This is a genomic window from Stutzerimonas sp. CXK-1 (assembly GCF_057738225.1).
In genome coordinates, this window is sequence record NZ_CM173217.1 from 1,724,885 (window position 1) to 1,780,334 (window position 55,450).

Annotated in this window: 53 protein-coding genes (2 of these 53 cut by a window edge); 35 read left to right on the plus strand and 18 right to left on the minus strand. The window is 64.2% G+C overall.

The features are described from left to right. Positions 1 to 181, minus strand: partial view of a 3-hydroxyacyl-[acyl-carrier-protein] dehydratase FabA gene (gene fabA / locus AC0KXH_RS08185; protein ID WP_041105354.1) — the start only. The gene continues 335 nt to the left of window position 1, outside the view; 181 of the gene's 516 nt are visible here — the first part of the coding sequence; its start codon is at positions 179 to 181; its stop codon lies beyond the left edge, outside the window. A gap of 369 nt (positions 182 to 550) precedes the next feature. On the opposite strand from fabA, the gene AC0KXH_RS08190 reads away from it, so the two are divergent. The 8 genes from AC0KXH_RS08190 (at position 551) to AC0KXH_RS08225 (ending at position 6,897) form a co-directional block, all read left to right on the plus strand. After that, positions 551 to 1,573: an NAD(P)H-dependent glycerol-3-phosphate dehydrogenase gene (locus AC0KXH_RS08190; protein ID WP_061341278.1), complete on the plus strand. Its 1,023-nt coding sequence runs from the start codon at positions 551 to 553 to the stop codon at positions 1,571 to 1,573. Positions 1,574 to 1,594: 21 nt separating this feature from the next. Beyond that, positions 1,595 to 1,936, plus strand: coding sequence for a DUF4389 domain-containing protein (locus AC0KXH_RS08195; RefSeq protein ID WP_041105356.1), 342 nt, complete (start codon positions 1,595 to 1,597; stop codon positions 1,934 to 1,936). Beyond that, positions 1,933 to 2,391, plus strand: a complete 459-nt coding sequence (sixA, locus tag AC0KXH_RS08200) for a phosphohistidine phosphatase SixA (RefSeq protein ID WP_041105358.1) — start codon at positions 1,933 to 1,935, stop codon at positions 2,389 to 2,391. Before AC0KXH_RS08195 ends, sixA begins: the two co-directional genes overlap by 4 nt. Positions 2,392 to 2,442: 51 nt before the next feature. Next, positions 2,443 to 2,883 carry a hotdog fold thioesterase gene (locus tag AC0KXH_RS08205; protein WP_061341277.1) on the plus strand — a complete coding sequence of 147 codons (441 nt, stop codon included), beginning with the start codon at positions 2,443 to 2,445 and terminating at the stop codon, positions 2,881 to 2,883. 135 nt (positions 2,884 to 3,018) lie between these two features. Continuing rightward, positions 3,019 to 3,828: an alpha/beta fold hydrolase gene (locus tag AC0KXH_RS08210; RefSeq protein ID WP_043219758.1), complete on the plus strand. Its 810-nt coding sequence runs from the start codon at positions 3,019 to 3,021 to the stop codon at positions 3,826 to 3,828. Continuing rightward, complete coding sequence (locus tag AC0KXH_RS08215) at positions 3,825 to 4,682, plus strand: alpha/beta hydrolase (protein WP_488224469.1); 858 nt, start codon at positions 3,825 to 3,827, stop codon at positions 4,680 to 4,682. Before AC0KXH_RS08210 ends, AC0KXH_RS08215 begins: the two co-directional genes overlap by 4 nt. Before the next feature lie 245 nt (positions 4,683 to 4,927). Continuing rightward, a complete protein-coding gene (locus AC0KXH_RS08220; protein WP_488224470.1) occupies positions 4,928 to 5,734 on the plus strand; it encodes a DUF4892 domain-containing protein in 807 nt (268 codons plus the stop codon). Positions 5,735 to 5,814: 80 nt separating this feature from the next. Then, positions 5,815 to 6,897, plus strand: a complete 1,083-nt coding sequence (locus AC0KXH_RS08225) for an AI-2E family transporter (RefSeq protein WP_041105365.1) — start codon at positions 5,815 to 5,817, stop codon at positions 6,895 to 6,897. Positions 6,898 to 6,910: 13 nt separating this feature from the next. Here the strand turns inward: AC0KXH_RS08225 and AC0KXH_RS08230 are convergent, their stop codons facing one another. Further along, a complete protein-coding gene (locus AC0KXH_RS08230; RefSeq protein ID WP_061339317.1) occupies positions 6,911 to 7,897 on the minus strand; it encodes a patatin-like phospholipase family protein in 987 nt (328 codons plus the stop codon). A gap of 148 nt (positions 7,898 to 8,045) precedes the next feature. On the opposite strand from AC0KXH_RS08230, the gene selD reads away from it, so the two are divergent. From selD to AC0KXH_RS08265, 7 genes are all read left to right on the plus strand, one after another. Then, positions 8,046 to 9,080, plus strand: a complete 1,035-nt coding sequence (gene selD, locus AC0KXH_RS08235; RefSeq protein ID WP_043219769.1) for a selenide, water dikinase SelD — start codon at positions 8,046 to 8,048, stop codon at positions 9,078 to 9,080. Then, on the plus strand, positions 9,080 to 10,183 hold the full coding sequence (gene mnmH, locus AC0KXH_RS08240) for a tRNA 2-selenouridine(34) synthase MnmH (RefSeq protein WP_312199965.1): 1,104 nt from the start codon (positions 9,080 to 9,082) through the stop codon (positions 10,181 to 10,183). The genes selD and mnmH overlap by 1 nt, the downstream gene beginning before the upstream one ends. Positions 10,184 to 10,212: 29 nt before the next feature. Next, positions 10,213 to 10,491, plus strand: coding sequence for a hypothetical protein (locus tag AC0KXH_RS08245; protein ID WP_041105815.1), 279 nt, complete (start codon positions 10,213 to 10,215; stop codon positions 10,489 to 10,491). Positions 10,492 to 10,641: 150 nt separating this feature from the next. After that, entirely contained in the window at positions 10,642 to 11,559 is a 918-nt protein-coding gene (locus tag AC0KXH_RS08250; RefSeq protein WP_041105372.1) for an AAA family ATPase, read from the plus strand. Positions 11,560 to 11,587: 28 nt separating this feature from the next. Beyond that, complete coding sequence (locus AC0KXH_RS08255) at positions 11,588 to 12,544, plus strand: DUF58 domain-containing protein (RefSeq protein WP_488224471.1); 957 nt, start codon at positions 11,588 to 11,590, stop codon at positions 12,542 to 12,544. Further along, the gene (locus AC0KXH_RS08260; protein ID WP_488224472.1) at positions 12,541 to 14,538 is read left to right on the plus strand and encodes a transglutaminase TgpA family protein; all 1,998 of its coding nucleotides are present in this window, start codon (positions 12,541 to 12,543) and stop codon (positions 14,536 to 14,538) included. Before AC0KXH_RS08255 ends, AC0KXH_RS08260 begins: the two co-directional genes overlap by 4 nt. 117 nt (positions 14,539 to 14,655) lie before the next feature. Continuing rightward, the gene (locus tag AC0KXH_RS08265) at positions 14,656 to 15,453 is read left to right on the plus strand and encodes an acyl-CoA thioesterase (protein WP_488224473.1); all 798 of its coding nucleotides are present in this window, start codon (positions 14,656 to 14,658) and stop codon (positions 15,451 to 15,453) included. A gap of 6 nt (positions 15,454 to 15,459) precedes the next feature. Here the strand turns inward: AC0KXH_RS08265 and AC0KXH_RS08270 are convergent, their stop codons facing one another. Next, a complete protein-coding gene (locus AC0KXH_RS08270; RefSeq protein ID WP_488224474.1) occupies positions 15,460 to 16,932 on the minus strand; it encodes a methyl-accepting chemotaxis protein in 1,473 nt (490 codons plus the stop codon). A 105-nt stretch (positions 16,933 to 17,037) separates the two neighbouring features. Next, positions 17,038 to 17,847, minus strand: a complete 810-nt coding sequence (locus AC0KXH_RS08275; RefSeq protein WP_488224475.1) for a TatD family hydrolase — start codon at positions 17,845 to 17,847, stop codon at positions 17,038 to 17,040. Positions 17,848 to 17,995: 148 nt separating this feature from the next. Here AC0KXH_RS08275 and AC0KXH_RS08280 point away from each other — a divergent pair, with 148 nt between their 5' ends. Then, positions 17,996 to 19,411 (plus strand): MltF family protein, encoded by a 1,416-nt coding sequence (locus AC0KXH_RS08280; protein ID WP_043219786.1) that lies wholly within the window; start codon positions 17,996 to 17,998, stop codon positions 19,409 to 19,411. 5 nt (positions 19,412 to 19,416) lie between these two features. On the opposite strand, the gene AC0KXH_RS08285 is transcribed toward AC0KXH_RS08280, so the two are convergent. The 5 genes from AC0KXH_RS08285 to AC0KXH_RS08305 form a co-directional block, all read right to left on the minus strand. Beyond that, on the minus strand, positions 19,417 to 20,286 hold the full coding sequence (locus tag AC0KXH_RS08285) for a lipase secretion chaperone (RefSeq protein ID WP_488224476.1): 870 nt from the start codon (positions 20,284 to 20,286) through the stop codon (positions 19,417 to 19,419). Positions 20,287 to 20,485: 199 nt separating this feature from the next. Then, on the minus strand, positions 20,486 to 21,424 hold the full coding sequence (locus AC0KXH_RS08290; RefSeq protein WP_041105386.1) for a triacylglycerol lipase: 939 nt from the start codon (positions 21,422 to 21,424) through the stop codon (positions 20,486 to 20,488). Between the two features lie 290 nt (positions 21,425 to 21,714). Continuing rightward, a complete protein-coding gene (greB, locus tag AC0KXH_RS08295) occupies positions 21,715 to 22,212 on the minus strand; it encodes a transcription elongation factor GreB (protein ID WP_200628365.1) in 498 nt (165 codons plus the stop codon). Positions 22,213 to 22,261: 49 nt separating this feature from the next. Further along, positions 22,262 to 24,763, minus strand: a complete 2,502-nt coding sequence (locus AC0KXH_RS08300) for an ABC transporter permease (protein WP_488224477.1) — start codon at positions 24,761 to 24,763, stop codon at positions 22,262 to 22,264. Then, positions 24,760 to 25,446: an ABC transporter ATP-binding protein gene (locus AC0KXH_RS08305; RefSeq protein ID WP_061341265.1), complete on the minus strand. Its 687-nt coding sequence runs from the start codon at positions 25,444 to 25,446 to the stop codon at positions 24,760 to 24,762. Before AC0KXH_RS08305 ends, AC0KXH_RS08300 begins: the two co-directional genes overlap by 4 nt. A gap of 11 nt (positions 25,447 to 25,457) precedes the next feature. Here AC0KXH_RS08305 and AC0KXH_RS08310 point away from each other — a divergent pair, with 11 nt between their 5' ends. The 3 genes from AC0KXH_RS08310 to AC0KXH_RS08320 all read left to right on the plus strand — a co-directional run bounded on the left by AC0KXH_RS08310 (position 25,458) and on the right by AC0KXH_RS08320 (position 27,455). Next, positions 25,458 to 26,063 carry an arylesterase gene (locus tag AC0KXH_RS08310; RefSeq protein WP_043219796.1) on the plus strand — a complete coding sequence of 202 codons (606 nt, stop codon included), beginning with the start codon at positions 25,458 to 25,460 and terminating at the stop codon, positions 26,061 to 26,063. A gap of 80 nt (positions 26,064 to 26,143) precedes the next feature. Next, positions 26,144 to 26,425: a hypothetical protein gene (locus AC0KXH_RS08315; RefSeq protein ID WP_041105394.1), complete on the plus strand. Its 282-nt coding sequence runs from the start codon at positions 26,144 to 26,146 to the stop codon at positions 26,423 to 26,425. A gap of 64 nt (positions 26,426 to 26,489) precedes the next feature. Then, on the plus strand, positions 26,490 to 27,455 hold the full coding sequence (locus AC0KXH_RS08320; protein ID WP_313303618.1) for a L,D-transpeptidase family protein: 966 nt from the start codon (positions 26,490 to 26,492) through the stop codon (positions 27,453 to 27,455). 91 nt (positions 27,456 to 27,546) lie between these two features. Here the strand turns inward: AC0KXH_RS08320 and AC0KXH_RS08325 are convergent, their stop codons facing one another. Beyond that, positions 27,547 to 27,801 carry an Lpp/OprI family alanine-zipper lipoprotein gene (locus AC0KXH_RS08325; protein WP_003294452.1) on the minus strand — a complete coding sequence of 85 codons (255 nt, stop codon included), beginning with the start codon at positions 27,799 to 27,801 and terminating at the stop codon, positions 27,547 to 27,549. A gap of 372 nt (positions 27,802 to 28,173) precedes the next feature. Between AC0KXH_RS08325 and AC0KXH_RS08330 the strand changes: the two genes are divergently transcribed. Continuing rightward, complete coding sequence (locus tag AC0KXH_RS08330; RefSeq protein WP_061339305.1) at positions 28,174 to 28,464, plus strand: GNAT family N-acetyltransferase; 291 nt, start codon at positions 28,174 to 28,176, stop codon at positions 28,462 to 28,464. Positions 28,465 to 28,497: 33 nt separating this feature from the next. Here the strand turns inward: AC0KXH_RS08330 and AC0KXH_RS08335 are convergent, their stop codons facing one another. Then, positions 28,498 to 29,580: a 3-deoxy-7-phosphoheptulonate synthase gene (locus tag AC0KXH_RS08335; protein ID WP_041105401.1), complete on the minus strand. Its 1,083-nt coding sequence runs from the start codon at positions 29,578 to 29,580 to the stop codon at positions 28,498 to 28,500. A 251-nt stretch (positions 29,581 to 29,831) separates the two neighbouring features. On the opposite strand from AC0KXH_RS08335, the gene AC0KXH_RS08340 reads away from it, so the two are divergent. Together AC0KXH_RS08340 and cysB are read left to right on the plus strand one after the other, a co-directional pair. Next, a complete protein-coding gene (locus tag AC0KXH_RS08340; protein WP_488224478.1) occupies positions 29,832 to 30,788 on the plus strand; it encodes a putative 2-dehydropantoate 2-reductase in 957 nt (318 codons plus the stop codon). A gap of 138 nt (positions 30,789 to 30,926) precedes the next feature. After that, positions 30,927 to 31,901, plus strand: coding sequence for an HTH-type transcriptional regulator CysB (cysB, locus tag AC0KXH_RS08345; RefSeq protein WP_165563564.1), 975 nt, complete (start codon positions 30,927 to 30,929; stop codon positions 31,899 to 31,901). A gap of 4 nt (positions 31,902 to 31,905) precedes the next feature. Here the strand turns inward: cysB and AC0KXH_RS08350 are convergent, their stop codons facing one another. Further along, positions 31,906 to 32,643: a phosphoadenylyl-sulfate reductase gene (locus AC0KXH_RS08350; protein ID WP_200628368.1), complete on the minus strand. Its 738-nt coding sequence runs from the start codon at positions 32,641 to 32,643 to the stop codon at positions 31,906 to 31,908. Positions 32,644 to 32,830: 187 nt separating this feature from the next. Here AC0KXH_RS08350 and thrH point away from each other — a divergent pair, with 187 nt between their 5' ends. Next, positions 32,831 to 33,448: a bifunctional phosphoserine phosphatase/homoserine phosphotransferase ThrH gene (thrH, locus tag AC0KXH_RS08355; protein ID WP_041105406.1), complete on the plus strand. Its 618-nt coding sequence runs from the start codon at positions 32,831 to 32,833 to the stop codon at positions 33,446 to 33,448. 51 nt (positions 33,449 to 33,499) lie between these two features. Here thrH and pabB read toward each other — a convergent pair whose 3' ends face one another. From pabB to rloA, 4 genes are read right to left on the minus strand one after another with little or no spacing between them, the layout of a single operon-like run. Further along, on the minus strand, positions 33,500 to 34,852 hold the full coding sequence (gene pabB, locus AC0KXH_RS08360; protein WP_488224479.1) for an aminodeoxychorismate synthase component I: 1,353 nt from the start codon (positions 34,850 to 34,852) through the stop codon (positions 33,500 to 33,502). Between the two features lie 43 nt (positions 34,853 to 34,895). Then, a complete protein-coding gene (locus AC0KXH_RS08365; protein ID WP_041105410.1) occupies positions 34,896 to 35,879 on the minus strand; it encodes an alpha-L-glutamate ligase-like protein in 984 nt (327 codons plus the stop codon). A 3-nt stretch (positions 35,880 to 35,882) separates the two neighbouring features. After that, positions 35,883 to 37,406 carry an osmotic stress tolerance membrane protein RloB gene (rloB, locus tag AC0KXH_RS08370; protein ID WP_041105411.1) on the minus strand — a complete coding sequence of 508 codons (1,524 nt, stop codon included), beginning with the start codon at positions 37,404 to 37,406 and terminating at the stop codon, positions 35,883 to 35,885. A 5-nt stretch (positions 37,407 to 37,411) separates the two neighbouring features. Continuing rightward, positions 37,412 to 37,948 (minus strand): retropepsin-like aspartic peptidase RloA, encoded by a 537-nt coding sequence (rloA, locus tag AC0KXH_RS08375; protein WP_488224480.1) that lies wholly within the window; start codon positions 37,946 to 37,948, stop codon positions 37,412 to 37,414. A gap of 278 nt (positions 37,949 to 38,226) precedes the next feature. On the opposite strand from rloA, the gene AC0KXH_RS08380 reads away from it, so the two are divergent. The 5 genes from AC0KXH_RS08380 to prpF all read left to right on the plus strand — a co-directional run bounded on the left by AC0KXH_RS08380 (position 38,227) and on the right by prpF (position 45,003). Next, a complete protein-coding gene (locus AC0KXH_RS08380; protein WP_043223023.1) occupies positions 38,227 to 38,952 on the plus strand; it encodes a GntR family transcriptional regulator in 726 nt (241 codons plus the stop codon). Beyond that, complete coding sequence (prpB, locus tag AC0KXH_RS08385; RefSeq protein WP_041105413.1) at positions 38,949 to 39,836, plus strand: methylisocitrate lyase; 888 nt, start codon at positions 38,949 to 38,951, stop codon at positions 39,834 to 39,836. The genes AC0KXH_RS08380 and prpB overlap by 4 nt, the downstream gene beginning before the upstream one ends. A 65-nt stretch (positions 39,837 to 39,901) precedes the next feature. Further along, on the plus strand, positions 39,902 to 41,029 hold the full coding sequence (gene prpC, locus AC0KXH_RS08390; RefSeq protein WP_043219818.1) for a bifunctional 2-methylcitrate synthase/citrate synthase: 1,128 nt from the start codon (positions 39,902 to 39,904) through the stop codon (positions 41,027 to 41,029). 78 nt (positions 41,030 to 41,107) lie between these two features. After that, entirely contained in the window at positions 41,108 to 43,714 is a 2,607-nt protein-coding gene (acnD, locus tag AC0KXH_RS08395; protein ID WP_488224481.1) for a Fe/S-dependent 2-methylisocitrate dehydratase AcnD, read from the plus strand. A 101-nt stretch (positions 43,715 to 43,815) separates the two neighbouring features. Continuing rightward, entirely contained in the window at positions 43,816 to 45,003 is a 1,188-nt protein-coding gene (gene prpF / locus AC0KXH_RS08400; RefSeq protein ID WP_061341259.1) for a 2-methylaconitate cis-trans isomerase PrpF, read from the plus strand. Positions 45,004 to 45,073: 70 nt separating this feature from the next. Here the strand turns inward: prpF and ppsR are convergent, their stop codons facing one another. Further along, positions 45,074 to 45,892 (minus strand): posphoenolpyruvate synthetase regulatory kinase/phosphorylase PpsR, encoded by an 819-nt coding sequence (gene ppsR / locus AC0KXH_RS08405; RefSeq protein ID WP_041105419.1) that lies wholly within the window; start codon positions 45,890 to 45,892, stop codon positions 45,074 to 45,076. A gap of 156 nt (positions 45,893 to 46,048) precedes the next feature. Between ppsR and ppsA the strand changes: the two genes are divergently transcribed. The 7 genes from ppsA to AC0KXH_RS08440 all read left to right on the plus strand — a co-directional run bounded on the left by ppsA (position 46,049) and on the right by AC0KXH_RS08440 (position 52,963). Continuing rightward, positions 46,049 to 48,418 (plus strand): phosphoenolpyruvate synthase, encoded by a 2,370-nt coding sequence (ppsA, locus tag AC0KXH_RS08410; RefSeq protein WP_041105420.1) that lies wholly within the window; start codon positions 46,049 to 46,051, stop codon positions 48,416 to 48,418. 122 nt (positions 48,419 to 48,540) lie between these two features. Then, complete coding sequence (rraA, locus tag AC0KXH_RS08415) at positions 48,541 to 49,029, plus strand: ribonuclease E activity regulator RraA (protein WP_041105421.1); 489 nt, start codon at positions 48,541 to 48,543, stop codon at positions 49,027 to 49,029. Positions 49,030 to 49,121: 92 nt separating this feature from the next. After that, a complete protein-coding gene (locus AC0KXH_RS08420; protein WP_488224482.1) occupies positions 49,122 to 50,081 on the plus strand; it encodes a zinc transporter ZntB in 960 nt (319 codons plus the stop codon). Between the two features lie 54 nt (positions 50,082 to 50,135). Continuing rightward, positions 50,136 to 50,378, plus strand: coding sequence for a hypothetical protein (locus AC0KXH_RS08425; RefSeq protein ID WP_041105423.1), 243 nt, complete (start codon positions 50,136 to 50,138; stop codon positions 50,376 to 50,378). Positions 50,379 to 50,380: 2 nt separating this feature from the next. Next, positions 50,381 to 51,205, plus strand: a complete 825-nt coding sequence (locus tag AC0KXH_RS08430; RefSeq protein ID WP_041105424.1) for a mechanosensitive ion channel family protein — start codon at positions 50,381 to 50,383, stop codon at positions 51,203 to 51,205. Positions 51,206 to 51,283: 78 nt separating this feature from the next. Beyond that, the gene (gene sigX / locus AC0KXH_RS08435) at positions 51,284 to 51,874 is read left to right on the plus strand and encodes an RNA polymerase sigma factor SigX (RefSeq protein ID WP_041105425.1); all 591 of its coding nucleotides are present in this window, start codon (positions 51,284 to 51,286) and stop codon (positions 51,872 to 51,874) included. Positions 51,875 to 51,973: 99 nt separating this feature from the next. Further along, positions 51,974 to 52,963 (plus strand): OmpA family protein, encoded by a 990-nt coding sequence (locus tag AC0KXH_RS08440; protein WP_043219830.1) that lies wholly within the window; start codon positions 51,974 to 51,976, stop codon positions 52,961 to 52,963. A 223-nt stretch (positions 52,964 to 53,186) separates the two neighbouring features. Here the strand turns inward: AC0KXH_RS08440 and acnB are convergent, their stop codons facing one another. Beyond that, positions 53,187 to 55,450: the 3' portion of a bifunctional aconitate hydratase 2/2-methylisocitrate dehydratase gene (acnB, locus tag AC0KXH_RS08445; RefSeq protein WP_061339298.1), read on the minus strand. The gene runs 346 nt beyond the window's last position; 2,264 of the gene's 2,610 nt are visible here — the last part of the coding sequence; its start codon lies beyond the right edge, outside the window; its stop codon occupies positions 53,187 to 53,189.

Below are 55,450 nucleotides of genomic sequence, written 5' to 3' on the forward strand. Positions count from 1 at the left end.
TGATATCCAGCTCGGCGACCAGCTCGCCCTTGCCGTACTTGCCACCCACTTCGCTGATGTGCGTGATGCGATCGACCATCAGCATGTTCGGGGCGGGCAGTTGCGCGTTACCGGGGCCGAACAGTTCGCCGCGGCTGCAACGAAGCAGATCTTCCCGGGTAAAGGCGTGTTGTTTGGTCATGCGTTTTCCTCAATGGGCCCCTCATCGAAGGGGCTTGCTGCATTCACCGGGCCTGGCAATGGAGGCCTGATCATAAACACTAAGCACATAGACTGCCGCGCTGTGCTGAAAGTCACAGCGCGGCAATACGTGCCTGCGCGGGCGCCCGCGGGCGCAGCGACAAAATTGGTCGGCTACTTTAACACCACTGGCCTGGCTGCGAAGAACTACTAGCCGGCTTGTTGACCTAGACCAACGTTGCACGGCCGGCCCCAGGGGCCGTCAGTTTGTCGCAGGGGGAGTGCTTTGCCACCGCAGTACAGCGCTGGCCGCCCCTGCTTCGCGACGTATAATGCCGGCACTGCCGAAAAGGCTAAATTCGGAAGATTCATGACAACGAAGCAACCCATTGCCGTGCTCGGTGGCGGCAGTTTTGGTACCGCGATCGCCAACCTGCTGGCTGAGAACGGGCACGACGTCCTGCTCTGGATGCGTGACGAGCAGCAGGCCGAGAGCATCCGTACGCTGCGCCAGAATCCGCGCTACCTGAAGGGTATCGACCTGCTGCCGGCGGTGCAGGCAACCACCGATCTGAACGCCACGCTCGCGGCCTGCGAGCTAGTGTTCGTCGCGTTGCCCTCATCGGCGCTGCGCCAGGTGCTGCAGCCTTGCGCAGCTCAACTGGCCGGCAAGATGCTCGTCAGCACCACCAAGGGCATCGAGGCGCAGGGCTTCATGCTGATGAGCCAGATTCTCGAGCAGGTCGCTCCAGACGCCCGGATCGGTGTGCTGTCCGGACCCAATCTGGCACGCGAAGTCGCCGAGCATGCGCTGACCGCGACCGTTGTCGCCAGCGATGACGAAGCGCTGTGCCGGGCCGTGCAGGCGGTGCTGCATGGCCGTACGTTCCGGGTCTACGCGAGTGCCGACCGTTTTGGCGTGGAACTCGGCGGCGCCCTGAAGAATGTCTATGCGATCATGGCCGGCATGGCGGCGGCGCTCGGCATGGGCGAAAACACCCGCAGCATGCTCATAACCCGTGCGCTGGCAGAAATGACACGCTTCGCCGTGCGCCTGGGCGCCAATCCGATGACCTTTCTCGGGCTGGCCGGGGTAGGCGATCTGATCGTCACCTGCACCTCGTCGAAGAGCCGCAATTTTCAGGTCGGCTACGCACTGGGGCAGGGGCTGAGCCTGGAAGAGGCCGTCTCGCGCCTGGGCGAGGTGGCCGAAGGTGTCAACACGATCAAGGTGCTCAAGGCCAAGGCCGAGGAACTGCAGGTCTACATGCCGCTCGTCGCAGGCCTGCATGCGGTGCTTTTCGAGGGGCGTACGCTCGATCAGGTCATCGGCGTGCTGATGCGCGGCGAGCCCAAGACCGACGTGGATTTCATTTCCACGGACGGTTTCTGACATCACAAGCCGGAGAATGTAATGGACGCCAACCGTACCGCCGAGCGCGAGTCGCTGATCCTGCGAGCCGTGTGGATGCTGGTTTTCTTCTTTGCCTGGCAGCTGGCCGAGCTGCTGCTGCTCGCCGTGGTCCTGCTGCAGCTGGTGCTGCGTCTGATGAAAGGCCAGCCCGACGCCAGTTTGCAGGCCTTTGGCGACAGCCTCAGCCAGTACATTGCGCAGATCGGCCGTTTCGGCACCTTCAATACCGATCACAAGCCTTGGCCGTTGTCTGACTGGCCGACGGCGCGTCCGGCGGATCTGCAGGCCGCGCCGCGCTCGCCGAGCGAGCCTGAGCCGCCGCGCCAAGAGCCGGCGCCATGAGGCTGTGGCTGTTGCGTCACGGGGAGGCCGAGCCGCGGGCGCGCACCGATGCCGAGCGCAGCCTCACCCCGCACGGCCGCGATGAAGTCACGCAAAGTGCCGCGCATCTGCAGGGCCGGCCGCTGCAAGCGATCCTTGCGAGCCCCTACCTGCGTGCGCAGCAGACCGCCGAGCTGGTACGCCAGGCGCTTGGTTTTGCAGCACCGATCGAAACGGTGAACTGGCTGACCCCGGACACCGACCTGCGTGATGCCATGCTCTATCTGGACCGTCGCAGCGAACAGGAGCTGCTGCTGGTGACCCATCAGCCATTTGTCGGTGCGCTGGGCGGCTGGCTGGTTACCGGTAGCCGTGGCGACGCGCTACCCATGGGCACCGCGTCGCTTGCCGAACTCGAGGGCGAGCAGCTGGCAGCCGGGTTGATGTCGCTCGCTTCGCTGCGTCACAGTCGCTGACGCGGCGCGCAGCGCGCCCGATCCATCCAATAAGAACGACGGAGAACGCCTGTGGGCATCTGGAAGCGCGAGCCGGATCTGGCTCAACTGCATGAAAACCGCAAGAACACGATCAGCGAGCTGCTCGACATCCGTTTCGAGGCGTTCGATGACGAGTCGATCACTGCGAGTATGCCGGTCGATTCGCGGACCCATCAGCCCTTCGGCCTGTTGCACGGCGGTGCTTCCGTGGTGCTGGCCGAAACCCTTGGCTCGATGGCCAGCTATCACTGCATCGACACGTCGCGCTTCTACTGTGTCGGTCTGGAAGTCAATGCCAACCATCTACGTGGCTTGCGCAGCGGCCGGGTGACCGGCGTGTGTCGCCCTGTGCATCTGGGGCGCTCGACGCATGTCTGGGATATTCGGCTGACCGGCGGCGACGGAAAGGCCAGCTGCATTTCGCGGCTGACCGTGGCGATCGTTCCGTTGCCGACCACCGCGACGAGCTGAGCGGCGCCGTGGCCAGCGGGTCGGTGATGGCCCGCTGTTTGGCATGAATGACGCCCATTCCGCATAGCCATGGCGATTGCCGCGCTCCCTGTGGCGCCAGACAATGGGTGCTCTCTGGATCCATTCTGCAGGCTCATGTCACAGCGCATCTTTTTCGCCCACGCCAACGGCTTCCCCTGTGCCACCTACGGCAAGATGTTCGACGCGCTGGCGCCGGATTTCGAAGTCACCCATATCGGTCTGCATGGGCACGACCCGCTGTTTCCGGTCGATGACAACTGGACGAATCTGGTCGAGGAACTGGCGCAGCGGTTGTCGCGCCTGGATCAGCCGGTCTGGGGCGTCGGGCACTCGATGGGCGGCATCCTGCATTACCACACCGCATTGCGGCACCCTGAGCTGTACCGCGGCGTGGTGATGCTCGATTCGCCGGTGCCAACCTGGTTCGATCAGACAGTGATCTGGCTGGCCAAGCGGTTGGGATTCATCGACCGCCTGACACCTGCCGGCCGCACACTGGGACGTCGGGAGCGCTTCGATGACCGCCAGCAGGCCCGCGACTACTTCGCCGACAAGGCGTTGTTCCGTGATTTCGATCCCGAGTGCCTGGATGCCTATGTCGAGCATGGCCTGACCGAGGATGAGCAGGGCTTGCGCCTGCGCTTCGATCCGGAAACGGAGATTCGCATCTACCGCAGCGTTCCGCACCTCACCCCGGGCTGGCCGCCGACTCTGCAGGTGCCGGTTGCCATGGTGCGCGGCGAAAAGAGCAACGTGGTGATGCCGCATCACAGCTACCTGCTTCGGCTGATGCCGCACGGCCGCGCGCTGAGCGTGCCGGGTGGGCATATGTTTCCGTTCGAGCGGCCGCTGGAAACGGCCGGCGTGCTGCGCCAGCTGCTCGGCGAGTGGAGTGAGGCAAGCTTGCGAGGGCGCTTCGCATGAGCGTGCCGTTCGAAGAAACGCGCCTGACGCTGCCGCACACCGAAATTGCCGCGCATCTGTACGGGCCGGTCGACGGCCGGCCAGTCATCGCGCTGCATGGCTGGCTGGACAACGCGGCGAGCTTTCATCGCCTGGCACCCAGGCTCGACGGGCTGCGCATCGTCGCGCTCGACCTGCCGGGACATGGTCATTCCCAGCATCGCCCGCCCGGCGCGACTTACCAGATCTGGGATTACGCACACGATGTCCTGCAGGTCGCCGAGCAGCTGGGCTGGCAACGCTTCTCGCTGCTCGGTCACTCGATGGGGGCGATCGTGTCGGTGCTGCTGGCCGGGGCATGGCCCGAGCGCGTCGAGCGCCTCGCGTTGATCGATGCGTTCATTCCCTATACCGGCGAAGCCGAGGCCGCTCCGGTCAAGCTGGGTGAGGCTCTGAAGGCGCAACTGGCCCTGGCGCGCAAGCGCAAGCCGGTGCATGGCTCCTTCGAACAGGCGGTGGCCGCGCGCATGAAGGCAGCGGTCAAGGTCAGTCATGAGGCGGCCGAGCTGCTGGCGCAGAGGGGGCTGATGCCTGTGCCGGGCGGTTACACCTGGCGCACCGATCCGCGCCTGACGCTGCCATCGCCGATGCGGCTGACCCGAGCCCATGCGCTGGCCTTCGCCAGCGCCGTCAGCTGTCCGACCAGTCTCGTCGTGGCCGAGCGTGGCTTGATGCAGGAGGCCGGCATGCTCGAGCTGGCGCGTTCTTTCCCGTTCGAGGTGCAGCTCATGCCCGGCGGCCACCATCTGCATCTGGATGATGAGGCAGGCGCCGCCAGGGTGGCCGCGGTGCTCGGCCCCTTCCTCTCGAGCTGAAGCAGGCGTCCTGCAAGATCCGGTGGCAAACCTGGCTTGACTTGGTTCCGGCAACTGGTGAGGCTGCGCTGACGGGCAGCAAAGCGTCCACCAGGGCGATGCGGCCGACCTTTGCGCACTCTGTCAGGCCGGGGACGACCGCGGCCGGTTGCGGGTGTCGCTGGGTGGTATCGAGACCGCATGTGCCGAATGTGTTCCGCTTGCTCGAACGGTACCGAGATTTCGACTGAGGGCAAGGGAGCATTATGCGAACAGGGCTAATGGCCGCATTGGGTTTGATCTTCGGTGCCGCGGCGTCTGCCGCGGACGTTCCGGCCAGTGCCGACCTCGCGACCTTGCCACGCTACCCGCAGGCGCGAATCGTCGATTACCGACAGGAAGCTGTACCCGAGCGCATCTACCCAAGGGATTCGGTACGCCGGATCAGTGGGCGTTTGCGAATGGCGGCGCAGGTCGCCGCCTCCGGTCAGCTGACGACCATCACCTATCGATTGCCGGAAACCCATGCCGGCATCGAGGCTTTCGATCAGGCGCGTGTGAAGCTCCTGGAGGAGGGGGCCGAGCTGTTGTACTGGTGCGAGGGGCGCGATTGCGGTGCGAGCAGTCTCTGGGCCAATGCGATTTTCGGACGTTCCACGCTTTACGGGCCGGATGCCCAGCAGGCCTACCTGCTGGCGCGGCTACGCGAGCCCGCTGATCGACTGATCGCGCTATATGGCATCACCCGCGGCAACGGTCGACCCTATCTGCATGTAGAGCAGCTCGTGCCGGAGCAGCCGCTCGGCGACATCCTGCCCAATGCCGCCACCTTGCTGCGCCAGTTGCGCAGTGCTGGCGAGCTGCGTCTGGCAGGCCTGGCGGACGAGCCGGTGGCCGATTGGGGCGCGCTGCTGGCCAGCATGCTTCGGCTCGACAGCACCCTGCGGGTGACGATTGCCGGGCGCGCGGCGCCGGCCTGGCGGGACGCCCTGATTGCCGAGCGCATCAGCGCTCGCCGTCTGGAACTCGACGGCTCCGACGAGAGCGGTCTGACCATCCGGCTCTTGCGCTGATGCTGCAGGGCGGGTGCAATAGCCGCTCGCCGGCCGCTGCGTTTGCTTGAGCCGTGTTTCCTTCCTCTCGGGTGCCCTCGATGCTCAACAATGACCGCCTTCTGGCGCAGATTCTGCTCCTCGCGCTATTGGGCGCCTGCCTGTGGGTGTTGGCGCCCTTTGCCTCAACGCTGTTCTGGGCAGCGGTACTGGCCTTCGCCAGCTGGCCGTTGATGCGCTTGCTCACGCGCTGGCTGAAGGGCAATGCCAGCCTCGCGGCCGGCCTGCTGACACTCGGCTGGATGGTGCTGGTGGCCATCCCGCTGGTCTGGCTGGGCTTCAACATCGCCGACCAGATCCGCGAGGTGAACGCCTTGCTGCACAACCTGCAGGTCAGCGGCCTGCCGGCGCCGCCGGCCTGGCTCGGCGATATCCCGCTGGTCGGCGACAACCTGCTGGAGCTGTGGGCAACGGTGGACGAGCAGGGCACTGCGCTGTTCGCCCAGCTGCGGCCCTACGTTGGCCAGGTCGGCAACTGGCTGCTGGTGCGCAGCGCGCGTATCGGCGGCGGAATGCTGGAGCTGGCGCTGAGCCTGATTCTGGTCTTCTTCTTCTATCGCGACGGCCCCTATCTGGCGGCTTTCGCCGAGCGCATGCTGGCACGGCTGATCGGCGACCGCGCCGAGCATTACCTCGAACTGGTCGCCGGCACCATCCAGCGCGTGGTCAACGGGGTGATCGGCACCGCGGCGGCACAGGCGGTACTGGCCTACATCGGTTTCAGCATCGCCGGCGTGCCGGCGGCACTGGTGCTCGGGCTGCTGACCTTCGGCTTCAGTTTCGTGATGGTCCCGCCACTGGTCTGGGGGCCGGCGGTGGGCTGGCTGGTCTGGCAGGGTGATTACGGGATGGCCGTGTTTCTCGGCATCTGGGGCATGTTCGTGATCAGCGGCGTGGACAATATCCTCAAGCCCTATCTGATCAGCCGCGGCGGCAACCTACCGCTGGTCGTCGTGCTGCTCGGCGTTTTCGGCGGCATTCTGGCTTTCGGCTTCATGGGCTTGTTCCTGGGGCCGACCCTCCTGGCCGTGGCCTACAGCCTGCTCAGCGACTGGCTGGTCAAGGAAGTCCCGGAAGCGGCAAAGAAAGAGGCGATTCTCCCGCGCCCGGAGCACCACCCCTAGGGCCCCGGGGCGCTCAGGCGCCTTCCTGTTCGTAGGCGCTGAGCGCGTCGCGGGTCACGATGCGCCCGAGCTCGATCAGCTCCTGTGCCTTGTGAAACTCATAGAAGCGGCAGGCCCGCTTGGGAATGTTCACCAGCACATTGGGCGGGTAGCCGGCAATCTTGTACTGGGTCAGCGATGACTGCATGACGTCGAAGCTCTGGTTGACCAGATCCAGCAGCGAGGCCGGCCCGCTGACGTCCATTACCGTCGCGCCTTCAGCAGATTTCGGCGCGCCCTGGCCGGTTGGCGCCGCGGGCGGCTGATCGATCAGCTCCGTCTCGCGCAGGTGCGGCAGTGCGCCGGTCGCGTCTCCCGCTTCCTTGCGCCAGAACGGCAGATGGGCGCTGAGTGACGTGAACATGTTGTCGAACCGTCCGGCGCGTTCGATCTCGGGCAGGGGATACTGGCGATGGTTGTTGCCGTTGAGATTGACCGCAACGATCAGGTCGCAGTGCGCCGAGACCACCGGAACGATCGGCAGCGGATTGAGCAGGCCGCCATCGACCAGTACACGAGTGCCCTGGACCACCGGCGTGAACAGGCTGGGAATCGCCGCTGAGGCACGCATGGCAAGCTCCAGCCGGCCTTCCTGGAACCAGATTTCCTGCTGATGCGTCAGGTCGGTGGCCACTGCGGTATAGGGGATCGGCAGGTCCTCGATGTTGATCTGGCCGAGCATTTCGCGAATGCGGCCAAAGACCTTTTCACCGCGGATCGCGCCCATGCTGAAGCTCAGGTCCATCAGGCGCAGCAAGTCGAAGTAGTCCAGGCTCTCGATCCAGCTGCGGTACTCGCCCAGCTTGCCGGCAGCATAGATGCCGCCGACCACGGCGCCCATCGAGCATCCCGCGACGCAGCCGATCTCATAGCCGCGACGTTCCAGTTCATCGATCACGCCGATGTGCGCGTATCCCCTTGCGCCTCCCGAGCCCAGTACCAGGGCCACTTTCTTGCTCATGCCATCCTCCCTTGCCAGAGCACAAGCATCACGCCTGCAGGGCTTCTCGGCAAGGCCCCGGAGAGGCTCGGCCGCGATTGCCGGCCACGCGCCCGGGCGGGCGCCCTTTGCTACAATCGCCGCCCGTTTCGAGCGTCGAGAATTTCCCATGAGCGAACCGATCCGCCTTACCCAGTACAGTCATGGCGCCGGCTGCGGCTGCAAGATTTCGCCCAAGGTTCTGGACGTCATTCTTGCCGGCAGCGGTGCGCAGAACCTCGACCCGCGGCTATGGGTCGGCAATGCCTCGCGCGACGATGCAGCGGTTTATGGCATCGACGAAGAGCGCGGTGTGGTCTCCACGACCGACTTCTTCATGCCCATCGTCGACGATCCGTTCGATTTCGGCCGTATCGCCGCAACCAACGCCATCAGCGATATCTACGCCATGGGAGGCGATCCACTGATGGCCATCGCCATCCTTGGCTGGCCGGTGAACCTGCTGCCGCCCGAGGTGGCGCGCGAGGTGGTCGCCGGCGGCCGCGCGGCCTGCGACGCGGCGGGCATCCCGCTGGCCGGTGGCCATTCGATCGATGCTCCGGAACCGATCTTCGGCCTCGCGGTGACCGGCGTGGTGGACAAGCGCCACATGAAGCGCAACGACACCGCTGCGCTTGGCTGCAGGCTGTACCTGACCAAGCCGCTCGGCATCGGCATCCTCACCACCGCGGAGAAGAAGGCCAAGCTGCGCGCCGAAGACGTCGGCCTGGCGCGTGACTGGATGTGCACCCTGAATTCGGCCGGCAGCCGCTTCGCCAGGCTCGAAGGCGTGCGGGCGATGACCGACGTCACCGGCTTCGGGCTGCTTGGGCACCTCGTGGAAATGGCCGACGGCAGCGGCCTGACCGCACAGATCGAGTACGCGCGCGTTCCGCGCCTGCCGGGGGTGGAGTACTACCTCGAGCAGGGCTGCGTGCCCGGCGGCAGCCAGCGCAACTTCGATAGCTACGGCCACCGCATCGCCGAGCTGGCGTCGACGCAGCGCGACCTGTTGTGCGACCCGCAGACCAGCGGCGGCCTGCTGGTCGCCGTCGCGCCCGAAGGCGAAGCAGAGTTCCTTGCGCTGGCAGCCGAGCTCGGGCTGGACCTGGCGCCGATAGGCGAGCTGGTCGAAGCCCGCAGCCACGCGGTAGAGGTTCGTTGATGCGCCCGGACAGCAGCGATTACCGCGCGATTTTCCTTAGCGACATACCGATGATGGATGCGCGGGCTCCCGTGGAATTCGCCAAGGGCGCGTTCCCCGGGGTGGTCAACCTGCCCCTGATGAACGATGCCGAACGGCAGAAGGTGGGGACCTGCTACAAGCAGCACGGCCAGAAGGCCGCGCTGGAGCTGGGACACCGCCTGGTTTCCGGCAAGGTCAAGGACGAGCGCATGCAGGCTTGGGCCGCCTTCGCCGAACAGCACCCGAACGGCTACCTCTACTGCTTTCGTGGCGGGCTGCGCTCGCAGATCGTGCAGCAGTGGCTGCGCGAGGCCGGCATCGACTACCCCCGTGTGGTCGGCGGCTACAAGGCGATGCGGCATTTCCTGCTCGACACGCTCGATCAGGCAGTGGCCGAGTGCGACTTCGTGCTTGTCGGCGGCATGACCGGCACCGGCAAGACCGAGGTGCTGGCGCAGCTGGACAACAGCCTCGACCTCGAAGGGCTGGCCAATCATCGCGGCTCGAGCTTCGGCAAGCGCGCAACACCGCAGCCGGCGCAGATCGACTTCGAGAACGCACTGGCCATTCGCCTGCTGAAGTACCGCGCGGCCGGTACCCAGCAGTTCGTCATCGAAGATGAGGCGCGCCTGGTGGGCCGCTGCTCGATACCCCTGCCGCTGTTCCAGGGCATGCAGGCCTACCCGCTGGTCTGGCTGGAAGACAGCCTGGAGGGCCGGATCGAGCGCATTCTCAAGGATTACGTGATCGACCTGTGCGCCGAGTTCGTCAGTGAGTTCGGTGATACGGGCTTCGCTGCCTTCGCCGAGCGTTTGCAGCAAAGCCTGGTCAATATCCAGAAGCGCCTGGGTGGCGAATGCTACAAGCGCCTCGCGCTGCTGATGGATCAGGCGCTGGCCGAGCAGTCGCGCAGCGGCGAGGTCGATCTGCATCGCGCCTGGATCGAAGCGTTGCTCGCTGAGTACTACGATCCTATGTACGCCTACCAGCGGCAGAGCAAGGCGCAGCGTATCGAGTTTTCCGGCCCCCAGGCCGAGGTGGTCGAGTACCTGCGCCAGCGGGCGTCGAAACGGCAGGCATGATTGGCTCCAGAGGAGATGCGGTTATGACGATGAAGATCGTGGTGGCAGTACCTGTGCTGGCATTGCTGCTGGCCGGCTGTGCCGGCAAGACGGCTTACCGGGACAGCTGCGCAGCCGAGCTCGAGGCGGCGTGGAAGGAACAGAGCCTTGCCGAGGCCGAAGGCTTCGCCGGGACGGTGAGCTATACCAAGGCCATGGCGCTGCTCACGGCGGCCAAGACGCAGCAGCAGTTCGAAGGCTTCCGCAGCTGCACGGAGAAGGCACGCAAGGCACGCTTTTACTTGAGCGAGTCGCGCGCCGGGCGCTGAACCGCATCCGTTCCCGGCTTGGCGACGGTTCCGGCCCTCGCCAAGCGCCTGGCGCTCGGGTGAGACGGGTTTGTCATCAAAGGTTTCAGCCGCTTGGCGCCGATGCGTGTGGCCAGTAGCATCGGGCCATCGAACGGGAAAGGGGTTCCCATGCAAGCGAGACTCGAGGCCTGTCTGGCCGCCGTCAATCAGGTGGTGCTGGGCAAGGAGTCGCAGGTTCGTCTGGCCGTCACCTGCCTGCTGGCGCGCGGTCACCTCCTGCTCGAAGATCTGCCCGGGATGGGCAAGACCACGCTGAGCCATGCGCTGGCCCGGGTCATGGGATTGAGTTTCCAGCGAATCCAGTTCACCTCCGACCTGTTGCCTGGCGACATTCTCGGCACTTCGGTGTTCGACAAGGACAGTGGCGGCTTCGTCTTTCACCCCGGGCCGATCTTTGCCGAGTTGGTGTTGGCCGACGAGATCAATCGCGCCACGCCCAAGAGCCAAAGCGCCCTGCTCGAGGCCATGGAGGAGGGGCAGGTGACCATCGAGGGCGCCACGCGCGCCCTGCCGCAGCCGTTCTTCGTCATCGCCACGCAGAACCCGGTGAGCCAGAGCGGAACCTTTGCCCTGCCCGAATCGCAGCTGGATCGCTTCCTGATGCGCTTGTCGCTCGGTTATCCCGCGCGTGCCGCCGAGCGTGCGCTGCTGCAGGGCCAGTCGCGCCGCGAACTGTTGCCCGAGCTGCAGCCGCTGCTCGACCATGCCGCGCTCGCAGCGATTCAGCAGGACGTCGCGCAGGTGCGTGTCAGCGACGCGCTGGTCGATTATGTCCTGCGTCTGGCCGAGGCGACGCGTAGTCAACCCCAGTTCGCCTGGGGCCTTTCGCCGCGCGGTAGTCTGGCCCTGCTGGCGGCTGCGCGCGCCTGGGCCTATCTGGATCGCCGCGACTACGTCATTCCCGAAGACGTTCAGGCCGTGTTGCCGGCCGTACTCGGCCATCGTCTGCGCGAAAGCGCCGATGCCAGCGGGCATGGTGGCGGCGCGCTGGTGCAGTGGCTGTTGCGCGAGGTACCGGCGCTCTGATGCGGCGACTCGAACAGGGCGCCCGGCCTTGAGGCTGCTGCCGCGCTTCCGTGACCGCTGGTTGCTGCAGCGTATTCCGCCTGCGCCGAGTGTACGGCTCGACCAGCGGCGGATCTTCATCATGCCGACGCGTACCGGGCTGGCCTTTCTGGGGGCACTGCTGCTGATGATGCTGGCAGCCATCAACTATCAGAACAGCCTGGCCTACGCGATGACCTTTCTGCTTGGCTCGCTGTTTCTGGTCAGCATCCTGCACACCTGGCGCAACCTGGCCGGCCTGGTCCTGCACGCCGGCGGGGCGAGCGCCGCTTTCGTCGGTGAGCAGGCTCGGTTGAAGGTGCGTCTGGAAAGCCGCGGGCGCAGCTATCAGGCAGTCGCCGTGGGCTGGCCTGCCAGCGGCATGCGCCTGCTGGATGTGCCGGCCGCCGGCAGCCTGGAGGTCGAACTCGATCTGCCGGCCACCACACGCGGCTGGCTGCGGCCCGGGCGGTTGCGGGTCGAAAGCCGCTTTCCGCTCGGGCTGCTGGTGGCCTGGAGCTGGGTCGACCTGCAGTTGGCCGCGCTGGTCTACCCGCGACCGCTCGTCGCCGAACTACCCTCGATGCCCGGGCTGGACACTGGCGAGGGCGTCCAGGCGCGCGGCGCCGGCGCGGACGACTACCAGGGCCAGCGTCACTGGCAGCCGGGCGATTCCCGTCGGCGTCTGAACTGGAAGGCGTTTTCCCGTGGCCAGGGACTTCTGGTCAAGGATTTCGCGGCCCTTGCAGGCTCCGATCCGGAGCTGGACTTCGCCGCCCTGGCCGGTGATGTCGAGACGCGCCTTTCGACGCTCTGTCACTGGGTGGTGCAACTGAGCGCCTACGGCCAACCATTCAGCCTGAGCCTGCCGGGCGAACGTCTCGGGCCGGCTAGCGGCAGCGAACATCAGCAGCGCTGCCTGCGCGCGCTGGCCCTGTATGCGTCGAAACCGGAGTCGGCCGTATGACGGCTGCCGCGTTGATTCCGCGTAATAGCCTGATCTGGCTGCTGGTGGCGCAGGTGCTGGTGATCCTGCCGCACCTGGGCCATGTGCCGCTGTGGATCATTGCGCTGTGGCTGGCCTGCGCCAGCTGGCGTGTGCAGATATTCCGAATGCGTGCGCGCTATCCGCGAGGCTGGGCCAAGGCGCTGATGATGCTCGGCGCGGGCTTTGGCGTGTATTTTTCGCGCGGCAGCCTGGTCGGCCTGGAGGCCGGCGTCGTGTTGTTGATCGCTGCGTTCATCCTCAAGCTGGTGGAAATGCGCACGCGGCGCGATGCGTTGGTGCTGGTGTTTCTCGGCCTGTTTGCCGTGGTGACCAGCTACCTGTTCGAGGATGGCCTGTTGGCCGGCCTTTACAGCCTGCTGCCCGTCACCGCATTGCTGGCCGCCTTGATCGGTCTGCAGCAGAGCAGCCTGGTCACCCGGCCGTGGCCAATGCTGCGGCTGGCGGGCACCCTGCTGCTGCAGGCCGTGCCGGTGATGGTCCTGCTGTTTCTGTTCTTTCCGCGGTTGCCGCCGCTCTGGTCGCTGCCGCAGGCGCCGGAGCGCGGCAGCACGGGGCTGTCCGACAGCATGGCGCCGGGCGACCTCGCAAGCCTTGGGCAGTCGGCGGCGCTCGCCTTTCGTGTGAGCTTCGACGGCGCGGCTCCGCCGCTGGAAGCGCTGTACTGGCGTGCGGTGACCTTCGAGCGCTTCGATGGTCGGCGCTGGTCGCAATCCCGACCCGCACAGCTGCTGGCAGCGCCGGACTGGCAGCCGAGCGGTGCGCCGGTAGCCTACAGCGTGGTGATGGAGCCCAGCGGTCGGCCCTGGCTCTACAGCCTCGACGTACCGCAGGTCGAAGGCGTGCCGGCGCGCCTGATGGCCGACTTCCACCTGCAGACGCCACGGCCGATAAACCAGCCGCTGTTGTACCGCGCGCGCTCCTGGCCGGCGGCCCGGCGTGAGGCGCAGACGGCGCCGGCCAGCCTTGGGCGCTCGCTGTCGTTGCCGGGGACGGGCAACCCGCGCAGTCGCGCCTGGGCTGCCGAGATGCTTGGCGAGGGCGGGCAGCCCGAGGTCATCGTCCAGGCGGTGCTGCGCCACTTCCACCGTGAGCCGTATCGCTACACGCTCAGACCGCCAACCCTGGGCGAGCACGCCGTCGACGAATTTCTTTTCGAGACGCGCGCCGGATTCTGCGAGCACTACGCGGGGGCAATGGCCTTTGTGCTTCGCGCAGCGGGCATCCCGGCTCGTGTCGTGGCGGGCTATCAGGGCGGCGAATTCAATCCCGCGGGCGACTACCTCACCGTGCGCCAGTTCGACGCGCACGCCTGGGTCGAGTATTGGACGGCCGAGCGCGGCTGGGTCAGCGTCGACCCGACCTTCCAGGTCGCCCCCGAGCGGGTCGAGCGCGGGCTTCAGGAAGCGCTCGCCGGTGAGCGCGCCTTGTTCGATGACGAGCCGCTGTCGCTGCTGCGTTTTCGCGGAATCGGCTGGATTGATCGGCTTCGATTTTCCTGGGACAGCCTCAATTATGGCTGGCAGCGCTGGGTGCTCGGTTACCAGGCGGATACCCAGAGCGGCCTGCTGCAGCGCTGGTTTGGCAACGTTGATGGAACACGGCTGGGTATCGGCCTGGTGGCGGCGATCGGCGGGTTGCTCGGCCTGTTGGCGCTGCTCCTGCTCAAGCCCTGGCAGCGCGGCGATCCCCAGCTGCGCGAGTTCCAGCGTTTCGAGCGGTTGCTCGCGCGGCACGGCATTATGCGGGCACCGGGCGAGGGGCCGCGCAGTTTTGCACAGCGCGCCGCGCACCAGCTCCCCGATCAGGCTGCGGCGATCGATCGCTTCGTGCGCTGCTACGAAGCCCAGCGATACGCTGGCCAGGACGGGCGAGCCGATGAACTGCCGGCTGCCCTGCGCCAGCTGCGACGCGCGCTGCCCTGGCGCCGCAGGCGCAGTGATCGGCCGGTTTGACTCGCAGATATCGCGCCATTCGCGGCCGGCATGAGTGATCATTCCGGGCCCGTTGCCGCCGGCCACCGGCTGGCTGGGCGTCCTATAGTGCGTCAACGATAAGACCAAGAGGTGGCAATGACCCTTCGCGAAATGCTCCAGGCCGTGCGTGACAACCCGCAGGCCGTGACCGTACCAGCCAGTTGGGGCCAGGGCCGCGCCGGTTTCGGCGGGCTGGCCGCAGCGCTGGTTTACGAGGTGATGCGCGCCCAGGTGCCGGAAGGGCGACCGCTGCGCTCACTTGCAATCACCTTTGTCGGGCCGCTGGCGGTCGATGAACCCGTTAGCCTCGAAGCCCAGGTGCTGCGTGAAGGCAAGGCGGTCAGCCAGATGCTCGGCAAGGCCGTGCAGAACGGCCAGGTGGTGACGCTGGTGCAGGGCAGCTTTGGCGCTCCGCGCAGCTCCGCGATCGAGGTGGCGGCCGAGCCGGCGCCGGCCATGCCGCCACTCGAGGCCTGCCAGGCGTTGCCCTATATCCCGGGCGTGGTGCCGGCGTTTACCCAGCATCTGGAGATGCGCTGGGGCCTTGGCGGGCTGCCGTTCAGCGGCAACCCCTCGCGCGAAATGGGCGGCTGGGTGCGTCAGCGTGGCGAGTCGACCGGTGAAGCGATGTACGAGGCGCATCTGCTGGCGCTGGTCGACGCCTGGCCGCCCGCGCTATTGCCGCATCTGAAGAGCTTCGCGCCGGCCTCGTCGCTGACCTGGACCATCGAGTTCGTCCAGCCGCTACCACTGCTCGACAGCCACGACTGGTGCCAGTACCGCGCGCTGATCGAACACGCGCGGGACGGCTACGGGCACTGCGCCGCCGCGCTGTGGACGCCGGCCGGCGAGCTGATCGCCCTCAGTCGGCAGACGGTTACGGTGTTCGGCTGAAGAGGCTCAGAGCCGTAACTGGCCGATCGCCCGGCTGAGCTCGCCGGAGAGCGCGGCCAGTTCCGCGCTGGTGCTGGCCGACGCTACGGTCTGCTGCACCGTCTGCTCGGTGACATCCCGGATGCCGGTCACCGAGCGATTCAGCTCTTCGGCGACCTGGCTCTGCTGCTCGGCCGCCACGGCGATCTGCACGTTGCTGTCACGCATCTGGGCCACGGCCGAGGTGATCGCCTCGAGCGCCTGCGCGGCCTCGCGCGCCTCGCGTACACAGTCATCGGCCTTGAGCTGGCTCTCGCGCATGAATTCCACGGCGTCGCGGGTCATCCCCTGCAGATTGCCGATCATGTCGGTGATCTCGTTCGTGGAGTCCTGCACACGCTTGGCCAGGCTGCGCACCTCATCGGCAACGACGGCAAAGCCGCGCCCCATCTCGCCGGCGCGCGCCGCCTCGATTGCCGCGTTCAGGGCGAGCAGGTTTGTCTGCTCGGCAATGCCGTGAATCACGCTCACCACGCCATTGATCCGCTGGCTGTCGCTGGCGAGCTGCTCGATGGTTTCGGCCGTTTGCTGCACGCCGGTCGACAGGCTGGAAATGGACTGCTCGACGCGAGCCACCACTTGATGGCCGGCACTGGCCAGCTGATCGGCATTCTGCGATTCGTCGCGGGTGGCGCCGGCATGTTCGGCAATGTTGTAGACCGTTGCGCTCATTTCGTTGATCGCGGTGGCCGCCTGGTCGGTTTCGCTCTGCTGCCCGAGCATGCCCTGACGAACGTCGCTCATGCTGGCCGCCAGGCGCGAGGCGCCTTCATCGAGCCGCGCCGCGGCCTGGGCGACGGTACCGACGATCCGTTGATAGCCGTTCTGCATGGCGTTGAAAGCGCCGGCCATCTGACCCACTTCGTCGCGGCTGTCGAGTGGTACGCGCGCCGCGAGGTCGCCGCTGCGCTCGACATGCAGCATCACGTCTTTGAGCGTGTTCAGGTGGCTGAGCAGGAAACGGATCAGGAGTTGCGAGGCGGCCAGCAGGCCGAGCATCAGCACGGCGACCGCGACGGCATAGCTGAAGAAGTGCTCGGCGAGCACCTGGCTGACGCTGGGCACTGCCACCGGCACTGCGATGTGGCTGCCATCGCCGCGTGCGACGAGGTGCACCCCGATGACCGGCTGATCGCCGAGCAGGCGCTCATGGTCGAGGGCGTGCCAGCCGGGCGTGGCCGGTAGCGAGCCGGTATCGAGGCGGATCGGCTCGCCTGGAGCGAATACCCGCAGCCCCGGCAGGCTGGGCAGTGCGGCCTCTGCCGGCCAGCTGGCGAGCAAGGCGGCGCGGGATGCCGCTTCAGCCTGTGCAGTGGTCGCCCGACTGCTCTGTTCCAGCTGAATGGCGAACAGCACCAGCAACAGGGTGATGACGAACGACACCATGTTCAGTGCCCAGAATTTGTACTTCAGCGACAGGTCGCGAATCCAGACGAGCATGCAGTTTCTTCTTCTGTTCAGGCCTATGCGTGAATGCGAACGGCGTCGCGGTTCGTTGTCGCTTTAGCGGCCGGTCGTGCCGGACCTTGAGTCATTCCTCGTCGCTCACCGATCGGGAGCGGGCAGGGCGAAGAAGGCCCGCGCGCAAGCGCTGGTATGCGTGGCCAGATCGGCCTCGCTTTCGCCGCGATGGCGGGCGACCTCGCGCAGCACCTCGGTCAGATAGGCCGGCTCGTTGTGCCCTGACTTCGGCTTCGGCCGCAGCGTGCGCGGCAGCAGGTAGGGGGCGTCGGTTTCGAGCATGAGACGCCCCCGCGGGATCTCACGCACCAGCGCATGCAGATGGCTGCCGCGGCGTTCGTCGCAGATCCAGCCGGTGATGCCGATGTGAAGATCGAGGTCGAGATAATCGAACAGGGCGTGGCGCTCGCCGGTAAAGCAGTGCACCACGGCTGCGCCCAGGTGGTCGCGATAGGGCCGCAGGATCTCGGCCAGCCGCTGACTGGCATCGCGCTCATGGAGAAACACCGGCAGGCCCGTCTCGGCGGCCAGCTGCAGCTGTGCTTCGAGCGCCCGTTCCTGTTGCTCCCGGGGGGAGAAATCGCGGTTGAAGTCCAGGCCGCATTCGCCAACGGCTCGTACCCGGTCCTCCTGATACAGCGCTTGCAGCGCATCGGCGGTCGTAGCGCTCCACTGGCTGGCGTCGTGCGGGTGCACGCCGGCGGTGCAGAACAGCTGCCGGCCGCTGTCGTCGAGCGCCCTGCACAGCGCAAGCGCCGCCTCGCTCTCCGCCAAGCTGGTGCCGGTCAGTACCAGCTGGCGGACGCCGGCTGTCGCGGCGCGCTCGACCACGCCGGCCGGATCATGGCTGAACGAAGGGTGGGTGAGGTTGACGCCAATGTCGATCAGCTCCATTTGTGTTCCTCGATCGCGGCGGCAATGGCCGCCGACTGGTTTCATCCGTCCGCCGAATTGGCATGGGCCATCCGGCTGTGAGAGGCTGCGCATCATTTTTTGCCGGCGGGGATTGGCTGTCCTGCGCCGAAGAGGTCATCGCCACGCCATGTCACGCCTTGCGTCGCTCCTGTTCTGCCTGCTGATGCTCGTGACCGGGTCGGCAGCCGCACGGGTGGTGGGGCCCGATCCCTGGCATGCGGGCGCGAGCTCGGTGCGCGACCTGGCCGACATTCGCCGCAGCGGCGTGCTGCGGGTGCTGATCAACCAGAGTCGCAACAGCTCGGGCGAAATCAAGGGCGAGGCGATCGGTGTCGAATATGCGCGCTTGCGTGCCTTCGAGCAGTTTCTCGACCGGGGGCGGGGCGAGGGCCAGGGTATCACGCTGAAGTTGATTCCCAAGGCGAAGGACCAGCTGCTTGCTGCGCTGCAGCGCGGCGAGGGCGATCTGGTCGCACCCGGCGAGCTGATCGATACGCGCAATAGCCGTGGACTGAGCCGCAGCCGGCCGGTGGTGCGTGATGTCGACATGGTGTTGGTGGGGCGCAAGGGTGGGCCGCAGTATCAGCGTCTCGAGCAACTGTCGGGGCGCAGCCTGGCGCTGCCGCCGGGTAGTGCTGCCGGAAGGGCGGTGAACGAGCTCAACGAGCGGCTGCTGGCGCGAGGGTTGGCGCCTATCGTCGTCGAGTGGGTCGATCCGACGCTGGCGGTCGAGGATGTTCTGGAGATGGTCCAGGCAGGCATCTACCCGGTGACGGCGGTGGAGCGAACCATTGCCGAACGATGGGCGAAGGTGATGCCGCGGCTGCGGATCGACGACCGTGTCAGGCTCGGCAACCAGGCCGACATGCACTGGTTCGTACGCAAGGAGGCGAGCATGTTGCGTGCCAGCATCGACCGCTTTCTCAAGGACTACCGCCCGCCGGAAAACCAGGACGCGGCGTTCGAGCGCGTCTACCGCCGTCTGTACAAGGTTCAGTATCCGCTCGATCGGGTCGGCCGCCAGCGGCTCGAGAAGGTTCGCCCGACCTTGCAGCGCTACGCGGCGAAGATGGAGCTGGATTGGCTGAATCTCGCCGCCGTCGCCTTCAAGGAATCCACGCTCAATCCGGCGGCCAAGGGCAGTGGCGGCGCGACCGGCCTCATGCAGGTGACCCAGGCCACGGCACGCAACCTGGGCGTGGCCGACATCCATAAGCTCGATAACAACGTCTATGCCAGCGCCAAGTACCTGGCCAGCATTCGCCGCCAGTATTTCGCCAGCCCGCGTCTCAACGAGCGCGAGCGCATGGCGTTCACGCTGGCGGCCTACAACCTCGGGCCGCAGCGGGTGCAGAGCATGCGGGCCGAGGCACGGCGGCGCGGGCTCGACCCGAATCAGTGGTTCTTCCAGGTCGAGCGCGTCGCCATGGAAACCGTTGGCATGGGCGTGGTGGCCTACGTCAACAGCGTCAACAAGTACTACCTCGCCTACAACCGTGAACGCTATTTGCTCGAGGTCGACTCGCGCAGCGCCGCCAACTGAGTGGTTCAGCCCTCGCGCGCGGCCGCCAGTCGCTCGGCGGCGTCGAGCCGCAGGCGCTCGGTCTCGTCGAAGCGTTCGGCGGCCAGCTGCGCCACGGCGCGTGTCTTGTCCTGCTCGCTGAGGCCACGGCTCGCTTCGATCCTGCGCTTCTCGACGCGGTAGGCCGCGAGCCGCTGCCGCCACTGGTCACGGCTTGCATCCAGGGCTTCCAGACGCTGCGTGGCGGCATTGCCGACCAATTGCTGGCGCAGCTGACGCAGTGCCTGCGGTGTCCCGCCTGAGGCCTGCAACCTGGCGCTCTGCTCGCGTAGCGCCTGCTGCAGCCCAGGAACGATGGCGTCCTTCAGCTCGTCGGGCAGGGATGCGTGCAGCCGGTCGAGGGCCTGGCCTTTCTGCTGCGCAGTGAGCGCCGGATTCAGGCGGATCGCCAGGCGTTCGAGACCGTAGCGATCGTACTGTTCGTCCACGGCGAAAAACGCCTGGTGCGTCTGGGGCGAAAACAGGCGGGCCCGTAGCGCCTGCACCGCCTGGAGGCGACGCTGCAAAGCGTCGATATCGTCCGCACGCGGAAAGCCCCGCTCCAGGTCGAGCAGCTGGCGCTTGTAGTCCAGGTAGCGGGTCAGCAGGGCGCCTGCCTGTGCCGCTGCGGCGGGCGGAAGCTGCTGTTCGAGGTAAGTACGCAAGCGCAGTACGCTGCTGCTCAGGGGCTCTTCGCCGAGGGTGCTGAGAAAGTAATCGAACAAGCGTCGCACGCCCTCGGTGACCACCAGGTTTCCCGAGGCATCGACTGGCAGCTCACCGTCGATGCGGGTGCCGCGAAAGGACAGCGGCAGCGCGGCCGGCGCGGCGGCCCGCTTCACGGCAGCTGCGGGCAAGACTTGGTGGCTCCGTGGGCGTCGAGAACGACGGGCGAGGCGGCCGCCTGCTCCTGGGGAGCGGGCGACGGGGCAGGGGGCGGTGGTGTTAACCAGAACAGCGGAACGGCGGCCAGCGCCGCCAGGATGCCGACAACAAGGATTCGTTTCATGGTTCTGCTCTACCAGAGGGGCGCCGGGCCGGGCCCGGCTCCCTGGGTCAAAGGCCTGCGTTCCTCAGGCGGTTGGCGTGCTGGCGATAGACGCTCACTGGGTCTGTTTCGAAGAGGCTGGTCAGGCCGAGCACCTGGTTGACCTCGTCCAGGTGGTTCATCCGGTAGTTGTCGCGGATCACCATACCCAGATGCGAGCTGCAGCGTCCGACCAGGCCGTCGTTGGCTTCGTCGAACGCGAGCGAGCCCGCGCCCATCATTGCGTCGCTGACATCCAGCGGGTTGGTCAGCGGGCTCGTCCCGCTCCAGGAGTAGTAGCGCACACCCTTGACCACGTAGGCCCCTTCGCCGCAGGCGCTGGTCGGGATGCCCTGGGGATACTTCGCGTTGAAGCGCGCAGCGCCCTCGCTGTTGAGCGATTCGAGCGAGCCGAGTGCATTCTGCGGAGCGCTGCTGTTGCTGCCGGAAAGAAAGTTGATCAGTGCGCCCATGGCGTTCGTGAGGCCTGCGAGGAAGGCTTCGCCTGCCGAGCCTTCGGGTACCTGACGGATCATGTCGGCGACAGCCGAACCCTTGTGCGGTGCGCCGACGCTGGTCACCGAAGCCACCAGGTCGGGCCGTACCGCTGCGACATAGCGAATGGTCGGGCCGCCGTGACTGTGGCCGATCAGGTTGACTTTGGGCTTGCCGCTGAGTGCGACGATTTCCTCGACCTGCTCGAGCAGTTCTTCGCCGCGCAGCTCCGAGGTGTTCAGCTGGCTGACTTCCGTGACATAGACCTCGGCACCGTCACGCCGCAGGGCGCGGGGAATGCCGTACCAGTAGTCGACGCCCAGCAGGCTGTCGAAGCCGAGCATGCCGTGGGTCAGCACGATGGGGTAGCGGGTCTCGGTGTAGCCAGCGGCCGCGGCGGTCTGGGCTTCGCTCAGGCCGGCCACGCACGTCGCGCACAGCGACAGGGCAAGCAGTCTGTTCTTGTTCTTCATGGACGCACTCATCGAAAAGGTGAAGGGTCGAGGGCATTCCCTTGCCGTTCACCGCGCCAGGCGCGTACTGCGCGATCGCAAGCGCACGTTTTGTGCCAGATTGGCGTTGCGCCTGCAGAGCGCACGGCCCAGAGCGTTGCGCTCCTGTGATGCTGGCAGTACGCCTTTATTCGATGTGTTCGCGGGCTGTTACCGCTTGCTACGAAGGTGGCTTGCGCAGTGTTCCATCGATACCATTCGGCGATGATGGCTGCAATTTGTGACTGTTTGGTCGTAAATTGATGGGCTGGTCACAGGTAGTCGATGCTGATGACGTACCAGAGCCTGGGGCCGGTGGGCGTCTGCACCTGCACCTCGGCATCGAGTGCCTTGCCAACCAACGCCCGCGCGAGCGGCGAATCGATGCTGATCAGCCCTTGCTTCAGGTCGAGCTCATCGGGGCCGACGATGCGATAGCGGGCCTGCTGGCCGTCTTCGTCCTCAAGCGTGACCCAGGCACCGAAGTACACCCGGCTCGGATCGCTCGGGCGCTCGCCGACCACTTTCAGCTTCTCCAGGCGCTTGGTCAGAAAGCGCACACGGCTGTCGATTTCGCGCAGCATTTTCTTGCCGTAGGTGTACTCGGCGTTTTCGGAGCGATCCCCCTGCGCTGCCGCCTCGCTGACCGCCTGGGTGACCTGCGGACGCCGGACATGCCAAAGCTCGTGCAGCTCTGCACGCAGGCGTGCCTCGCCTTCGGGCGTGATCAGGGGAGTGCCGGCGGCACGAGGTGGGCGATAGCGGCTCATAACATGTTCCTGATAGAGAAGGCGGCCGATTGTAGTGCCGAGCGGCTCGTCAGTTCTCGCGCAATACCCGCAATGGGCTGACGTTCAGTGCGCGGCGGGTACCGAACAGGCCGGCACCGCCGATCAACAGGGCGCCGATGATGGGCAGCACCAGCAGCCAGGGATGCGGTTGCCAGGGGATGTCGAAGGCGAATCGGTAGAGCAGGGCGCTGACCAGCTCGCAGCCGAGCGCCGCGAGCACGCCACTGACCGCGCCAAGCAGGCCGAACTCCGCGCGGCGCGCCTTGACAAGCACGGCACGCTCGGCGCCCATCGCGCGTAGCAGCGCCCCCTGGTGAACCCGTTCATCGAGCGTACTCTGCAAGCCCGCGAAGAGTACCGCCAGCCCGGCGGCGAGCACGAAGACGAGCACGTATTCGACCGCCAGGGAGACCTGCGTCAGGATGCTGCGCAGTTGCGCGAGCAGGGCATCGACCTGCAGCAGCGTGATGGAGGGGAAGTTCCGCGCCAGTTCTACCAGATCACGGTCGTGGCCCGCCGGCAGGTAGAAGCTCGTCATGTAGGTGGTCGGCAGGTCCTTCAGGGTGCCGGGCGCGAAGATCATGTAGAAGTTCGGCTGGAAACTGTCCCAGTTGACTTCGCGCAGGCTGGTCACCTCGGCGTCACGACTGATGCCGCCGACGGTGAAGCTGAGGCGGTCGCCGATCGTCAGCCCGAGGCTTTCGGCCAGCTCGGCTTCGACCGAGACGCCTGGCAGCGAGGTTGCATCCGGCTGCCACCAGTGGCCGGCAACCAGCCGATTGTCGTTCGGCAGATCGGCCGACCAGGTCAGGCTGAGGTCGCGGCGTACCGCACGTTCCCCCTGCGAATCCTTGCTGACCAGTTCACGCACCGGCTCGCCGTTGATCGCCACCAACCGGCCCGGGACGACGGGGTAGAGCGGAGCAGCATGTTCCGCGAGAGCATCGATCCGGGTGGCGAACGCGTCCTTGTCGGCAGGCAATACGTTGAGCACGAAGTGGTTGGGTGCATCCGCAGGTAGCTGCTGCTGCCAGGCGTCGAGCAGCTCGCCACGCAACAGGGCGATCAGCGCCATCGCCAGCAGAATCAGGCCGAAGGCCAGCGCCTGGCCCGCTGCCGCCAGCGGATTGCGCATCAGTTGGCCTAGGCCGAGGCGCCAGACCAGCGAGCTGTTGGCGAGCAGGCGACGCAGCCCGCGCAGCGCGAGGAGCAGCAGCCCGCCGAGAAAGGCCGTGGCGAGCAGCCCGCCGCCAAGCAGGGATAGCGTGAGGCGAAGATCCAGGCTGAGCCGCCACATGATCAGCCCCAGAGCGGCCACCGCAGTGCCGTAGACCAGCCAGGTGCTGGGCGGTATTGGCAGTATGTCGCGGCGTAGGACGCGCAGCGGCGGCACACGCCCGAGCGAAGCCAGCGGCGGCAGTGCGAAACCCGCCAGCGCGACCAGCCCGGTAGCGACGCCGGCGAGCGCCGGCCACGGCGTCGCGGCGGGGATTTCCTGAGCCAGCAGGTCACGCAGCAGATAGAACAGGCCGGCCTGTGCGATGACACCCAGCAGTGCGCCAGCTGCGCTGGCGAGCAGGCCGAGCATGCCGAGCTGGGCGCCATAGAGCGCCAAAGCTTCGCGTCGGCTGAGGCCCAGGCAACGGAGCAGGGCACTGGCGTCGTAACGCCGGCTGGCAAAGCGCGCCGCTGACAGCGCCACTGCCACGCCGGCGAGGACGATGGCGGCGAGGCTGGCAAGGTTCAGGTAGCGCTCGGCCCGACCCAGCGCGCCGCCAATCTGGCGATTGCTGTCGTCGGCGGTCTCGATTCGCTGATTCGGCTGCAGACCCGGCTTGATGGCGTCCTGATAGCGCTGCAGGGCGGCGGCGTCGCCGCGCCAGAGGTCGCGGTAGCTGACCCGGCTGCCGGGCTGCACCACGCCCGTGGCCGCCAGGTCGTCGAGGTGCATCAGCACGCGCGGGGTGAGGCTGTAGAAGTCTCCGACCCGATCGGGCTCGTAGGTCAGGACACGGGCAAGTCGCAAGGACCGATCGCCGACTTCGATGTGGTCGCCGATTTGCAGGCCGAGCGCAGTAAGCAGGCGTGCCTCGGCCCAGGCTTCACCCGGCCGCGGCCCGCCGCCGACCTGCTCTGGCTGGAACGGTGCGGCGGCGCTGCGTAACTCGCCGCGCAGGGGATAAGCGTCGTCGGCGGCCTTGATACTGGCCAGTTGAATCTGCTCATCGGTGGCGATGACGCTGGCAAACTCCACCGTGCGGGCATGCGCGAGGCCAAGCGCAAGGCCGCTTTCGACCTGCTGCGGCTGGGCCGGCGCACTGCCGCGCAGCACCAGATCGGCGCCGAGAAATTCGCTGGCGCGAAGCAGCATGGCGTCGTTCAGGCGGGCACTGAAGTAGCCGATCGCGGTGCTGGCGGCGACGGCGATGAGCAATGCGAAGAACAGTACCCGCAGTTCGCCGGCCCGCGCGTCGCGCAGCAGCTGTCGCCACGCCAGCTGCAGGATGCGCCGGCCCGGAACCGCGTTCATTGCGCCACCTCGTCGCGAACCTCGCGACCACCCTCCAGGCGCAAGACCCGCCGGCACCGGAGTGCCAAACGCTCTTCGTGCGTAACCAGGACCAGGGTAGTGCCGCGCTCGCGGTTGAGCTCGAACATCAGTTCGATGATGTGCGCGCCGGTCTGGCTGTCGAGATTGCCGGTCGGCTCGTCTGCGAACAGCAGCTCAGGTTGCGCGGCGAAGGCGCGCGCGAGCGCGACGCGTTGTTGTTCGCCGCCCGACAGCTGACGCGGATAGTGGTGCAGACGCAGGCCGAGGCCGACCCGCTCGAGCAGTTCGATCGCCTGCCTGCGCGCATGCTGTGCCCCTTTGAGCTCGAGGGCGAGCATCACGTTTTCTTCGGCGGTCAGGCTCTCGAGTAACTGGAACGACTGAAAGACGAAGCCGACATGGGCACCGCGTACGCGGGCGCGCTCATCTTCGTCGAGGCGTTCGAGCGCATGGCCAGCCAGCAGCACTTCGCCGGCACTGGGCAAATCCAGGCCAGCCAGCAGACCGAGCAGTGTCGACTTGCCCGAGCCGGACGCGCCGACGATGGCCAGGCTGTCGCCGCTTGCCAGCTCCAGCGACAGGTCGTCGAGGATCCGCAGCTCGCCTTCCGCGCTGGATACCACTTTGCTAAGGTGCCGGGCGATGAGAATGCTGCCGCTCATGGGGAGATCCGATGCGAATGTGGCTCAAGGGTGGCGTGCTGGCGCTGGTGCTGTGGGCTCAGAATGCCCTGGCCGGCACGGTACTGGTGGTGGGCGATAGTATCAGCGCCGCTTTTGGCCTGGAAACCGAGCAAGGCTGGGTGCAGCTGCTGCGCGAGCGCCTCGCCGAAACCGGCAAGGAGCACGCGGTGGTCAATGCCTCGGTCAGCGGCGACACCAGCGCTGGCGGGCTTTCCAGGCTCGATTCGCTGCTCGCCGAGCACCGTCCGCAGGTGGTGATCATCGAGCTCGGCGGCAACGATGGGTTGCGTGGACAGGCCCCGGCGCAATTGCAACAGAATCTTGCCCGCATGGTCGACAAATCCCGCCAGGCCGGCGCCGAGGTACTGCTGCTCGGCATGCAATTGCCGCCCAACTATGGCCGTCGATATACCGAAGCGTTCGCCGAAGTGTTTTCGCAGGTGGCGCAGGACAAGCAGGTCGCACTTGTGCCGTTCTTTCTCGAGGGCGTCGGCGGCGTCGCTTCGATGATGCAACCCGATGGCATTCACCCGGCCGCACGGGCACAGGCCCGGCTGCTGCAAAATGTCTGGCCGGCGCTCGAACCGCTGCTATAGCGGGTATCGCTACAGACCGCGCTAGCGCTTGCTTTGCGGCCTCCGCACGGCTACTGTCGCGCCCTCGATTGGAGCCTTCGATGTCGCGCTCAGCCAGGACCCTCTACGCCTACCGACTCATCGTGCCGGACGAGCAGTTCGACCTGTTCGCCTGCCGCGAGAATCGCCTGCATCTGGCCCTGCGGCAGCTCGAACTCGATGGCCATGCCGACCGAACGCTCTGTGGCGGTCTTTTGCCGGCCCAGCCACGCTGGCAGGACCTGCAGCGCGAGGTGCTGAAGGATCGCCGGCTCTGTGCGTCCTGCCGCGCATTGCTCGAGGCACGGCGCAAAGGCCTTCCGTCTGCAGGGCATGCGTGGTAGCTCATCCGGGCGGCCGTTCAAGTACAATCCAACCATTTCGTCGTTCATGCCAAGGGTCTTCTGAATGTTCTCGCGCGCGTCCCGGGTCGCCTCCTGTCTGTCACTTGCTACGATGCTGCTGGCCGGCCACAGCGCTGCGCTGGAATTGCCGCTGCCACCGGAAGGTGAGGATGTCGTCGGCGAGATCCAGGTGATCAAGGCCAAGTACGAAGACACCTTTGCGGCACTGGGCGAGACCTATGACCTCGGTTATTCGGAGCTGGTCGCGGCGAACCCGGGGGTCGACCCCTGGCTGCCAGGCGAGGGCACCGATGTGATCCTGCCGACCCGCTTCATTCTGCCGCCCGGCCCGCGCGAGGGCGTGGTCATCAACCTCGCCGAGTTCCGGCTGTATTACTACCCGCCGGGCAAGTCGGTGGTGCATACCTATCCGCTGGGTATCGGCCGTGAAGGCTGGGGTTCGCCGGTGGGCAGCACGCGGATTACCGCCATGACGCCGAACCCGGCGTGGTATCCGCCCAAGTCGATTCGTGAGGAACATGCAGCCGAGGGTGACCCGCTGCCGACCGTCGTGCCGCCTGGCCCGAACAATCCGCTGGGGCCGTTCAAGATGAACCTGGCCATGTCCGGCTATCTCATTCACGGATCGAACAAGAAATTTGGTATCGGCATGCGCGTGAGCCACGGCTGCTTCCGCATGCTGAACCATAACGTGCTGGAGCTTTCGCGGATGGTCGGCGTCGGCACGCCGGTGCGGATCATCGATGAGCCGTACAAGTTCGGCGTCAGCGACGGCAAGGTCTACCTCGAGGCGCACGCCCCGCTGGAAAGCGAAGAGAAGGGCATGACGGTGATGGACAAGCACGCGATCGTCATCAATACCCTGCTCAAGCGTGACGAAGCGGCTGGCAAGCTCAATCTGGACTGGGAAGTGGTGCGCGATGTGGTCGCCGGTGAGGACGGCTTGCCGATCCAGATCGCCGAGCAACACACCACGGTGGCGAGTTCCGAAGAAGCCCCGGTGTTCTAAACGGAAGGGCTGGGGCTGTGACCGACAAGGCCCCCGAAATTCAGGCATAAAAAAGCCGACCCTGGGGTCGGCTTTTTTGCTTCAGCTGCAATTACTTGCGGCTGGCGCGTTCCAGCATGCGCAGAGCGCGCTCGTTGGCTTCGTCAGCGGTCTGCTGAGCCTTCTGAGCAGCGGCCAGGGCTTCGTCAGCCTTGCTGTACGCTTCGTCAGCGCGAGCCTGGGCGCGAGCGGCAGCGTCTTCGGTCGCGGTCAGGCGAGCTTCGCTTTCTTTGGTCATGCTGTTGCTGCAACCGGTAGCCAGAACTGCGGCCAGAGCCAGAGCAGAGAATTTCAGAACGTTGTTCATCGTGTTCCCCTTAAATATGGAATCCATAAGCAACTTCCGTTATGGAAAGTTTGCGCGCACATACTACCTATAACTTTGGTTAAGTAAACGGAGCGGACCGTTCCGGCAGCAAAAAATTTGCTGACGAACGGTCATCCATTGCTTCGACCATCGTCAGGATAAAAAGTAGCCACTTTGCGGTCTGTAACAACATCGTCTTTTGTACGATGCGAAGCATTCGACGCCGCGAGCAGGCGGTTCGGGGTGGCCGCGAACGTTCGAACCGGGTAGAAAGAAAGGCTGACCGTTTCAACAGGCCGTCCATATCAAGGTTGGCCCTGAACCGGCATGCAACAATAAGAAAAATCAGGCTGATCCTGCCTAGGAGTTCAGATGACCGATGCATTAACCATTCGCCACGACCGCGACGGACATCGCTTCGAGACGGTGATCGACGGGCACATGGCTTATCTCGCCTACGTCGATCTCGGCAAACAGACGCTGGATATCTATCGGACTTTCGTGCCGGACGCGCTACGCGGAAGGGGGATTGCCGCTGCCTTGGCGCAACGGGCGCTCGATTTTGCCGAGGAGGAAGGCTACAGCGTTATCCCGTCCTGCTCGTACGTGGAGTGGTACATGGAGCGCCAGGGGCGGAGCAGCGCAGGCGAGGGCGCAGAATGAAGAACGCCGGGCTAGCCCGGCGTTCTGGTCGTATCAGGTGCGATTGCGTTGCCGCTGCGGTAGCACCGACTTCAACTTGCCGTGCATCGAGCGTACAGCCTTCTCGGTAGTATCCCAGTCGATGCAGGCGTCGGTGACCGAGACGCCGTACTTCAGTTGCGACAGATCCTTGGGGATCGGCTGGTTGCCCCAGCCCAGATGGCTTTCGACCATCAGGCCAACGATCGACTGGTTGCCCTCGAGGATCTGGTTGGCGACGTTGTCCATCACCAGCGGCTGCAGTGCCGGATCCTTGTTGGAGTTGGCGTGGCTGCAGTCGATCATCACGTTCAGCGGGATCCCCGCCTTCTTCAGTTCCTGCTCGCAAACCGCGACGCTGACCGAGTCGTAATTGGGCTTGCCGTTGCCGCCGCGCAGCACCACGTGACCGTAGCTGTTGCCCTTGGTGGTGACGATGGAGACGCCGCCAGATTGGTTGATGCCCAGGAAACGATGCGGGCTGGAGACCGACTGCAGGGCATTGATGGCCACCGTGAGGCTGCCATCGGTCCCGTTCTTGAAACCGACTGCCGAGGACAGGCCGGAGGCCATCTCCCGATGGGTCTGGGATTCGGTGGTGCGTGCGCCGATGGCCGACCAGCTGATGAGGTCCTGCAGATACTGCGGGGAGATCGGGTCCAGCGCTTCGGTCGCGGTGGGCAAGCCCATCTCGGCGAGATCCAGCAGCAGCTTGCGGCCGATGTGCAGGCCATCCTGAATCTTGAAGGAGTCATCCATGTAGGGGTCGTTGATCAGCCCCTTCCAGCCGACCGTCGTCCGCGGTTTCTCGAAGTAGACACGCATGACCAGGAACAGGCTGTCGGAAACCTGCTCGGCGAGCGCTTTCAGACGTTCAGCGTATTCGTGTGCAGCTTTCAGGTCGTGGATGGAGCACGGACCCACGACGAGGAACAGGCGGTGGTCCTTGCCATCGAGGATGTCACGCACCACCTGGCGCCCGTGTGCCACGGTCTTGGCAGCTGCGTCGGTCAGCGGCAGCTCGCGCTTCAGCTGTTCAGGGGTGATCAGGGTTTCGTTGGAGGAAACGTTGAGATCGTCGATTGGTAGCTCAGCCATGTATTACTCGTCCGGGTCACAGGTGCTCTGCGCTGGCAATCCCGGTGCAGCAATGCAGAGCGATGGAGCGCAGCGGGACACGCACCTTAGCGCTATTGGGCGGCATCGACAACGAGATTGATGGCCGGTTTCGCTGCGTTCCTACCAAGGTATCGGGTGGGCGATCCGGTGCGATTGTGCGTCCTGCCGATCGCGCTGTTATCGTGTCGTGACCTCGGCGGGACGGATCACGACAACAGGAGCGGCAAAGCATGGCATCAGGGCATTCGCGCATTGGAATCATCGGCACCGGCGCCATCGGCGGGTTCTACGGGCTGATGTTGGCAAGGGCCGGGCAGGACGTGCATTTCCTGCTGCGCAGCGAGTATGCGGCGGTCACCGCCCGGGGGCTGCGGGTCGAGAGCCAGGTTCATGGAGCGCTACAGCTGGATTCGGTACAGGCCTACCGCCAGGCTGCGGACATGCCGCCGTGCGATTGGTTGTTCGTAGCCGCCAAGACGACCTCGAATGCCGCTCTTGCGCCGGCAATCGTGCAGGCAGCGGCGCCGGGTGCCAAGGTGGTCTTGCTGCAAAACGGGCTTGGTGTCGAAGACGCCCTGCGCCCCCTGTTGCGTGACGACATGCACCTGCTCGGTGGGCTCTGCGCGATCTGCGCCCACCGCGCCGAGCCCGGCGTCGTCGTGCATCAGGCCCTGGGCGCGGTCAATCTCGGCTATCACACCGGGCCAGCGGACGCCGAACAACGCCAGCGGATCGTCGACGAAGGTGTTGCGTTGTTCAGGGCGGCTGGAATCGACTCGACAGGCATGCCGAGCCTGGCGCAGGCACGCTGGATGAAGCTGATCTGGAACGCAGCCTTCAATGGCCTATCGGTCTTGCTCGATGCCGACACGCGTACCCTGCTGCGCAACGACGACAGCCGTGAACTCGTCCGGCTGGTCATGCAGGAGGTCGAGGGAGCTGCACAGGCGTGCGGCTACACATTGCCGCCGGCAATCACGGAAAAGATGCTGCAAGGGACCGCTGCGATGCCTGACTACCTGCCGAGCATGTATCACGATCATCGGGCGCATCGGCCGATGGAGCTCGAGGCCATTTATGCCGTGCCGTTGGTGCAGGCTGCGCAGGCCGGTTATGCGATGCCGCGAACCGAAGTGCTTTACCGGGCCCTGTGTTTCCTGGATGCAGCCGCCCAGCCGCCCGGCTGAATGCAGCGGCGCTACCCTGCGAGCGACCGCCGGGGCCGGGAAAAACACCAGAGGACGGTCTATGCTCTCGCTTGTATCATTCCTCTGGTTATAAGCATGGCCGCTAGGTAGCGGTGCCTTTGCCTCTGAGGGTTATCTATGAAGCTGCAGCAACTGCGTTACATCTGGGAAGTGGCGCACCATGACCTCAACGTCTCGGCAACCGCACAGAGCCTGTTCACCTCGCAGCCGGGTATCAGCAAGCAGATCCGCCTGCTGGAGGACGAACTCGGCGTCGAGGTGTTCGCGCGTAGCGGCAAGCACCTGACACGCGTGACGCCGGCCGGCGAGCGCATCATCACCACGGCTGGCGAGATCCTGCGCAAGTGCGAGAGCATCAAGCAGATCGCCCAGGAATTCTCCAACGAAAAGAAGGGCACGTTGAGTATCGCGACGACGCACACGCAGGCGCGTTACGCGCTGCCGCGCGTGATCAGCGCGTTCATCAAGCAGTACCCGGACGTGGCGTTGCACATGCATCAGGGTACGCCCACGCAAATCGCCGAAATGGCGGCCGACGGCACCGTCGATTTCGCCATTGCCACCGAAGGGCTGGAGCTGTTCGGAGATCTGGTGATGATGCCGTGCTATCGCTGGAACCGTTGCGTAATCGTCCCGCAGGGGCATCCGCTGGCCAAGCTCGACAAACTCACGTTGGAGGCGTTGGCCGAGCATCCGATCGTGACCTATGTGTTCGGCTTCACCGGACGCTCGAAACTGGATGAGGCGTTCAGCCATGGCGGCCTGGCGCCAAAAGTGGTGTTCACCGCGGCGGATGCGGACGTGATCAAGACCTACGTTCGCCTGGGCCTTGGCGTGGGCATCGTGGCGCGAATGGCGGTCGATGCGCAGCAGGATGCCGACCTGGTGGTGCTCGATGCCAGCGAGCTGTTCGAGTCGAGCGTCACCAAGATCGGCTTTCGACGCGGCACCTTCCTGCGCGGCTTCATGTGCGACTTCATCCAGCAGTTCGCGCCGCACCTGGATCGCAAGGTCGTCGAGCAGGCCATTCAGTGTCGGAACAAGGCTGATCTCGACGCCCTGTTCGAACACGTCGAGTTGCCCACCTACTGATCGCTCAGGTCTTGGCGATCAGATTGCCGGCGTGCAGGCCGCATTCCTTGTGGGTCGCTTCTTCCCACCACCAGCGGCCTTCGCGTTCGTGCTGGTTGGGCAGCACCGGCCGGGTGCAGGGCTCGCAGCCGATGCTGATGAAACCCCGCTCGTGGAGGCTGTTGTAGGGGACCTCCAGCATGCGGATATAACCCCAGACTTCCTCGCTGCTCATCTGCGCCAGCGGATTGAACTTGTAGAGCGGGTGCTCGGCCGTCGAGAAGGCGCCGTCGACCTCGAGTACCGGCACCTGGCTGCGGGTGCCGGGGCTCTGGTCGCGGCGCTGGCCGGTCGCCCAGGCGCGGACTTCCGAGAGCTTGCGGCGTAGCGGCTCGATCTTGCGGATGCCACAGCATTCGCCATGGCCGTCGCGATAGAAGCTGAACAGGCCTTTTTCCCGGACCATTGGCTCGAGCAATTGCGGATCGGGCGTGCGGATGTCGATGGCAATGCCATAGTGGTCGCGCACCTGTTCGATGAACCGATAGGTCTCGCTGTGCAGGCGGCCGGTGTCGAGGCTGAAGACCCGAACGTTTTTGTTCAGCTTCCAGGCCATGTCCACCAGTACGATGTCTTCGGCACCGCTGAAGGATATCCAGAGATCGTCGCCGAACAGATCGAAGGCGAGCTTGAGGATTTCCTGTGGCGACTTGCTAGCGTAACGCTCAGCCAATGCGGCTACATCGATCGGTTGGTGGTTCATCTCACGGCTTTCCTCGGCTTGTTGGCGCTTGGGCGCTCTCGGGCGAGGGATGGTAGCAAAGCGCGAATATGCTTCTAAATAACGATTGGCGTTTCAAACCCCGCTGTTTGGGTATAAGCGTCGCGTTGCTTCGCTGCGGCGGTGCCGTTAGAGTGCCGCCTTTCATTTTCTGCATGAGGAGTGGCCCGTGGAAATAGCCTGTCTCGACCTGGAAGGCGTACTGGTTCCGGAGATCTGGATTGCCTTTGCCGAGGCCACCGGAATCGAGTCGCTCCGGGCGACCACGCGTGACATTCCCGACTACGACGTGCTGATGAAGCAGCGCCTGCGCATTCTGGACGAGCACGGTCTGAAGCTGTCGGACATCCAGCAGGTCATCGGTACCCTGAAGCCGCTGGAAGGGGCGGTAGAGTTCGTCGACTGGCTGCGCGAGCGCTTCCAGGTCGTGATCCTGTCCGACACCTTCTATGAATTTTCCCAGCCGCTGATGCGTCAGCTCGGCTTTCCGACGCTGCTGTGCCATCGGTTGATCACCGATGAGAGCGACCGGGTCGTCGATTACCAGCTGCGCCAGAAGGATCCCAAGCGCCAGTCCGTCATCGCCCTGAAGAGCCTGTATTACCGCGTCATCGCAGCGGGCGACTCGTACAACGACACCACAATGCTTGCCGAGGCGCATGCCGGCATCCTGTTCCATGCGCCGGACAACGTGATCCGTGAATTTCCGCAGTTCCCGGCGGTGCACACCTACGAGGACCTCAAGCAGGAATTCCTCAAGGCCTCGAACCGCAAGCTGGCGCTCTAAGCGAACAGAGCGGCAGGAACGGCGCCCAGGTGGCGCCGTTTTCGTTTGCCGTCAGCGGCCGGCCGCTTCCAGCGTCCGCAGCAGAATGTTTACCTTGTCCAGCGATTCCTGATACTCGGCCTGCCAGTTGGAGTCGGCAACGATGCCGCCGCCACCCGAGCAATAGACACGTTGCTTGCTGAACAGCAAGGTGCGGATGGCGATCGAACTGTCCATCCGGCCGCGGACGTCCAGATACAGGAGCGAGCCGCAGTAGATCGAGCGGCGAGTGGGTTCGAGCTCGTCAATGATCTGCATGGCGCGGATTTTCGGCGCCCCGGTGATCGAGCCGCCCGGAAAGCTGCCCGCGAGCAGGTCGAGTGCGTCCTTGCCGGCGGCCAGTTCGCCGCGCACTGCACTGACCAGGTGGTGGACGTTCGGGTAGCTTTCCAAGGCGAACAGCTCCGGCACCCGAACGCTGCCGGTGCGGCAGCTGCGCCCAAGGTCATTGCGCAGCAGGTCCACGATCATCAGGTTTTCGGCGCGATCCTTGTCGGCCGCCAGGAGTTCGGCAGCGGCAGCGGCGTCCGCACCGGGTTCGGGCATGCGCCGACGTGTGCCCTTGATCGGCCGGGTTTCCACCTGACCATCGACAACGCTCAGGAAACGCTCCGGCGACAGGCTGGCGATAGCACCCTGTTCGAACGAGAGAAACCCGGCGAAGGGCGTTGGGCACGCCTGACGTAGCGCTCTGTAAGCCTGCCAGGGCTGGCCGTGATAAGACGCCTGGAAGCGCTGGGCGAAGTTGACCTGATAGCAGTCGCCGTCGCGGATGTACTGCTGGATGCGCTCGATCGCCGCGCGGTATCGCTCGGCCGTAATGTCGGCGCGGAAGGGCTCGCTCAGCTCGAAGGATGCTGCTGCGTCTGGCGTATTCGCCTTGTCGCAAAACAGTGCCAGCAATCGCCGACGCTCGTCCGCCGCCAGGCGCGGGTGGCAGACCAGATAAGAGCGCTGGGTTGCATGATCGGTGGTAACCGCCCAGCTATACAGGCCCAGCTGGGCGTCGCGCGCACCGAGGTCATCGACCGCCTGGGCGGGCAACACCTCGACGCGCCTGCCGAAATCGTATGCCAGCAGGCCGATCAGCCCCCCGGCGAAGGGCAACTCGACGCCTGCGGGCAATTGCGCCGGGCCGAGGCGCGCCAGCGCGAGGCGAAGGCGCACGAAGAAGGCTGCTGCATTTTCGTCGGGGAGTGGGCTGAGCGTCTCCAGCGGCCAGGCGCTGATCAGGTCGTAGCGCCCGCGCTGTGCGACCGGCCGGCCCGAGTCCAGCAAGATCGCTCCCGGCGCTTCGCGGACTCGCTCGAAGTAGGCCGCCGGGTCGGGCTGGTAGGGCAGGGGGTCGAGGGTGCAGAGATTCATGCTGAGTTTGGCCTGGACCGGGCCTCGGCGGCCCGGCCAGCGATCAATCGCGCTGCGGCACGTGGCCGAACAGTTCTTGCGAGAAGCGTACCCGCTCTTCCGGCGTTTCCTGGATGCCCTTTTCCTTCAGCTCCGCGACGCGCGCTTCCACAGCCTGCGCGCGGTGCGTGAGGCCGCAGTCATTGGCGATCTGGATGTTCAGGCCCGGGCGAGCGTTGAGTTCGAGAATCAACGGGCCCTTGTCGACATCGAGCACCATGTCGACACCGATGTAGCCAAGGCCGCACAGCTCGTAGCAACCGGCAGCCAGTTTCATGAAACCGTCCCAGTTGGGTAGCTGCACGCCGTCCACCGCGTTGGTGGTGTCCGGATGCTTGGTGATCTTGTTGTTCAGCCAGGTGCCGCGCAGCGTGATGCCGGTGGCCAGGTCCACGCCGACACCGATCGCGCCCTGGTGCAGGTTGGCCTTGCCCCCGGACTGCCGGGTCGGCAGGCGCAGCATGGCCATCACCGGATAGCCCATCAGCACGATGATGCGAATGTCCGGTACGCCTTCGTAGCTGATGCTCTTGAAGATCGGGTCCGGGGTGACGCGATATTCGATAAGCGCGCGGTCGCGGTGCCCGCCCAGCGAGTAGAGGCCGGTGAGGATGTTGGAGATCTGATGCTCGATTTCGTCGTGCGACAGGATCTTGCCCGAAACGGTCTTGTAGCGACCCTCGAAGCGGTCGGCGATCACCAGGATGCCGTCGCCGCCGGCACCCTGGGCCGGCTTGACGACGAAATCGGTGTGGTCCTTGACGATGTCCTTGAGCTTGTCGATGTCCTTCTCGGTCTCGATGATCCCGTACATCTCCGGAACATGGATGCCGGCCTCGATCGCACGCTGCTTGGTGATGATCTTGTCATCGACGATCGGGTACAGGCTGCGCTTGTTGTACTTGAGCACGTAGTCCGCGTTGCGGCGGTTGATGCCCATGATGCCCTTGGCAGACAGGGCCTTCCACGTCTTGATCAGACCGAACATGGCTCAATCCTTCAGGAAGGCTTTGAAGCGGAACAGTTCGGTCAGGCGGTAGCCGCGATAGCGACCCATCGCCAGCATGAAGCCCACCATGATCAGCAGCACCGCCGGGAAGGTGAAGATGAAGTAGGTCAGCTGCTCCAGGCTCATCAGCAGGTAGGCCAGCGTCGCCGCGATGATGGTACCTACGGCGACCTTGAATGCATGGCCGCCGCCACGCTCTTCCCAGGTGATCGACAGGCGTTCGATGGTCATGGTCAGGATCACCATCGGGAACAGTGCGACCGATAGGCCACGCTCCAGGCCGAGCTTGTGGCTGAACAGGCTGATCACGGCGATCAGTACCACGACGAAGGTCAGCACGACCGACAGGCGCGGCAGCATCTGCAGCTTGAGATGCTCCAGGTACGAGCGCAGCGACAGGCCCAGTGCGGTGATGATGGTGAACAGCACGATGCCGAAGCCGAGCTGGGTTTCGCGGAAGGCGAGGGCGATCAGTACCGGGGTGAAGGTGCCCAGCGTCTGCAGGCCACCGAGGTTACGCAGGATCAGGATCACCAGCACGCCAATCGGGATCATGATCATGATCTGGTAGGTCTGCTGCGTCTGCAGCGGCAGGCCGTAGAGCGAATATTCGAGGAAGTCTGCGTCGGTGTTTTCGTCGGTCAGTTTGGCCAGGCGAATGGCGTTCATCTCGCTGTTGTTCAGCGTGAAGGTGATCTGCGGGTTACGCCCGCCTTCGAGGTTCATCAGCGGGTCGTTGCCGGTCCACCAGACCAAGCGGTCCTTGGGCAGGCCCTGCTCGCCGGTTTCCGGGTTGAAATACAGCCAGCGGTCACCGTTGAAGCTGCGCAGCCAGAGTTCCGGCGTCTGTTGCTCCACACTCAGGCGAATGGTGTGGACGCGTTCCATCGGCACGTGGGCGATGGACAGCAACAGTTCGATGACGCTCGCCTTGTTCGCCGTGCTGGCGTCGCCGCCGAGCAACAGCTTGACGTTGTCGTCTTCGACATTGTTGACACGTTTGATGGCTTCGCTGATGAACGTCTCGACGTCGGCCGAGTGCTGGCGGATCGGCGAGAGCAGTGCCTCGGCAGCAATCTTCTCGGCGCCCTCTACCGGCAGGCTGTCACGGAAGATCGGGCCGGTGGCCTTGGTCTGCTCGCCGCTGTAGCGCTTGGTCAGCACCAGGCGGTAATAGAGGGTCTGCTTGCCACTGGCGCGGCGGGCCGACCAGGTGACGCGGCGGTTGCCGTCGACGCGGTTGACGCTGACGCCGTAGTTGTTGGAGATGAAGCTCTCGTTGAGGCTGACGAACTCCTGGTTCAGCGGCGGCACGAACATCTGCAGCTTGACCGGCTCGCGCGGGCTGGCGACGAACTCGACCTTGGCGTCGATGTTCCACAGATCGTCGGTCTCGTCTTCGGTGACGGGGATGCCGAGCACGAAGATTTGGTAAGCCGTGATCGAAATACCCAGTGCGACAAGCACGAAGATCAGGACTTTCAGATGCAGGGTGAGTGAGCGCATGGGTATTACTCGTCAGCGTCGGATTCGTTGATGCAGCCGGGCTTGCCGGCAATGTAGGTACGGCTCGGGTCGACCAGTGCACCGAAGCGGGTAAGCGCATCGGAACCAATCAGAATGGGGTATTGGAAAGCGCTTCGGTCCGTGAGGTTCACTTCGATGGTTCGGCGGACCTGTCCCATGCAGACATCGAGCTCGATGACAGGGCGCGCGGTGTAGGTCTTTTCTTCCTCTGGATCGAAATCGCCGGCACGACGCTTGATCTTGCTGATCCGAACCAGCGGACGCTCGATCGGGTGAATGTGTTCACTGTCCAGGCCCAGGTAGAAGCGCACCCAGGTCTTGCCATCCTTCTTGAATCGCTCGATATCGCGAGCGCTGAGCGATGCCGTCTGCGCGCCGGTGTCGAGCTTGGCTGCGATCTCGAGACCGAATTCCGGTATCTCCACATTCTCGTTCAGACCATAGATCGCCGTCTCCGCTGCTTGGCTGGCGATCGGTATGGATAACAGGCAGAGCGAAAGAAAGAAGGCGTTGGCTCTCATAGGTCCGGATCAGGTCGGGTGCAATTGGAGTGACGGGGCCGCAAGTCGGTCCTGGCTGTGCCGAGCGCCAAGCGGCGCGTGGCAGCGAAGGGCTGGCATTCTAGCATGGCGTTTTGCGGGTGCGACATGCACACGCGAAGGCATTCGCCTGCGCTGTGGAAGCAGTAGGTCCAGGCGTACGACTTTAGTCAAATTGTCGACAATCTTCCTCTAGAAGGTTGACCTTGCCTCTCATGGGGTCTAATTTTGCGCCATGCAAAACCTGAGTGTCGACAATGATGTTGGATAGTGTGGCTGCATCTCCTGCTTATGACGCCGATAGTGGCACCCTGGCCGAAAACGTTTTCCGGCGAATTCAGGCGGCCATCGTCAAAGGCGAAATCGCCCCGGGGAGCAAGATCTCCGAGCCGGAGCTCGCCAGGACGTACGGCATCAGCCGCGGGCCGTTGCGCGAGGCCATCCACCGGCTCGAAGGCCAGAAGCTGCTGGTTCGTGTTCCGCATGTCGGTGCGCGGGTGGTCTCGCTCAGCCATGCCGAGCTGATCGAACTCTACGAGATCCGTGAGTCGCTCGAAGGCATGGCCTGTCGTCTCGCGGCCGAGCGCATGAGCGAACTGGAGATCGGCGAGCTGCGTTCGGTGCTGCGTACGCACGAGCGCGACGAGGCGTTCCAGGCCGGAGTGGGCTATTACCAGCAGGAGGGTGATTTCGACTTCCATTACCGGATCATCCAGGGCAGCGGCAACCGAACGCTGGCCAAGCTGCTGTGCGACGAGCTTTATCAGCTGGTTCGCATGTATCGCATCCAGTTTTCGGCGACGCCGAACCGACCGCACCAGGCCTTTGCCGAGCATCACAGGATTCTCGATGCCATCGCCGATCGCGACGGCGAGCTGGCCGAGCTGCTGATGCGTCGGCATATCGCAGCTTCCAAACGCAACATTGAACGCCATTACCAGGCGACCCAAGAGCACAAGTCACCATCAAAGAGGGGCAACGCATGACTCTTCCAACTGCCGGCCAGCGCTTTCGTGACGCCGTGGCCAGTGAACATCCGCTGCAGGTAGTCGGCGCGATCAATGCCAACCACGCGCTGCTGGCCAAGCGTGCCGGCTTCAAGGCCATCTACCTCTCCGGTGGTGGTGTCGCGGCGGGCTCGCTGGGGCTGCCGGACCTGGGGATCACCGGCCTGGACGACGTGCTGACCGATGTGCGCCGGATCACCGACGTCTGCGACCTGCCGCTGCTGGTCGATGTCGACACCGGCTTCGGCTCCTCGGCCTTCAACGTGGCCCGCACCGTCAAGTCGATGATCAAGTTCGGCGCCGCGGCGATCCATATCGAGGACCAGGTCGGCGCCAAGCGCTGCGGCCACCGTCCGAACAAGGAGATCGTCTCGCAACAGGAGATGGTCGACCGCATCAAGGCCGCGGTCGATGCGCGTACCGACGACAGCTTCGTGATCATGGCGCGGACCGACGCGCTGGCGGTGGAAGGCCTGAACGCGGCGCTGGACCGTGCGGCCGCCTGCATCGAGGCCGGTGCCGACATGATCTTCCCTGAGGCGATCACCGAGCTGGCGATGTACAAGACCTTCGCCGATCGTGTTAAGGCGCCGATTCTGGCCAATATCACCGAGTTCGGCGCAACGCCGCTGTACACCACCGAAGAGCTGGCCAGCGTCGACGTGTCCCTGGTGCTCTATCCGCTGTCGGCCTTCCGCGCGATGAACAAGGCGGCCGAGAACGTCTATACCGCGCTGCGCCGCGACGGAACCCAGAAGAACGTGATCGATACCATGCAGACCCGCATGGAGCTCTACGATCGCATCAACTATCACGCCTTCGAGCAGCATCTGGACGCCCTGTTCGCCCAGAAGAAAGGCTGAACCGAACCCCGCTGAGCAGTACCCAGCAAGATTCCTACAAAAAATCCAAGATGAGGAACGTAGCAATGGCAGAAGCAAAAGTACTCACCGGTGCAGGCCTGCGCGGCCAGATCGCTGGCCAGACCTCCCTTTCCACCGTCGGCAAGGAGGGGGCCGGTCTGACCTATCGTGGCTACGACGTGCGCGAGCTCGCCGAACACTGCCTGTTCGAGGAAGTCGCCTACCTGCTGCTGTACGGTGAGCTGCCGAACAAGGAGCAACTGTCGGCCTATATGAAGAAACTGCAGGCCCAGCGCGACCTGCCGCAGGCGCTGAAGGAAGTGCTCGAGCGCATCCCGGCCAGCGCCCATCCGATGGACGTCATGCGCACCGGCTGCTCGATGCTCGGTAACCTCGAGCCGGAGGAGAGCTTCGAACAGCAGCGCGACAAGGCCGACCGTCTGCTCGGGGCCTTCCCGGCGATCATGGTGTACTGGTACCGCTACAGCCATGAAGGCGTGCGCATCAGCTGCACCAGCGACGAGGAGACCATCGGCGGCCACTTCCTGGCGCTGCTGCACGGCAAGAAGCCCAGCGAAACCCACGTGCGGGTGATGAACGTCTCGCTGATCCTCTACGCCGAGCACGAGTTCAACGCCTCCACCTTCACCGCGCGCGTTTGCGCTTCGACCCTGTCGGACCTGTTCTCCTGCGTGACCGGCGCCATCGGCTCGCTGCGTGGCCCGCTGCACGGCGGCGCCAACGAAGCGGCGATGGACATGATCGAGCAGTGGAAGAGCCCTGAGGAAGCCCGCGAAGGCATCCTCGGCATGCTGGCGCGCAAGGACAAGATCATGGGCTTTGGCCACGCGATCTACTCGGTGTCCGATCCGCGCAACGAGGTCATCAAGGTGTGGGCCAAGAAGTTGGCCGACGAGGTGGGCGACACTGTGCTCTATCCGGTTTCGGTGGCAGTCGACGAAACCATGTGGGAGCAGAAGAAACTGTTCCCCAACGCCGACTTCTACCATGCCTCGGCCTACCACTTCATGGGCATCCCGACCAAGCTGTTCACCCCGATCTTCGTCTGCTCGCGGGTGACCGGCTGGACGGCCCATGTGTTCGAGCAGCGCGCCAACAACCGCATCATCCGCCCGAGCGCCGAGTACGTCGGCGTCGAGCAGCGCAAGGTGGTGCCGCTCGCTCAGCGTTGATAAGTCGCAGGAGCGCCTTTGCGGCGCTCCTGCGCTTTACCGTCAATCCCGAAATTTTTCGATCGAGTCCCTAACGGCATGAACACCGACTATCGCAAATCCCTGCCCGGCACCCAGCTGGATTACTTCGATGTCCGCGCGGCGGTCGAGGATATCCAGCCCGGCGCCTACGACACCTTGCCCTACACCTCGCGCGTCCTGGCCGAGCAACTGGTGCGCCGTTGCGATCCGGCCATGCTGACCGACTCGCTCAAGCAGATCATCGAGCGCAAGCGCGACCTGGACTTTCCCTGGTATCCGGCGCGCGTGGTCTGTCACGACATTCTTGGCCAGACCGCACTGGTCGATCTGGCCGGCCTGCGCGATGCGATCGCCGAACAGGGCGGTGATCCGTCCAAGGTCAATCCGGTAGTACCGACCCAGCTGATCGTCGACCACTCGCTGGCCGTGGAAGCCGCGGGCTTCGACCCGGACGCGTTCGCCAAGAACCGCGCCATCGAGGATCGCCGCAACGAAGATCGCTTCCACTTCATCGAGTGGACCAAGACCGCGTTCAAGAACGTTGACGTGATTCCCGCCGGCAACGGGATCATGCACCAGATCAACCTGGAGAAGATGTCGCCGGTGATCCAGGCGCGAGGCGGCGTCGCATTCCCGGATACCTGCGTCGGTACCGACTCCCACACCCCGCACGTGGATGCGCTGGGCGTGATTGCCGTTGGCGTCGGCGGTCTGGAAGCCGAAACCGTGATGCTCGGTCATCCGTCGATGATGCGCCTGCCTGATATCGTCGGCGTCAAGCTCACCGGCAAGCGTCAGCCCGGTATCACCGCCACCGACATCGTGCTCGCCCTGACCGAGTTCCTGCGCAAGGAACGCGTGGTGGGTGCCTACGTCGAGTTCTTCGGCGAAGGCGCTGACAGCCTGTCGATCGGCGATCGCGCGACCATTTCCAACATGTGCCCCGAATACGGTGCCACCGCGGCGATGTTCTACATCGACGGCCAGACCATCGACTACCTCAAGCTGACCGGCCGCGAGCCGGAACAGGTGGCGCTGGTCGAGCAGTATACCAAGCAGACCGGGCTGTGGGCTTCGGCGCTGGAGACGGCCGAATACGAGCGTGTGCTCGAATTCGATCTGTCGTCGGTCGTGCGTAACATGGCCGGCCCGTCGAACCCGCACCGCCGCCTGCCGACCTCTGCCCTGCACGAGCGGGGCATCGCCGACGAAGCCAAGCTGGCCGCTGCCCGTGCCGAAGAGGCCGAGGGCCTGCTGCCGGACGGCGCGGTGATCATCGCCGCGATTACCAGCTGCACCAATACCTCGAACCCGCGCAACGTGGTCGCCGCCGGCCTGCTGGCGAAGAAGGCCAACGAGCTGGGGCTGGCACGCAAACCCTGGGTCAAGACGTCGTTTGCGCCGGGCTCCAAGGTCGCCAAGTTGTACCTGGAGGAAGCCGGCCTGCTGACCGAGCTGGAAAAGCTCGGGTTCGGCATCGTCGCCTACGCCTGCACCACCTGCAACGGCATGTCCGGCGCGCTGGATCCGAAGATCCAGCAGGAAATCATCGACCGTGACCTGTATGCCACGGCGGTGCTGTCCGGCAACCGCAACTTCGACGGCCGCATCCATCCGTATGCCAAGCAGGCCTTCCTGGCCTCGCCGCCGCTGGTGGTCGCCTATGCCATCGCTGGCACCGTGCGTTTCGATATCGAGCAGGACGTGCTGGGCACCGACCGCAACGGCAACCCGATCACCCTCAAGGACCTGTGGCCGTCCGACGAGGAGATCGACGCTATCGTGGCCTCCAGCGTGAAGCCGGAGCAGTTCAAGCAGATCTACATTCCGATGTTCGATCTGGGCGCGGTCGAGGAAGCCAAGAGCCCGCTGTACGACTGGCGCCCGATGTCCACCTACATTCGCCGACCGCCGTACTGGGAAGGTGCTCTGGCCGGCGAGCGTACGCTCAAGGGCATGCGCCCGCTGGCCGTGCTGGGCGACAACATCACCACCGATCACCTGTCGCCATCCAACGCGATCCTGCCGGACTCGGCGGCGGGCGAGTATCTGGCGAAGATGGGCCTGCCCGAGGAGGATTTCAACTCCTACGCCACTCACCGCGGCGACCACCTGACCGCTCAACGTGCCACGTTCGCCAACCCGAAGCTGCTCAATGAAATGTGCCGCGACGAGGCGGGCGAAGTGATCCAGGGCTCGCTGGCGCGCATCGAGCCGGAAGGCCAGGTGATGCGCATGTGGGAAGCCATCGAAACCTACATGAATCGCAAGCAGAACCTGATCATCGTCGCCGGGGCCGATTATGGGCAGGGCAGCTCGCGTGACTGGGCGGCCAAGGGGGTGCGTCTGGCCGGCGTGGAGGTGATCGTCGCCGAAGGCTTCGAGCGCATTCACCGTACCAATCTGATCGGTATGGGCGTGCTGCCGGTGGAGTTCAAGCCGGGCACTACGCGCCTGACGCTGGGCCTCGACGGTACCGAGACCTACGACATCGAGGGCGATCTGTCGCCGCGCTGCGATTTGACCTTGGTCATCCATCGCACGAATTGCGAGGTAGCCCGCGTGCCGGTGACCTGCCGTCTCGACACCGCTGCCGAGGTCAGCGTTTACCAGGCTGGCGGCGTGCTGCAGCGCTTCGCCAAGGACTTCCTCGGCCAGGCCTGAGCCCGATCGACGCTCTGCCCGCCTGAGGCAGGCGGAGCGTCGGTATTCGCATTCCTTGCCGTGTCGCCCTGGCGGCGCGGCTTCATGAGGAGCAAGTTCCCATGGCTCACGTAGCCCAGACCAAGATTCCGGCCACCTACATGCGTGGCGGTACCAGTAAGGGCGTGTTCTTCCGCCTGCACGATCTGCCCGAGCGCTGTCAGGTGCCGGGTGAAGCCCGCGACCGGTTGTTCATGCGAGTGATCGGCAGCCCCGATCCCTACGGCGCACAGATCGACGGCATGGGTGGCGCCACTTCGTCGACCTCCAAGTGCGTGATCCTGTCCAAGAGCGAGCGACCGGAACATGACGTCGAATACCTCTACGGCCAGGTTTCGATCGACAAGCCGTTCGTCGACTGGAGCGGCAATTGCGGCAACCTGTCCACTGCAGCCGGAGCCTTCGCCATTCACGCCGGGCTGGTCGACCCAGCGCGCATCCCCGACAACGGAACCTGCGTGGTGCGCATCTGGCAGGCCAATATCGGCAAGACCATCATTGCCCACGTGCCGATCACTGACGGCCAGGTTCAGGAAACCGGCGACTTCGAACTCGATGGCGTGACCTTTCCGTCTGCCGAAATCGTGCTGGAGTTTCTCGACCCGTCGGACGATGGCGAAGAGGGCGGCTCGATGTTCCCCACCGGCAACCTGGTCGACGAACTGGAAGTGCCCGGTATCGGCACCTTCAAGGCAACCATGATCACTGCTGGCATTCCCACGGTGTTCGTCAACGCCGAGGATATCGGCTACCAGGGCACCGAGCTGCGTGAAGACATCAATGGCGATCCGGCGCAGCTCGCGCGCTTCGAGCAGATTCGTGTGGCAGGTGCGTTGCGCATGGGGCTGATCAAGACGGCCGAAGAAGCGCTGACCCGCCAGCACACGCCGAAGGTCGCCTTTGTCTCGCCGCCCAAGAGCTATCGCGCTTCAAGCGGCAAGACCATCGAGGCGGGCGAGGTTGACCTGCTCGTACGCGCGCTGTCGATGGGCAAACTGCACCACGCGATGATGGGGACTTGCGCGGTGGCGATCGGCACCGCGGCGGCGGTTCCCGGGACGCTGGTCAACCTGGCCGCGGGCGGCGGTGAGCGCGAGTCGGTGCGCTTCGGACATCCGTCGGGAACGCTGCGGGTCGGTGCAGAGGCGAAACAGGTAAACGGTGAGTGGACCGTGACCAAGGCGATCATGAGCCGTAGTGCGCGCATCCTGATGGAAGGGGCCGTGCGCGTACCGGGCGATAGTTTCTGATCGCGCCCCCCGGGTCAGACAACAAAAAGTCCGCACGAAGCGGACTTTTTGTTGTCTAGCGAAGCGGCAATTATTTGAGGCGACGCTCCACGCCTTTCTCGACCAGGATCTTTGCCGAGATTTCCTCGACCGAGAAATGTGTGGAGTTGATGTAGGCGATGTTCTCGCGGCGGAACAGGTTCTCGACTTCGCGGACCTCGAACTCGCACTGGGCGAAGCTGGCGTAGCGGCTGTTGGGCTTGCGTTCGTTGCGGATCGCGGCGAGGCGGTCGGGGTCGATGGTCAGGCCGAACAGTTTGTCCTTGTACTGCTTGAGCGCGGTCGGCAACTGAAGACGTTCCATGTCTTCTTCGGTCAGCGGGTAGTTGGCCGCGCGGATGCCATACTGCATCGCCATGTACAGGCAGGTAGGCGTTTTGCCGCAGCGCGATACACCGACCAGGATGAGGTCGGCCTTGTCGTAGTAGCGGGTGCGGGCGCCGTCATCGTTGTCGAGCGCGAAGTTGACCGCCTCGATGCGCTCCATGTAGTTGGTGTTGTGACTGATGGAGTGGGACTTGCCAACCGAATAGGACGAGCGCGACATGAGTTCGTGCTCGAGTGGAGCGAGGAACGACGAGAAAATGTCGATCATGAAGCCATTGGATTCGGCCAGAATGTCGCGGATTTCCTGGTTGACCAGCGTGTCGAAAATGATCGGCCGAGCGCCGTCCTTTTCCGCTGCATTATTGATTTGCTGTACCATTGCCCGCGCTTTTTCCGCGGTATCGATGTACGGGCGCGTGAGTTTGGTGAAGCTGATGTTCTCGAACTGCGCCAACAGACTCTGGCCAAGCGTTTCGGCTGTGATACCGGTACCGTCGGAAATGAAGAAAGCGGTTCGTTTCATGTACCTAGGGCCTTAGTCAGGAACGGTTCTCAGCTGTATGATTGGCCCGTTTTGGCGGGCTGGATTGGCGGGCATTGTCACTTATTTCGCAGGGCCAGGCCACCGCCACACGGAGTGGTTCCGGTTGGGTTTTCAACACAAAGTGGAGAGATCACCTTGGTAGAGTACGTAGTTTCCCTCGATAAGCTCGGCAATCACGATGTTGAGCGGGTAGGGGGCAAGAACGCCTCCCTGGGCGAGATGATCAGCAACCTCGCCGGTGCCGGGGTCAGCGTACCGGGCGGTTTCGCCACCACTGCCCAGGCCTATCGTGACTTTCTCGAGCAGAGCGGCCTGAACGACCGTATCCACGAAGTGCTCGATTCGCTGGACGTCGACGACGTAAACGCACTGGCCAAGGCCGGTGCACAGATCCGCCAGTGGGTCATGGACGCTGAATTCCCCGCTCAGCTCGATGCGGACATCCGCAAGGCCTTCGCCGAAATGGCCAACGGCAATGACAACATGGCGGTTGCCGTGCGGTCGTCCGCCACCGCCGAAGACCTGCCGGACGCCTCCTTTGCCGGCCAGCAGGAGACGTTCCTCAACATCCGTGGCGTCGACAACGTTATTCGCGCGGCAAAGGAAGTCTTCGCCTCGCTGTTCAACGACCGCGCCATCGCCTACCGCGTGCACCAGGGCTTCGACCACAAGCTCGTCGCGTTGTCCGCCGGCGTGCAGCGCATGGTGCGTTCGGAAACCGGCACTGCCGGCGTGATGTTCACGCTGGACACCGAATCGGGCTTCCGTGACGTGGTGTTCGTCACCGGCGCCTACGGCCTGGGTGAGACCGTGGTACAGGGCGCCGTCAACCCGGACGAGTTCTACGTGCACAAGCAGACCCTGGAAGCCGGTCGTCCGGCGATCCTGCGTCGCAACCTCGGCAGCAAGGCGATCAAGATGGTCTATGGCGATGAAGCCAAGGCCGGCAAATCGGTCAAGACCGTCGAGGTCGACGCCGCCGACCGCGCGCGTTTCTGCCTGACCGACGAGGAGGTCACCAACCTCGCCAAGCAGGCAATGATCATCGAAAAGCACTACGGTCGCCCGATGGACATCGAGTGGGCCAAGGACGGTGACGACGGCAAGCTGTACATCGTCCAGGCGCGTCCGGAAACCGTGAAGAGCCGCAGCAGCGCCAACGTCATGGAACGTTACCTGCTGAAGGAGAAGGGCACCGTACTGGTCGAAGGCCGTGCCATCGGTCAGCGCATCGGCGCCGGCCCGGTGAAGGTCATTCACGATGTCAGCGAGATGGACAAGGTCCAGCCGGGCGACGTGCTGGTCTCCGACATGACCGACCCGGACTGGGAACCGGTGATGAAGCGCGCCAGCGCAATCGTCACCAACCGCGGCGGACGTACCTGCCACGCAGCGATCATCGCTCGTGAGCTGGGGATCCCGGCTGTCGTCGGCTGCGGTAATGCCACCGAGCTGCTGCAAGACGGCCAGCGCGTGACCGTTTCCTGCGCCGAGGGCGACACCGGCCTGATCTTCGACGGCGAGCTGGGCTTCGACATCCGCCAGAACTCCATCGACGCCATGCCGGATCTGCCGTTCAAGATCATGATGAACGTCGGTAACCCGGACCGTGCCTTCGACTTCGCGCACCTGCCCAACGAGGGTGTTGGCCTGGCGCGCCTGGAATTCATCATCAACCGCATGATCGGCGTGCACCCCAAGGCCCTGCTGAACTTCGACGGCCTGCCGGCCGATGTGAAGAACAGCGTCGAGAAGCGCATCGCCGGCTATGGCGATCCGGTCGACTTCTATGTCGAGAAGCTGGTCGAGGGCGTCAGCACCCTGGCCGCGGCGTTCTGGCCGAAGAAGGTCATCGTGCGCCTGTCGGACTTCAAGTCCAACGAGTACGCCAACCTGATCGGTGGCAAGCTCTACGAGCCCGAGGAAGAGAACCCGATGCTCGGTTTCCGCGGAGCTTCGCGTTACATCAGCGATTCCTTCCGCGACTGCTTCGAGCTCGAGTGCCGGGCGATGAAGAAGGTCCGCGACGTGATGGGCCTGACCAACGTCGAACTGATGGTGCCCTTCGTGCGCACCCTCGGTGAGGCTTCCCAGGTCGTCGATCTGCTCGCTCAGTACGGCCTCAAGCGCGGCGAAAATGGCCTGCGCGTGATCATGATGTGCGAACTGCCGTCCAACGCATTGCTGGCCGACGAGTTCCTCGAGTATTTCGACGGCTTCTCCATCGGCTCGAACGACATGACCCAGCTGACCCTTGGCCTGGATCGTGACTCGGGAATCATTGCGCACTTGTTCGACGAGCGTAATCCGGCCGTCAAGAAGCTCCTGGCCAACGCCATCCAGGCATGCAACAAGGCCGGCAAGTACATCGGCATCTGCGGCCAGGGCCCATCCGATCATCCGGACCTGGCCAAATGGCTGATGGAGCAGGGGATCGAAAGCGTCTCGCTGAATCCGGATTCGGTGCTCGACACCTGGTTCTTCCTCGCCGAAGGCAATATCTGAGCGTGATCCATCAGGGCGGTTTTTCCGCCCTGTTTTTTATCTGGGCGAGTGGAGTACGGCAGGCGTGACGGCCCCAGCCGTACCCGAGCCGACATGGGCTTTACCCGCAAAAGGAGCTTTTCATGCAATACGTCACCCCTGATCTATGCGATGCCTATCCGGAGCTCGTCCAGGTCGTCGAGCCGATCTTCAGCAACTTCGGCGGCCGTGATTCGTTCGGCGGCCAGATCGTCACCATCAAGTGCTTCGAGGACAACTCGCTGGTCAAGGAGCAGGTCGAGGTAGACGGCACTGGCAAGGTGCTGGTTGTCGATGGCGGTGGCTCGCTGCGTCGTGCCTTGCTAGGCGACATGCTCGCCGAGAAGGCTGCCCGCAACGGCTGGGAGGGCCTGGTGATCTACGGCTGTGTACGCGACGTCGACGTGCTGGCGCAGACCGAGCTCGGCGTGCAAGCGCTGGCCAGCCATCCGATGAAGACCGACAAGCGTGGCATCGGCGACCTCAACGTGCCTGTGACCTTCTGCGGCGTCACTTTCCGCCCCGGCGAATATGTCTACGCCGATAACAACGGCATCATCGTTTCGCCCGAAGCGCTGAAAATGCCCGAGTGAGCGACGGGCAGTTCATGATATCGGCCCGGCTTCGCCGGGCTTTTTGTATCTAGGGGGCAACTCGGGTGGTGCAGGACGATTCACAAGGCTTGGTGCACGCTTTCGTACTCGATGGTTGTGGCGGCGCGCGCTCGATTGGCTTTTCCCAGCTTGCGGAGCCTTTGGCCGAGGGCGAAAGCCTCTGGCTGCACTGGGATCGAAGTCATCCGCAGGCGCAGCGCTGGTTGCGCGAACGCAGCGGGCTGAACGAGTTCGCCTGTGACGTGCTGCTCGAGGAGAACACGCGGCCGCGACTGCTGCCGCTGGCGGGCGAGCAGATGCTGCTCTTCTTGCGTGGCGTCAACCTCAATCCCGACGCAGCGCCCGAGGACATGATCTCGCTGCGAATATTTGCCGACCGGCAGCGGGTCATTTCACTGCGTCTGCGTCCGCTGCGCTCGACCGAAGCGGTGATTCGCCTGCTGGATGAAGGGCACGGGCCACGCACCGCGTCGGAGGTGCTGGTCTATCTCGCCGATGCGATGACCGATCACGTCGATGGGCTGGTCGAGGAGTTCGCCGAACTGGTCGACGTCGAGGAAGAGCGGCTCGAACTCGATGAGCGTTACCGACCGGAGCATGACAGCATGCTCTCGCTGCGCCGTCGCGCGGCGGGGCTGCGGCGCTTTCTGCTGCCGCAGCGGGAAATCTACGCACAGTTGGCGCGCAACCGGCTGAGCTGGTTCGTCGAAGACGATGCCGATTACTGGAACGAGCTGAGCAACCGGCTGGTGCGCTATCTCGAGGAACTCGATCTGGTGCGAGAGCGAGTCAACCTGGTACTCGAGGCCGAGCAGCGACGCCTCAGCGAACGAATGAACCGGACCATGTACCTTTTGGGTATCATTACCGGCTTCTTTTTGCCGATGAGCTTTCTGACAGGCTTGTTGGGCATCAACGTTGGGGGGCTGCCGGGAGCCGAGAATCCCTATGGGTTCGCCTTCGCCTGCGGGGTGATCGCCCTTATCGCCGTGTTCCAGTGGTGGGTATTCCGGCGGTTGCGCTGGCTGTAAATGTGACCAAAGTGGCAGGCCAGCCGTCTAGCCGACATATCCTGCGAGGTGTTCATGCGCGATCCCTTCGAAGAGTCGCTGCGCGACCTGCTCAACCAATCTTCTGCTCACGATGAGAACGCCAGTCTTGGCCGGGTACTCAAGACCGCCAATCGGCAGGTTGGCGCAGGGGATCTCTTCAGCCTGCTGGGCCACTGCCTGCAAGCCCTGATGATCGCGATCAACAGCGGCTCGGGTAATGTCGCGCCTGTGACCCGCCGGCGTTCTCCCAGTTCTTCTTTCGATAAGGTCGACTGATCATGGAATTCGATCCCTGGACTCAAAGCCTGCTGTCTGCCATGAGCTCCCTTTGGGGCTCGGTCGCGGCCTTCATTCCACGCCTGTTTGGCGCCCTGGTGGTCGTGCTGCTGGGTTTCGTGGTCGCCAAGCTGCTCGATACCCTGCTTTCCAAGGTGCTGGCGAAGATAGGCCTTGACCGCCTTATGGCCGGTACGGGCCTGACCAAGCTGCTGGGGCGCGCCGGCATCCGCGTGCCGGTCTCGACGCTGGTCGGCAAGATCGTCTACTGGTTCGTGCTGCTCATCTTCCTCGTCTCGGCTGCCGAATCACTCGGCCTGGAGCGGGTCTCTGCAACACTCGACGTTCTGGCGCTCTATGTGCCCAAGGTGTTGGGCGCAGCGCTGATTCTTCTGGTCGGCATGCTCCTCGCGCAGCTGGTCAGCGGTCTGGTTCGAGGGGCTGCTGAAGGGGTCGGCCTGGACTACGCGCATGGTCTGGCTCGAATCGCACAGGGGTTGGTGATCATCATCGGCATCTCCGTCGCGATCGGTCAGCTGGAGGTCAAGACCGAGCTGCTCAACTACGTCATCGCTATCGTCTTGATCACCGTGGGGCTGGCGGTTGCGCTAGCGCTCGGCCTGGGCAGCCGCGAGCTGGTGGGGCAGATACTCGCTGGCATCTATGTTCGTGAGCTTTACGAGGTGGGGCAGCGGATCCGCCTTGCCGAACTGGAGGGCGAAATCGAAGAGATCGGTACGGTCAAGACGCTGGTCTTGCTCGATGATGGCGAGCTGGCCTCGATTCCCAATCGAACCTTGCTGGAGCAGCGAGTAGGCAGTCGCTGACACGGTTCTCTGGTAGAATATGTCGCCATTTTCCTGCACCCGATTGGCGACCCTGGCGGACTGCCGGCTCGAAGTGTCTTGACTAAAACCCATACGACAGCCACACGCTATAACCCGCGCGAGCTCACCGATGAAGAGTTGGTCGAGCGCGCGCGCGTTGAGCTGTTTCATATAACGCGCGCGTACGAAGAGTTGATGCGCCGGTATCAGCGGACGCTGTTCAATGTCTGCGCGCGTTATCTGGGAAATGATCGAGATGCCGACGACGTCTGTCAGGAAGTGATGCTCAAAGTGCTTTATGGGCTGAAGACTTTCGAAGGTAAATCGAAATTCAAGACATGGCTTTATAGCATCACTTACAACGAGTGTATTACCCAATACCGTAAGGAACGACGCAAGCGGCGCTTGCTCGATGCGCTCAGTCTTGACCCGATCGAGGAGGCGTCTGAGGAAAAGGCGCCCAAACTCGAGGAAAAGGGCGGCCTCGATCGATGGCTTGTCCACGTCAATCCCATAGATCGCGAAATCCTGGTTCTGCGCTTCGTTGCCGAACTCGAGTTCCAGGAAATCGCCGACATCATGCATATGGGGCTGAGCGCAACGAAGATGCGCTATAAGCGCGCATTGGATAAGTTGCGGCAGAATTTTTCAGACTCTCCCGAAACTTAGCCTTTTTTTGCTGTCTTATTCACTAGCGAACAGCTTGGGTATATGACAGCCGGTCTCCTTAGATTGTTCTGACGCTAACCACCAGATGGGGATTTACGGATGAAATTGAAAAACACCTTGGGCGTAGTCATTGGCTCGATCGTAGCCGCCACCTCTTTCAATGCGCTTGCCCAGGGTCAGGGCGCGGTCGAAGTGGAAGGTTTTGGCAAGCACTATTTCTCCGACAGCTCGCGCGACTTCGAGGACGAGGGCGAGCTGTACGGTGCGGGCGTTAGTTACTTCCTCACCGATGACGTTTCGCTGGGGCTGTCCTATGGCGAATATCACGACCTGACCTCCGATGAGCCGGTCAACGGTAGCCACAAGGACATCAAGGGCAACCTGACTTCGCTCGATGCCACCTATCACTTCGGTCAGCCGGGCGTAGGTCTGCGTCCCTACGTGTCGGCTGGCATGGCTCACCAGAGCATCGGCCAGGCCGCTCGCAGCGGTCGTGACCACAGCACCTTCGCCAACGTCGGTGCCGGCCTGAAGTACTACTTCACCGAGAATTTGTTCGCCAAGGCAAGCGTCGACGGTATGCACAATATCGATGCCGGCGACAGCGAGTGGATGGCTGGTGTGGGTGTCGGCCTGAACTTCGGTGGTGGTGCGCGTCAACAGGTAGCGGCCGTGGAGCCGACGCCGGAGCCGGCTCCGGCCCCGATCGTAGATACCGAGCCGGAACCCGAGCCGGAAGTGGTGCGCGTCGAGCTGGACGTGAAGTTTGATTTCGACAAGTCGCGCGTGCGTGAAGAAAGCTACGCCGACATCAAGAACCTCGCCGATTTCATGCAGCAGTATCCGCAGACTTCCACCACTGTTGAAGGTCACACCGACTCGGTCGGTACTGATCAGTACAACCAGCGTCTGTCCGAGCGTCGTGCTCAGGCGGTGCGTGAAGTGCTGGTCAACCAGTACGGCGTGGAAGGCAATCGTGTAGATTCCGTCGGTTACGGCGAGTCCCGTCCGGTTGCCGACAACTCCACCGAGGAAGGCCGTCAGATCAACCGTCGCGTCGAGGCTGAAGTCGAGGCCCAGGTCCAGTAAGGACTGACCCTCGCTAGCGCCTGGCTCCCTGCCAGGCAGCAGCCCAGAACAATGCCCGTATCCTCGGATACGGGCATTTTCGTATCTGCAATCTGCCATTTGGTTTTCGCGGCGCGCGGCCGCTGTCGGCGCTGTCGATAGACGAAAAAAAGCCCTGCGGCAGGATTTCCTACGCAGGGCTTATCACTCAGGTGGATCGCCCTGCTAGTGCAGGGCAATTACCTCAGACTTCTACAACGGCGATCTTCGCCTTCTCTGCAGCTTCGCGGAACTCGGCGATCTGGTCGAAGGACAGGTAGCGATAGATGTCGGCAGCCATGCTGTCGATATTCTTCGCGTACTCCATGTACTCCTCGACGGTCGGCAGCTTACCGATGATCGACGCGACAGCCGCCAGCTCGGCCGAAGCCAGGTAGACGTTGGTCGCGTCGCCCAGGCGGTTCGGGAAGTTACGAGTCGAAGTCGACACAACGGTTGCACCGGTCTGTACGCGGGCCTGGTTACCCATGCACAGCGAGCAGCCCGGCATTTCCATGCGTGCGCCGGCCTTGCCGTAGATGCCGTAATAGCCTTCCTCGACGAGCTGATGCTGGTCCATCTTGGTCGGCGGAGCCAGCCACAGGCGAGTCGGAATGCCGCCCTTGACCTTGTCCAGCAGCTTACCGGCAGCGCGGAAGTGGCCGATGTTGGTCATGCACGAGCCGATGAACACTTCATCGATCTTGTCGCCAGCAACAGTCGACAGCAGGCGTGCGTCGTCCGGATCGTTCGGCGCGCAGAGGATCGGCTCCTTGACTTCGGCCAGGTCGATTTCGATTACCGCGGCATACTCGGCGTCGGCGTCGGCGGACAGCAGCTCCGGCTTGGCCAGCCAGGCTTCCATGGCCTGAGCGCGGCGCTCCAGGGTGCGTGCGTCGCCATAGCCTTCGCTGATCATCCAGCGCAGCATGGTGATGTTCGAGCGCAGGTACTCGGCGATCGACTCTTCCGGCAGTTTGATGGTGCAGCCAGCGGCGGAGCGCTCGGCGGAGGCGTCGGACAACTCGAATGCCTGCTCGACGGTCAGGTTGTTCAGGCCTTCGATCTCGAGAATGCGGCCGGAGAAGATGTTCTTCTTGCCCTTCTTCTCAACGGTCAGCAGCCCCTGCTGGATGGCGTAGTAGGGGATGGCATGGACCAGGTCACGCAGAGTGATACCCGGCTGCATCTGGCCCTTGAAACGCACCAGCACGGATTCCGGCATGTCCAGCGGCATGACCCCAGTGGCAGCGGCGAAGGCTACCAGGCCCGAGCCAGCCGGGAAGGAGATGCCGATCGGGAAGCGGGTGTGCGAGTCACCACCGGTACCCACGGTATCCGGCAGCAGCATGCGGTTCAGCCAGCTGTGGATGATGCCGTCGCCCGGACGCAGGGATACGCCGCTGCGGTTCATGATGAAATCGGGCAGGGTGTGGTGGGTGTTGACGTCGATCGGCTTCGGATAGGCCGCGGTGTGGCAGAAGGACTGCATCACCAGGTCGGCGGAGAAGCCCAGGCAAGCCAGGTCCTTCAGCTCGTCGCGGGTCATCGGGCCCGTGGTGTCCTGGGAGCCGACGGTGGTCATCTTCGGCTCGCAGTAAGTGCCCGGACGTACGCCTTGGCCTTCCGGCAGGCCGCAGGCGCGACCGACCATCTTCTGGGCAAGGGAGAAGCCCTTGCCGCTGTCAGCCGGAGCGACTGGCTTCTTGAACAGGGTCGAGGGTGCCAGGCCGAGTTCAGCGCGGGCTTTCTCGGTCAGGCCACGGCCGATGATCAGTGGGATACGGCCGCCAGCGCGGACTTCGTCCAGCAGGACGTCGGTCTTCAGCTGGAAAGTGGTGACCAGCTCGTCATTGTCGTGGCGGCGCACTTCGCCCTTGAGCGGGTAAACGTCGATGACATCGCCCATGGCCAGGTTGGTGCAGTCGAACTCGATCGGCAGGGCGCCGGCGTCTTCCATGGTGTTGTAGAAGATCGGGGCGATCTTGGTGCCGAAGCAGAAACCACCGGCACGCTTGTTCGGTACATAGGGGATGTCGTCGCCGAAGAACCACAGCACCGAGTTGGTAGCGGACTTCCGGGAAGAGCCGGTACCGACCACGTCACCGACGTAGGCAACCGGGAAACCCTTGGCCTTGACTTCTTCGATCTGCTTCAGCGGGCCGACGACGCCTGGCTGGACCGGCTCGATGCCGTCGCGGGCCATCTTCAGCATCGCCAGGGCGTGCAGCGGGATATCGGGGCGCGACCAGGCGTCCGGAGCGGGGGACAGGTCATCGGTATTGGTTTCGCCCGGAACCTTGAACACGGTCAGGGTGACTTTTTCCGGAACGGCCGGCTTGGCCAGGAACCACTCGCCTTCGGCCCAGGATTGCATGACGGCCTTGGCGGCTTCGTTACCGCTCTTGGCGCGCTCGGCCACATCGTGGAACGCGTCGAACATCAGCAGCGTGTGCTTGAGCTGCTCTG

Excerpts from the sequence above, each read along its gene's own strand:
- cysB (WP_165563564.1), top strand. The coding sequence starts at position 30,927 with ATGAAGCTGCAGCAACTGCGTTACATCTGGGAAGTGGCGCACCATGAC.
- AC0KXH_RS08325 (WP_003294452.1), bottom strand. The coding sequence starts at position 27,801 with ATGAACAACGTTCTGAAATTCTCTGCTCTGGCTCTGGCCGCAGTTCTG.
- AC0KXH_RS08350 (WP_200628368.1), bottom strand. The coding sequence starts at position 32,643 with ATGAACCACCAACCGATCGATGTAGCCGCATTGGCTGAGCGTTACGCT.
- AC0KXH_RS08430 (WP_041105424.1), top strand. The coding sequence starts at position 50,381 with ATGGAATTCGATCCCTGGACTCAAAGCCTGCTGTCTGCCATGAGCTCC.
- selD (WP_043219769.1), top strand. The coding sequence starts at position 8,046 with ATGAGCGAACCGATCCGCCTTACCCAGTACAGTCATGGCGCCGGCTGC.
- acnD (WP_488224481.1), top strand. The coding sequence starts at position 41,108 with ATGAACACCGACTATCGCAAATCCCTGCCCGGCACCCAGCTGGATTAC.
- rloB (WP_041105411.1), bottom strand. The coding sequence starts at position 37,406 with ATGCGCTCACTCACCCTGCATCTGAAAGTCCTGATCTTCGTGCTTGTC.
- AC0KXH_RS08440 (WP_043219830.1), top strand. The coding sequence starts at position 51,974 with ATGAAATTGAAAAACACCTTGGGCGTAGTCATTGGCTCGATCGTAGCC.
- AC0KXH_RS08215 (WP_488224469.1), top strand. The coding sequence starts at position 3,825 with ATGAGCGTGCCGTTCGAAGAAACGCGCCTGACGCTGCCGCACACCGAA.
- AC0KXH_RS08270 (WP_488224474.1), bottom strand. The coding sequence starts at position 16,932 with ATGCTCGTCTGGATTCGCGACCTGTCGCTGAAGTACAAATTCTGGGCA.
- greB (WP_200628365.1), bottom strand. The coding sequence starts at position 22,212 with ATGAGCCGCTATCGCCCACCTCGTGCCGCCGGCACTCCCCTGATCACG.
- AC0KXH_RS08365 (WP_041105410.1), bottom strand. The coding sequence starts at position 35,879 with ATGTTCGGTCTGATCAAGACGTGGAAGGCCCTGTCTGCCAAGGGCATC.
- rloA (WP_488224480.1), bottom strand. The coding sequence starts at position 37,948 with ATGAGAGCCAACGCCTTCTTTCTTTCGCTCTGCCTGTTATCCATACCG.
- rraA (WP_041105421.1), top strand. The coding sequence starts at position 48,541 with ATGCAATACGTCACCCCTGATCTATGCGATGCCTATCCGGAGCTCGTC.
- mnmH (WP_312199965.1), top strand. The coding sequence starts at position 9,080 with ATGCGCCCGGACAGCAGCGATTACCGCGCGATTTTCCTTAGCGACATA.
- AC0KXH_RS08315 (WP_041105394.1), top strand. The coding sequence starts at position 26,144 with ATGTCGCGCTCAGCCAGGACCCTCTACGCCTACCGACTCATCGTGCCG.
- AC0KXH_RS08220 (WP_488224470.1), top strand. The coding sequence starts at position 4,928 with ATGCGAACAGGGCTAATGGCCGCATTGGGTTTGATCTTCGGTGCCGCG.
- AC0KXH_RS08210 (WP_043219758.1), top strand. The coding sequence starts at position 3,019 with ATGTCACAGCGCATCTTTTTCGCCCACGCCAACGGCTTCCCCTGTGCC.
- AC0KXH_RS08320 (WP_313303618.1), top strand. The coding sequence starts at position 26,490 with ATGTTCTCGCGCGCGTCCCGGGTCGCCTCCTGTCTGTCACTTGCTACG.
- AC0KXH_RS08225 (WP_041105365.1), top strand. The coding sequence starts at position 5,815 with ATGCTCAACAATGACCGCCTTCTGGCGCAGATTCTGCTCCTCGCGCTA.
- AC0KXH_RS08305 (WP_061341265.1), bottom strand. The coding sequence starts at position 25,446 with ATGAGCGGCAGCATTCTCATCGCCCGGCACCTTAGCAAAGTGGTATCC.
- AC0KXH_RS08190 (WP_061341278.1), top strand. The coding sequence starts at position 551 with ATGACAACGAAGCAACCCATTGCCGTGCTCGGTGGCGGCAGTTTTGGT.
- AC0KXH_RS08380 (WP_043223023.1), top strand. The coding sequence starts at position 38,227 with ATGTTGGATAGTGTGGCTGCATCTCCTGCTTATGACGCCGATAGTGGC.
- AC0KXH_RS08250 (WP_041105372.1), top strand. The coding sequence starts at position 10,642 with ATGCAAGCGAGACTCGAGGCCTGTCTGGCCGCCGTCAATCAGGTGGTG.
- AC0KXH_RS08310 (WP_043219796.1), top strand. The coding sequence starts at position 25,458 with ATGCGAATGTGGCTCAAGGGTGGCGTGCTGGCGCTGGTGCTGTGGGCT.
- sixA (WP_041105358.1), top strand. The coding sequence starts at position 1,933 with ATGAGGCTGTGGCTGTTGCGTCACGGGGAGGCCGAGCCGCGGGCGCGC.
- AC0KXH_RS08425 (WP_041105423.1), top strand. The coding sequence starts at position 50,136 with ATGCGCGATCCCTTCGAAGAGTCGCTGCGCGACCTGCTCAACCAATCT.
- AC0KXH_RS08195 (WP_041105356.1), top strand. The coding sequence starts at position 1,595 with ATGGACGCCAACCGTACCGCCGAGCGCGAGTCGCTGATCCTGCGAGCC.
- prpC (WP_043219818.1), top strand. The coding sequence starts at position 39,902 with ATGGCAGAAGCAAAAGTACTCACCGGTGCAGGCCTGCGCGGCCAGATC.
- AC0KXH_RS08245 (WP_041105815.1), top strand. The coding sequence starts at position 10,213 with ATGAAGATCGTGGTGGCAGTACCTGTGCTGGCATTGCTGCTGGCCGGC.
- pabB (WP_488224479.1), bottom strand. The coding sequence starts at position 34,852 with ATGAATCTCTGCACCCTCGACCCCCTGCCCTACCAGCCCGACCCGGCG.
- AC0KXH_RS08260 (WP_488224472.1), top strand. The coding sequence starts at position 12,541 with ATGACGGCTGCCGCGTTGATTCCGCGTAATAGCCTGATCTGGCTGCTG.
- AC0KXH_RS08280 (WP_043219786.1), top strand. The coding sequence starts at position 17,996 with ATGTCACGCCTTGCGTCGCTCCTGTTCTGCCTGCTGATGCTCGTGACC.
- AC0KXH_RS08335 (WP_041105401.1), bottom strand. The coding sequence starts at position 29,580 with ATGGCTGAGCTACCAATCGACGATCTCAACGTTTCCTCCAACGAAACC.
- prpB (WP_041105413.1), top strand. The coding sequence starts at position 38,949 with ATGACTCTTCCAACTGCCGGCCAGCGCTTTCGTGACGCCGTGGCCAGT.
- ppsR (WP_041105419.1), bottom strand. The coding sequence starts at position 45,892 with ATGAAACGAACCGCTTTCTTCATTTCCGACGGTACCGGTATCACAGCC.
- AC0KXH_RS08230 (WP_061339317.1), bottom strand. The coding sequence starts at position 7,897 with ATGAGCAAGAAAGTGGCCCTGGTACTGGGCTCGGGAGGCGCAAGGGGA.
- AC0KXH_RS08275 (WP_488224475.1), bottom strand. The coding sequence starts at position 17,847 with ATGGAGCTGATCGACATTGGCGTCAACCTCACCCACCCTTCGTTCAGC.
- AC0KXH_RS08330 (WP_061339305.1), top strand. The coding sequence starts at position 28,174 with ATGACCGATGCATTAACCATTCGCCACGACCGCGACGGACATCGCTTC.
- AC0KXH_RS08340 (WP_488224478.1), top strand. The coding sequence starts at position 29,832 with ATGGCATCAGGGCATTCGCGCATTGGAATCATCGGCACCGGCGCCATC.
- prpF (WP_061341259.1), top strand. The coding sequence starts at position 43,816 with ATGGCTCACGTAGCCCAGACCAAGATTCCGGCCACCTACATGCGTGGC.
- AC0KXH_RS08300 (WP_488224477.1), bottom strand. The coding sequence starts at position 24,763 with ATGAACGCGGTTCCGGGCCGGCGCATCCTGCAGCTGGCGTGGCGACAG.
- AC0KXH_RS08290 (WP_041105386.1), bottom strand. The coding sequence starts at position 21,424 with ATGAAGAACAAGAACAGACTGCTTGCCCTGTCGCTGTGCGCGACGTGC.
- AC0KXH_RS08265 (WP_488224473.1), top strand. The coding sequence starts at position 14,656 with ATGACCCTTCGCGAAATGCTCCAGGCCGTGCGTGACAACCCGCAGGCC.